Raw genomic sequence first — 55,631 nt, 5'->3', positions numbered from 1 at the left:
GAAATGACTGGGCATAATACTGAAAGTGGGTTCAGTCTGCCAACAGTTTGCTGATTAAAGCGTCATGGCGCTGCTTTTGGCGGCTCATGCGCAGACGTTCGGCGCGAATGATGGTTTTCAGATCGCCCAGCGCGGTGTCGAAATCATCATTCACAATAAGATAATCATATTCGGCGTAATGGCTCATTTCTGCAACAGCCTGCGCCATCCGTTTTGCGATAACGTCTTCGCTATCCTGACCACGACCACGTAGACGACGATCCAGTTCGATTTTGGAGGGCGGCAAAATGAAGATACTCCGCGCATGCGGCATTTTCTGCCGAATTTGCTGAGCGCCCTGCCAGTCGATATCCAGAAAAACATCCACGCCCGTTGCGAGAACTTGCTCAATCGCCTCGCGCGAAGTGCCGTAATAATTACCGAACACTTCGGCGTGCTCAAGGAAGGCATCCTGACCGATCATGGTTCTGAACTCATCGTGGTTGACGAAGAAATAGTGTTCGCCGTGAACCTCACCCGGGCGCGGCGCACGCGTGGTGTGAGAAACAGAAACCTGGGTGTCGTACAACGGTTGGGTTTTCAATAAAGCCTGAATCAGACTGGATTTACCCGCGCCACTGGGGGCAGAAACAATATAAAGCGTGCCTTGAGCCATGAGTATCTTACGTATGTGATTATCAAATTGAACCTACATACGGGCTTATTATACACGTCACCGCAACGCGACGTAGCTTTTGTCACACTTTTTGCGCCAGATTGTTGCGTTTTGCGAGCCTGTTTCCTGATTTAACCGACATTCTCTACAACAACTGCGAATGTCTGGAAGCCCGTGCGCAAAAGAATATATTGCCGCTCGGCTTTACCTGTGTGACGCGCTATACCTGCTCGCCAACAGACACGGGAGGCGGTAATGAAAAGAGGGATAGCGATCATAGTAGGGCTGCTGTGGTGTTCGCAGGTCTGGGGGTTATGCCCGACGTGGTCGGCGGCCAGAGCTCAGGACGAGTTATCCCGTTTACAACAACAGATTTCACGTTGGGACGACGCCTACTGGAAGGACGGGAAAAGCAACGTAGAGGACGGCGTTTACGATCAGATGCGTGCCCGACTGGCTCAGTGGCAGCGCTGCGTTGGCGAAGACGTATTGCCCGGCGACTTGCCGCCCGCTATTGGCGGCGCTGCCTCCCATCCGGTTGCCCATACCGGCGTTAAAAAGCTGACGGATAAGCGCGCGGTGCGACAATGGATGCGTGAACGCGGCGATCTGTGGGTGCAACCAAAAGTGGATGGCGTAGCGATTACCCTGGTGTATCGGGAGGGCGCGTTAACCCAGGCGATCAGCCGTGGCGATGGCCTGAAAGGCGAAGACTGGACCGCAAAAGCGCAGCGAATATCAGCCATTCCCCAGACCGTTACGGGGGCGCTGGCAAACAGCGTTCTGCAGGGTGAAATCTTTTTGCCCCAGGAGGGGCATATACAGAAAAAAATGGGGGGCATGAATGCACGTTCAAAGGTGGCTGGCCTGTTGATGCGCAAGGATAACGCCAGCGCATTACGTTCGCTGGGCGTTTTCATCTGGGCCTGGCCCGACGGACCTGATCGCATGGCTGTAAAACTCAGGCAACTGAGCGCTGCGGGCTTTACGTTGACGGAAAAATATACTCTGTTAGTGAAAAGCGCTGAAGACGTTGAGCGTGCCCGCACGCGGTGGTGGACGTCAGGCTTGCCTTTTGTGACCGATGGTGTCGTTGTCCGGACTGGCGACGAGCCAGCATCACGCGACTGGTTGCCGGGGCAGGGAAACTGGCTGGCGGCCTGGAAATATCCGCCAGTGGCCCAGGTGGCGGAAGTCACGGCGATCCATTTCACGGTCGGTAAGAGCGGAAAAGTTGCAGTGGTGGCGATGCTCGCTCCCGTCATGCTGGATGATAAACGGGTGCAGCGGGTGAATCTCGGTTCGATCAGACGCTGGCAAGAGTGGGATATCGCGCCGGGCGATCATATTCTCGTCAGCCTTGCCGGACAAGGGATCCCGCGCATTGATAAGGTGGTCTGGCGCGTTAGCGATCGGACAAAACCCGCGCCGCCGGAAAATCGCTATAACTCGTTGACCTGCTTCTATGCCACCGCTGAATGCCAGGAGCAGTTTATCTCCCGGCTGGTCTGGATTGGCTCGCGTGGCGCGTTAGGGATAGAGGGGATAGGTGAGTCGGGTTGGCGAGCGCTTCATCAACATCATCATTTTGCGCATATCTTTTCGTGGCTTGCTCTGACGCCTGAGCAAATCAAGAACACGCCTGGGTTAGCGCAGGCCAAAGGCGAGCAGCTTTGGCATCAGTTCAACCTCGTCCGCAAACAACCGTTTACCCGCTGGCTAATGGCGATGGGAATACCACTGACGCAGACCGCGTTAAATGCCAGTGGGGCGCGTTCATGGCAGCAGATGGTCTCGAACAGCGCACACTACTGGCAGCAACTTCCCGCAACAGGCGCACGCCGTGCTGCATGGGTTATCCAGTGGCTCGCTCACGCAGAAATAAAAGCGCTCAGCCAGTGGCTGGGGAGTCAGCGTATTGATGGCTTTAGCGCTCAGTGACCCTCATGGCGATAATAAAATACTGGCAAACCCAGCTTAAGACGGAGCGCCAGCAAACGCGCGACAAAACCGAACATTAGCGTTGATATCACAACAACGTCATGGCTGGAGACATAGTGCTGCAAGATAATGTAAAGCACGGCGGAGGCGAAGGAGACGCCAGCGTACAGTTCTTTCTGAAAGACAAGCGGAATGCGTTTGCAGAACATATCGCGTAATACGCCGCCGAAAACGCCCGTTGTCACGGCAGCAACGACGGCAATTATGGGGCCGTGCCCCATATCCAGCGCGACCTGGGCGCCAATTATTGAAAAGACGACCAGCCCTAAAGCGTCTAACACCAGAAAGAGTTTGCGCAGGTAAGGCATCACCGGTGCCACAATGGTGGTCAGAACAGCGGCGGTGGCGACGATGATGACGTATTCGGGATGTTTCACCCAACCGAGAGGATAGTGACCAAGCAGAATATCGCGAACGGAACCGCCACCGATGGCTGTCGCGGTAGCAATAATAATGACGCCAAAAGTATCCATACGGCGACGACCCGCGGCCAGCGCGCCCGTCATGGCCTCAGCGGTGATTCCTATCAGGTACAGAATATGTAACAGCATGGCTCTCCCTCATCTTTAGCGCGGTAGAGAGTAGCGATTTGTGCGGTATATCACGATTGAGATTTTCTAAAGCAATGGCTTTTTAATAAATTTCGCTCATGCGACTATGCCACTCAACCCATCTTACATAGGGTATTCGATAAAAAGAGGTTTTTATAATGATGAGAAAATATAATGCCTGGGAGACAGATAAGTTGATATTCAGGGAAACGTAACGCCGCCCGAACGCAGCGGGCGACGTTTGTTGGCATTTACTCGATATTGGATCTGTTTGTTGAGTGTTGGCTTTGGAGGCTCTATTTATATGTGTTTTTGTTTTTTGGTTTTTACTTTGTGTACACCCTTGGGTACACCTGTTCAGCCAGAGTAAGTAACTGGATATTGACCTTTAACGCCTCGGTGCTGGCTTTCTCCACTGATATTCTGGCGCGGTCATGCGCTGGTGGTGGCGTTTTTTTGCAGCAAGCGTACCGGCCACTCGGCAACGAATCTCTAGCAGATCAGACGCGTCTAACTCGCATCCCTTCATCGTTACCATTTCAGTTATCGCAGCTTCGATCACCTCGGATTTCAGCATGTAAATCACTCCTCAAGCAATTGGTCACTTAGCGAATAATTTTTAGGCAATTATCAGGATACATCTGCCCATTCGTTTTCCGTGTTTTGCAGAAATGGTCTGGGGTTATCTACCTATCTACCCAATGACCTCTACCCCTTGTGTCACAAGGCTTTCAGTGGGTAGAGAACTTTTTTTAAGTTATCTACTATTGTCTACCTTTGGGTAGAGTACCTTACTCAATTCCCCTGGTTATTCGACCAATCAAACACCAACTTCCAGCATCAAATTAACTCGAAACATCAGGCTAAAACTTTTCTTCCCGTTAGAGGATCGCCACGTTTGACCGGCTTAATCTGGATATAAGACGTAAAAAAGCCCGCGAAGGAGGCGCGGGCTTTGCTTAGTATCACGTTGTGCAATCTGGAGGACATCACCCCTCACCCATTGAGAATAGCAGAACTCCACACCAATTTACCACTTTTTACGGTTGATTATTGTATTTCTATCTGTTTTTATGGTTTTGAAGTATAATATTCATACCGACAATCCCGTCGAGGTTACAGGACAATTTGACCATGCCGAACATGACTCGCTTCAATGCGACCCCTTCCGGATCTGGCGTAATCATTACTGCAAATTTTGATAATGATACGGAGATTCAATTCCCTACAGACCCTGCATCTGCTGATTTCATGACATCCATCGTGAGAGCATTGGCTGCGGCTAACGATCGCATTATCGCCGCTGAAAATCGTGCAGCAGCTGCTAACAGAACAGCAGACCGGCTAAAGAAAAGAACTGGCGATCAGCAGCCTGCAGGCTCAGGCCAGCCGCCTCAATCCCATGCTGAGTTTCTCAAGATAGTTTGGAAAGCCGTGCCAGATTTCACGGTTGGCGTTGAACGCAACCCGGAAAACATCGCCATTGAGGCACTTCGCTTTGTGCCCATTGCTGTTCTGAAAGCCATTTCCGGCTATACGTTGCCTGACAATATTCCACGGAGTGAGGCTGTCTCGTTACTGGAAATTGCCGGGGAATATATGGAGGCGAACAACATCCACTCGAAACCATATATCCCTAGTATCAATGCTAAAGAAGCAGCTCAAAAGCGCCGGGATTTCGATGCTGATGTGAATAAAAACATTCAGCTTCAACGTCAGCTTGATCAGCACTGGGAGCAGCAGAAAGTCGATGAGAAGGAAAGACAAAAAACCATCGATAAGCACATGCGCCCATATGCCAATCATTATTAACTCTCACACCCGGCGATTAGGCCGGGTTTACTTTTTTAAAGGGGCATGAACATGTCACAAAACTGGATGCGTCACTTTGAATTACAGCTCGTGGACGACAACGGGCAGGGCATTGAGCTCAGCGATTTTAAAGTAACCTTCACGATCGACTGGTTCAATATCAGCAGCGCGTCACGGGTGGGAACGTTCAAAATTTACAACCTATCGGCTGATACGGTGAACCGCATCACCGGGAAGGAGTTTTCTAAGGTTCGGCTGATTGCTGGCTATGACGGTATCGCGCCAGAAGTGTCGGCCAGCAGCGTCGGAACGGCGCGGGAAGTCGACGCGGCGGACGTGGGCCAGAGTGATGGCCGCAACTACGGGATGATTTTCAGCGGCGAAATTCGCTACTCGGTCACAGGAAAAGACAGCCCCATTGATTCATACGTCCTGATTCAGGCAGCTGATACGGATCTGGCGTTTGCTACCAGCATCACCTCGCAGACATTGGCGGCCGGCTACACGACAGAAGACATGTTCAATCTTTTAATGAAAGACTTTGAGGCCAAAGGCGCAACTGTCGGTCGCACTCCAGTATTCCCCCCTACAGTGTTCCCTCGGGGCCGCGCACTGTTTGGCATGACCAGACACCTGATGGACAACGTGGCCGCACAATGCGGAGCGACCTGGCAGTTCGTGGACGGACAGCTAAATATGCTGCCAGAAGGTGAGTATATGCACGACGCGATTGTGCTCAACAGCGCCACCGGACTGATCGGGATGCCGCAGCAGACCATCGGCAACGGCGTGAACGTTCGCGCACTGATTAACCCGAATATTCGAATTAACGGGCTCATTCAGCTGGATCAAGGTTCCGTGTATCGCACCGCGTTGTCAAACAACGATATCGCGATGGCTGGCGGGCAGATCACCGACCAGAATACGGACGGCAATATCACGCTCAGCGGCACCACAGCGCAGCCTGCCAGCATCGCAACAGATGGCGTTTATGTTGTGAAAGGCATTATGTACACTGGCGACACAAGGGGCCAGGCGTGGTACATGGATATGATGTGCGAAGCGCGTGGCGCGGCAGACATTAAGACTAAATCAGCACAGGAAAAAGGACTCTAGGACAATGAAAATTAATATTAAGAAAGTAGCTTTAACAAGTTTGCTTTTCATTCCCTTAATTTCCAACGCTGCTATTCAATGTGGTGGTTATCGCCTGACTATTGACGATAGCGAAGGGTTAACTCGCGTGAATGGTGAATTGGTCACAAGCCAAAAAGTTAAATATCTTGGGGCTGCAGGCGATGAAGCAAATGCGGTTTGGAATATGGGCCTGATGCCAGCGCGTGACGGGAACAATTACGGCTTTGAGTTCGTGAAGCGCAAAGGAAAAGCTTTCCTGAACGTCCAACTGCTGCAGAACAGCATGGATGCGCCGAGAATCATCGGCTCTTTCCCGTGTAAAAAAGTGCCTGATTAATCGGACGGTAACTTAGATGGACGGTTTACCTGATCATATCGGAAACTTACCAGCATATCGGCAAAACCTTGCCGATAAATCTGTTAACGGGGATGTGACCGCCGTTGAACGTATCAGAGCAAGAATTATGCTTCTGATAAGTTATCTCTCAGCTGACGTTATACCCGATGAAAAGCTTCCTGAATTTCTGGGCCTCGTCGATGAGCTACTCGACCGAGTGGAAAATCTCGGGGGTAACAGGGCTCGCATGATGAATATACGTCGCGAGCTGCGAGAACTGGAGGATCGGATTTATATCCCAATTCGCCGGAATGCTGCTGCACAGTTTGATAGCATCCGTAGGGAAAGACCTGATTTGACAGGCAATGCTCTGCTCAAAAATCTGGTAGGCGATGAGATTAACGAATACCGGGCGCGAAACCCCGATGCGTCAGATATTACAGTGCTGGCCACTCTTATGAGGTCATCACCTCGTGCGGATATTCTCATCAACATGATCCGCCAGCGAAACGATGAGCATACGGTAGCAGTGTTTAGCTGGTGTCCTCTGGAATTACCTTTGCAGGGTGTGTAGGGGGAAACATGGCATCTATCCGTGAGATTGGCGCCGGAAAGCGCCTGCGTTATGTCGTTAACTGGCTGGATAAAGAAAACCGCACCGGGCGACGCAATACCTTTCACAGCATCGACGATGCGGCGGCGCTGCTGTATCAACTGGAAGTGGCAGCCCTTGACTGGCGAACGGCAGACAATGCGGAGGCGGTAAAACGCTGGACGCTGCAGAAACTGTCTTGGTTCTGGCTGGGATATCAGCGCGACAGGCTGAACCGGAACAGGATCAGGGCAACCAGTTACGACCGCTACCGCTATTGCCTGCTAAACCTTCCGTCTGACCTGCTGAATAAAAACCTGAATAAAATCACTTCACGCCAACTTAGCGAGCGGCTTAACCGACAGTCGCTTGTGTACATCGGCGCGGCTTTTGCTTATCTCATGCGTTCCGGGATGATTGCTCATAATCCGGTTCGCCAGAGCCGATCACCGGCAGACAGGCCGTGGCAAATCCCGGATGAAGATACCGTGTTAGCCATGCTGGATCGCGCAGAGCGGCGCGAAAGGATTGCTATCTGGCTGGGCGCGGCTTGCGGCCTGCGTATCAGCGAAGTGCTGGCGTTAACCTATCGGGATGTGAGCGCTGACGAAATACAGGTTCGCTGCCATCTGACTTCACGCGGTATTATCCGGGGCAGAAAGCGCGGCAGGGGCCGTTCCGTCGATATGCCGGTTGGCCTGTATGAGTGCCTCGATAAAACGCTGCTGGGAACGGATACACCGCTGATTGCCGGGAGCAACGGACAAAGGCTGAGCCTGAACTACAGCACATCCGGCGTGATGAAACGCCTGCTCTCTGAATTCGGGATAGCGCGCTTTCATGACCTGAGGCATTTTGCGGTGTCCAGCCTGGTAAAAAACGGCGTTGATATTCTGGACGTGTCGGACATGGTGGGCCACTCCCGGCCGTCGGTGACGTTGAATATTTACGGGCATCTTTTCCGCGAAAAACCGTCACTCAAGAACGCTCTGAGAGGAGGGGTAAGGAGAATATAGTAAACTCCTTACTTTCCCGGTGTGATGCGGGTTCATCGACTGTAAGCGACGATCCAGCCATTTTTGGATAATACCGCACTTTTTCACGCTTTCCGGACTGGTGAGCAACAAAATGCGGAGAAATGAGGAATGACGCGGCCTGTAGCCCGACAAAGTGCGGCATATCACATGAGCTCAGGCCGCATTCTACCGTTATCGATACGCCGCGGACTTTTTGAGGGTTCGTGAGCACGTCCCGTTTTTTGCCGATGGTAGACAGAGTGAGGAAAAATGAACGTTTTAACAGCCGCTGAAAATGGCTTCCGGTTTAAGGGGATCTGGTGGACGGAGGAGACCTTTACTGACGTATTGCGCAACGTGCTGAACCTGCACCGTGCTATGAGCAATCACCGGGTGGCTTTTCACTTTGGTGTTTCTGAAAAAGCCGTCAGGAAATTGAGAGCACGCTGCGATACCGCCAATAGGGTGATACTGCGCCTGATCGAAGAAGCGAAACTCAGCAGGAGCAGGCCAGCACAGTATCGCGAACGCAACTGGTACAACAATTACCCGGAAGACATCGAGGCCAGAAAAATACTGATAGCCGCAGAGGAGGAAAGGGAAAGGCAGCGGGTGGTTCGACATGAGCAGCGAAAGCAGAGAACGCGCCGGGTTACTGATGGTGCTGTGAGTCTTGAGCGGATTAGAGCGCAGCGGCGTGAGGCGGTACAATGCTGTAAACGGTCAGGATTAACTCAGGTGCTGGCGGCAGAAAGCCTGTCATGTTCGCTAAGTACTGTCCGTCGGTACTGGTGAGCCTTGAACACCGTCATTAACATCTGGATTTTACCTGCCAAATCCTAAAAGGCACTTTTCCAAGTCTGTAACTTAGCCCTTCTGCCATCTTCTCCCCCCTCACGCGTAGTACAGCCCTGAACGGCAAGGCGGCGTCTTCGCTTTGCTGGGTAGATAAGGTAGATAATAGGTAGATAACAAAAATATAGTTATCTACCTAATAAGAGCATTGAATTTAAAGTGATTTTTCGTTTCGTGTAGACAAGGTAGATAGCATTAAGGTTTTACAAAAACTCGTCTGCTTTATCGGTTAGTTGTACGTTCGTTTGCCGCCTCCCTTTGATCGTCCTGGTCAGGTACTCGGTTTTGTACTCTTTTGCCGCCTCTTTTACTGCTTTGGCAAACTCAGTGACGCTCAAAGGCTTAGACAGCCCCTGATATTCCATAAATGACAGGTAAAGGTGGTAGAGGTAGCGTCGTGGGTCCCGCTCTTCTTCTGCCCTCTTACCGCCTCCCATTTCCATCCCGCGAGGCTCACTCATGAAAGCCAGTGCGGCACACAGATCCAGCACAGGATTAGACGCGCGTTTAATCTCCAGCGCCTCCTCACTGTCACGCTGTTCAATAAGCAGGTTTTTGGCATCATCTGGATCGGCAAAGATATCCAGCAGGCGGCGAATGATAACCGGTATTTCTGCTGCTATCTTGCGCGGCAGCTCCGGGTCTTTATCTGCTTCCCTGACCTTATGATTAAACTGGAAGATAACCCGCCGGCGGGCCACTCCCCCGGCACGTTCCGTGAATATCATTGGCGTGTTATTGGTAGCGATAACTACCGCCCGAAGAATGGCAGTAAATTGATGCTCGTTCTTCGGGTCAATCTCCACAGCGTCACCGCCGGTTATGGCTTTAATGCCAGTACCCTCGCCAGTGTATTTGGGTTGGTCTGGCAAAGTAATCATGCTCTTTCCGACGAACTGGGCACGTCCACGCGCCGTATCGAGCGCCACCATATTACCGCTGGCGGTGTTATGTTCCCCGGCCAGCAGGGTAGCAACTTGTGTAAATACGCTCTTACCGCTTCCCCCTTCCCCGGTTATCTCAAGGAACAGCTGCCAGTCGTACCGGTTAGCCAGAACCATGAAAAGACCAGCGCAAATTCTCCGCATTTTAAGGGCGTCTCTACCTGATGAATAACTTAGCCATTTATGGAAGTTCGGCGCATGGTCGTGAAGATTTTCGCCAGGCACTGCCGGTGAATACTCAATGCCGTTGTGATTGGTGATCCAGTTGTCGGCGCTATGCGCTGAGAATTGCCCGGTTTCCATATCATAGACACCGTTCTTAAAGGCGATCAGGTTCCTGCGCGGCACTGACATTACGGGGATTACAATTTTTAACGCCTCAATCACGTTATTTATGTGCCTTTTACTGAAATCTGTCTGGTTTTCGTTGTAGATAGCGACCATTTCACGACTTAACTCTAACTGAGAGGTCTTTTCCCACACGCCATCACGGTATGCATGTACAGCCTCACTTTCTGCATGAATTGCGATCCCGTTGTAACGGGCGGCCAGTAGCAGCGCCTTTTTGTTGTCCGCCATTTGGGAGAGGTTCATACCCGTAGCATGGACTTTAACCAAGCTTTCGCCGTTTTCAGCATCGCGTTTCAAACCGGGAAGGCGGGCAGACCAATCCTCTTTTGGTGACGGTTGAAATATTCCGTCAAATAGACGCGCCTGACGCACCCCGGCCAACGCCAGTTTTGTCGCAATAGTGGTGAGCTGTTCCTCGGTAATGTCGCCAGCGCGGTATATCCGGGCACTTTCTCGGCCTTCGTCGATAATGATCAGGTTGTTCAGTTCAGCCAGCTGCTTATCGCCGATATATACGGGAGGTACGTCGTCACCAGCTCTTTTACCTTCAGACTCGATCCAGTGTTGAGCATGGCTGTATGCCTCAGTGCCAGCAAAAATAATTGCCTCAGTACGTTTGTCTTTCGGCAAGTGTTTAACGTTAGGGGCTCTTTTCATTCTTCATTCGCTCTCACTGGATGAAATTCTTTAATAAACCACTGGTATCCCTGACTGATTTCAGGATGAGAAAACCCGCTGGCATTTAAGCCAGAATCTTTATTTTCCATTGTTTATTCCCCGGTATTTAGCTTGTAAGCGTCCCGCGCTTTCACCAGTTCGACAATAGATTTATTCAGCAGTGACATGATGGCACCAACCTTACACGCTTCATCATGATACTCTTCGCCGTTTGGGACACTGTCAATCCACATGCTCAGGACAGCCATTGCGCGTTCATTTTCAGAAAGTGCGTTCTCGGCGTGCATCAAAACATCAAAGGGAACCTGTTTCATCTTTTATCTCCCAAGCGTTGTTCGGCTATTAATGCCTGGTGAATTTCATGATTAAAATCACAAGCAATGGAGATCAGATTAATCATAGCCTCTGAGCATTCAGCGGTAGCTTTCTCCATAATTACTTCGTAAAGCGATGCTGCCAGTGCTGATTTATATTCAGCCTGGTCTAAGCTAATTGGCTTACGCATTTTTCGCCTCCCGGACAAAGTTAATTCGGATGTGTTTATAACCGCCTTTCTGTGCCAGCAATTGCGCCGTAGCTTTCGCAGTCTCAGAGTCAGTGCTGGTTATGGTGTAGTGAATGCCAATAGTTAAGCCGCGCTTGTTAACTGCGTAGCCGTCAATCTGGAAGGTTTTACGCATTGCACACCTCCAGCGCCATAGCCGCCTGCAATTCCCCAGCCTGGCTACCTAACTGCAGATATGTGCGGGTTACCGCCGGGTTGCTGTGCCCGAGCATTTCAGAAGCGATAAGCAGCCCCTGATCGCCACCACGGCGCATCATGTTGAATGCGGCGATTTTGCGGGTACTGTAAGCACTCAGGCGCAGCTTGGCGTTAATGTGTCTGGTGAACCACTCGCAAACAGCACTCAGACGCTTCCAGATGGTCTGACGGGTAACGCTACCATTCAGAGAATGGCATCTGTTACTTTCAATCTGGCTACGACTGAATACCAGACCATCATCCACCAGATTACGTTCCTGACGTTCGCGAAGGCGTTTCAGGATACCGGGCGGCAGCTGCTTAGTGTCGCGCTTCACATCTGCACGACTGACCAGTTCGAAACACATCTCCTGCTCTTCAGGAGTCATGCTGGCGGCGATCTCGTCCGGGGTGGCGCTATCCCATGCCATATAGCCCACGTGGTCGCCATTCATCCGTGCGGCGTCTTTACGGGCCTTACGCACCAGCTCCACGCCCTTACGTGTTGCTCTGGCTTCTGCGGCTTTGGTTTGCTTGGCTACGGTGATGGTTGCTTTACCTGTCGTCCAGTCAATGCAGGAGTAACGCAGGTTGCAAACGTCAGCGGTACGCCAGCCGGTGACGACAGAAATATCCCACCACAACAGCACCCAATCGGGTTGTGTCTGCTGAATACGTTCACGCAGTTTGATTTGTTCGTCACGATCGTAAACGGGCGATTTGGTACGGCTGCCTTTGGTGGACACTGCGGCCACAATATTGCCGCGAACGGCGCGGGCTTTAGCGGTAAGAGTCTGGAGATTAAGCATTGTGCACCTCCAGCCCGTTGATGTTCAGTTCAAAGCAGCCGTTGCGATGCTGGAAAAGAGGGCATTCAGAGCGGATCTTCGCCGCAAAGGTCAAATCCCAGCGTGGAAAGGTATCGCGGGCGGCTTCTTCGGTGTCAGCCATTGTGCGTAATACGATTGGTGCGCAGGTCTGCCCCTTGGGCGTACCGAGGAAAAGCCAGGTGAATTTGGTTTGAGTTGTAGCGGGGGTAGTAGCCATTGTGGCGGCCTCCTGTAACTGAGTCTTAAACTCACCACCGGAAACGCCAATTTCACTGGTGGTGAACTGGACAGGGTTGGCGTAACCGGCGTTACAGGAAACCGGCGCTTCCGAAGAAGCCCCCATCCAGCCCACCATTAACTGTTGAGCGGCGCGAAGTGCTTTCGCGACACCAGGATAACTGTGAGCAGAATTTTCGACAACAAAAAAGACGCAAGGCGCGTCTACTGTCGCCTGTAACATATCCGGGACGCCAATCCCGGCACCAGATTTTGCTGGTGCCTTTGCAGTGTAATACTGGTCCGCAAAAACTGGCAAGCCGTTTTTTCGATAGTGGATCACAGAGCGCTTATTTCCATGAATACTGCCGCTAAGTGACAGAATACCCGATAGGACGATTTCAGCGTGAGAGCGGCCCTGACCTGCCAAGGCCATAACAATCGAGTTCATCATTTACGATCCCTTATGCGGCGTTTTGGTTTTCCGGATACAATGAAATGATATCGGCGATATCATGCTTCGATAATCCGCAATATCCGCCAATAGTGGCGTAATAATTCATTAACTGGATAACTTTCAAGACATCTTCACGACATGAAAAACGATAGCGAAGATGTGCACCAATACCATCGGGGTTGCGTTCTTCAGTCCGTTCCAGCCTGATATCAAGCAGGCGCTCTAATTCAGTCGCATAATTCCTGCCAGAAGAAAGTCGGCAGTAACGGAGAATGTCATTTTCAGTCCATCCCTTCACGCCAGTGCGAAGCATGTAGACGCGAGCACGATATTTTTTAGGAGTGCGCCTGTGCGCTTGAATGAAACCAGAGGCAGGCGTAACATCGGATGTGCGAATATCTGAGTTAGCCGCCTGCAGTAATGGGCGGTTTTTCTTTTCCATTACGCAGCCCCTTCCCGGCGTTCCGCCAGCCATTTGTTAATCTCCAAAGCATCAAATGCCGTAACGTTATTTGTGAGTTTTACTGGCCGTGGCAGCGTTCCATTTTTAACCCAGCGATCGATTGTTGGCATAGATACACCGAGCAGTTCTGGCAAACGGAAGCGTCGGATGTAGCCATTTGTTGGAATGGATGATGATTCTTTCATGTTCCCGTAACTCCTAATGATAGCGGTTGATGTTACGGGATGAGAGTAGCGAGCAGGAGAAGTGGTTATAAGGCACAGTAATCTTACTGTACCCGTAGCGTTAAGTTAGTCTACCGCTTGCCATTTGCGGCAGACCGCAGATGCTTCAAAATGACATCTTCGTTTGTGATCGGCAGAACCTGAATTTCATTTTTATGTGCGAGAATACAATCTCTCCACTTTTCAGGGCTTATTTCCTTTCGCTCACCTCTACATTCTTCTGGATATTTAGATAGTAGGTGAATTGCGGCTCGATACAGTTTTTCTCTATTCGTTGCATGATGTTCGGCCATATGATTAATATTGCTATTCATCAATATGTTTCTTTTCTCACTTTCAATATATTCCTTGCTAGGTAAATCGTTATAGTCACCATTATGTTTGACTAATTCTTTAACCTGTTCTGCAGTTATCCATAGGTCATTCACTGATATCTCGTATTTTGCGTAATTCTCAATGCAGGAATCTTCATCTTCGACATCATCTAAATACTGTTCTGCTAATGGAATCAGACACATATCTGGTGTGCTGTCGTCTGTTCTATAAATTCCCAGCGAGTCGGAACCCATTGAAACAGTGCCGTAATTCAATACATCATTGATACATCTGATAGGGGGGACCCAAAGACCGAATGCCCTTCCGCCGTGGCTTTGAGATAAGGAATCAGCAATATCCTCGTCCGAATTTCTTAATTGATAAAAACGAGGATAAAATATGACTTCTTCATCTTCATTATTTGAAAGATTATCAATCGAAAATGAAGTGTGATTTGATAGGTTTTTTGCATTAGCCAATACACTGTTGTTATTTTTAAGTGATAAAAACCACTTATCAAGCTCATCAGCATTGCCTTTTGCCAAAAGAATAGAATTTAATCCATCTAATCTGACACATAGCGTAATTTTTCCAGATACTGACAAGCTTAAAAGGTCTTCGGCTTGTATATCAAGAAGTTCGGCTGCTCTTTTAATGCGGCAGAATGAAAATGGTATTTTTGTTATGTTTGCCATATGACACCTTTAGCATTTGAATAAAATGTTATTGCCAGACACACACAGTCTTTCGCTCATGATAGCTTATGGATCTTCTTGATTGGTGTCACGTTGTATTCCTCGCCGCTTTCCAATGCCACGAGCAGATCAACCCAAAGCTCCAGCGCCGCTTTTCGTTCGTTAAAGTATTGGTGCCGGTTGTAAATCCCCTCAACGCCTTTGATTTTATGGTTTAGGCATCTTTCCGCTACAACTGGATCTACTCCCAGCGCGGCTAGATGAGTTCGAGCTGTACGACGAAAGTCATGAATTGTGAAGTTTGGAATACCAGGCATTTCGGCTCGAACTTTTGCCAATGCTACGGGAAGGGTGCTTTCCTGAATGTGGGGTATCATCCTGTTTTGCATTTTTCTTGCCGGGAGCACCCATGCGCTATTGCATGAAAAAGTGTGTAGTTCTTTCAGCCATTCCAGAGTAGGCGGAGGTAATGGTATGTCGATTGGGTCGCCGTTTTTGCTGCGTTCCTCTGGTAGATGCCAGATTGCCGCCTCCAAGTCGAACTCCTCCCAGCGAGCAGCACAGAGTTCCATTTTGCGAACACAAAGCGACAACAGTAACTTAAAGGTTAGTTCGTTCTGGCGGCTGAACCCTTTTGCCGTGCGCATAGCCCTAAACAAGCAAATCAACTCGTCCCGGCTAAGCCAGCGCTCGCGGGCCACCTCTTTCCCTCCAGCGTCCGACACTTCAAAAGCTGAGCAGGGGTTTATCTCGAGAGCGTGCCGCTTGATGCCGTAATCGAAAATTCGCCTCGTCCATCGTAGAACGTCCGTCGCTATTGTTGGTGCTCCACGATCAACAATGCCTTTCAGCATGTCGTCAATGTGGCGCGGTTTCACGTCCTCTACCTTCATACGGCCAATACATGGGTTTATGTCTTTATCAATACGACGCCGCAATATATCAGGGTGTTTCCAACGGGGTAAAATTTGACGCTCAAAGTATTCTGCAGCGAGATCGGAAACATGCATGGCATTTTTGTTATCTTCAATTTTCGCCAAGGCTTTGGCCTTACGCTCCTGCTTCTCCCCTGCAACGTCATAACCAAGCGCTACCCGGGCGGAAAGTTCTTTCGCTCTATCTCTGGCTCTTGCCAATGACAGCTCAGAATAAGAACCGATCAACATGGCTCGCGGCTTTCCAGCCAGCTTGTACCTGAATCTCCATGTTGGGATTTTGTCGGCGCTACGATACCGAAGATAAAGCCCGTTTCCGTCCGAACGGCCCTCGAACCGCTCTCCTGACTTTATCCATGCCCTGATTTGCATGTCTGTTAGTTTTGGCATTGCGAACACCTGAATATTAATTTGGTAGGGGTGTACCCAATCCTCTGTGACAGAAACTCATTGGGTACACCATTGTGTACACACTAATCATGCGCTTTGTTGATTCTCAATGATAGCCCGTAATAACAAAAAAGCCCGGCATAGTGCGGGCTTAAAGGTTTTTTGATAGCTGATGATATCCGGTGAATGTTTACTCGATATTCTGGATCTGCTCGCGCATTTGCTCGATCAACACTTTCAGTTCGATGGCGGAGTTAGTGACGTCGGCATTGATAGATTTTGACGCCAGCGTATTCGATTCACGGTTGAATTCCTGCATCATGAAGTCCAGACGGCGGCCCACCGCCTCTTTTTTCTTCAGGATGTTGTAGGTTTCTTTGACGTGAGCTTCCAGGCGATCCAGTTCTTCCGCCACATCAATACGCTGGGCCATCATCACCAGCTCCTGTTCCAGACGGTTATTTTCCAGCTGCACCTGAGCGTCTTCCAGTTTGGCGACCAGACGTTCACGTTGCCATTGCAGGATTTCCGGCATATGGGCGCGAACTTTTACCACTTCGGCGCTGACGCCCTCCAGACGCTGTTCGATGAGCGCTTTCAGTGCTTGCCCTTCTGTTTCGCGGGCAATAATGAAGTCGTCCAGCGTGCCGTCCAGCGCGGTCAGGATTTCAGCGGCAATGGCATCGAGATCCTGCTCCTGAGCTGCCATAACGCCGGGCCAGCGCAGGATATCAACCGGATTGATTTCCCCTTCATCGCTCTGCATTTTGACCCAGTTGGCCGCGTTCACCAGCTGTTTGGCGAGTTTCTCATTGAGAATGAGTTCGCCCTGCGCGCTGGCGTCGGGCTCAAAACGTAGCGTGCATTCGATTTTCCCACGCGTCAGGCGCGTACGGATACGTTCGCGAACAACAGGCTCAAGGCTACGGAACTGCTCCGGCAGACGAAAGTAAGTTTCCAGATAACGCTGGTTTACCGAGCGCATTTCCCAGGTCGCGCTACCCCATTCACCCTTGATTTCACGCCGGGCGTAGGCGGTCATACTGCGGATCATAGACGTTCCTGTTTTTAAAGGAGAGATGGGACGATTATAGCCATCCCGGCCTTGTCAGGATAGGAATAAGAGCGGGAAGTCCGTATAATGCGCAGCCACATTCGTTTCAAGCCGGAGATTTCAATATGCGTCCAGCAGGCCGTAGCGCTAATCAGGTGCGTCCCGTAACCCTGACCCGTAACTATACAAAACATGCTGAAGGCTCGGTGCTGGTCGAATTTGGCGATACTAAAGTGCTGTGCACCGCCTCGATTGAAGAAGGCGTCCCGCGCTTTCTGAAAGGGCAGGGCCAGGGCTGGATCACGGCGGAATATGGCATGCTGCCGCGCGCGACCCATACCCGTAACGCTCGTGAAGCGGCGAAAGGTAAGCAGGGTGGGCGCACGATGGAAATCCAGCGTCTTATCGCCCGCGCGCTGCGCGCTGCGGTGGATCTCAAAACGCTGGGCGAATTTACCATCACGCTGGACTGCGACGTGATCCAGGCCGACGGCGGTACGCGTACGGCATCCATTACTGGTGCCTGCGTTGCGCTGGCCGATGCGCTGAATAAGCTGGTGGCAAGCGGTAAGCTAAAAACCAATCCAATGAAAGGCATGGTGGCGGCAGTATCCGTCGGGATCGTCAACGGCGAAGCGCTTTGCGATCTGGAGTACGTCGAAGACTCCGCAGCAGAAACGGACATGAATGTTGTGATGACCGAAGATGGGCGCATCATTGAAGTACAGGGCACGGCAGAAGGCGAGCCGTTTAGCCATGAAGAACTGCTCACCCTGTTGGCGTTGGCCCGGGGGGGAATCGAATCCATTGTCGCGACGCAGAAGGCGGCGTTGGCAAATTGATTTTAAGGCGACCAGTGAGTCGCCTTTTTTTTGTCTGCGGTTTTCGAAACAGATTTCGTAAATGATGAAAGTGAAAGAGGAGCGAATCCATGAAACCATATCAGCGCCAGTTTATTGAATTTGCGCTTAACAAACAGGTACTCAAGTTTGGCGAATTTACGCTGAAATCCGGGCGCAAAAGCCCCTATTTCTTCAACGCCGGGCTGTTTAATACCGGGCGCGATCTGGCACTGTTAGGCCGTTTTTACGCCGAAGCGTTAGTGGATTCCGGAATTGAATTCGATCTGCTCTTTGGTCCTGCTTACAAAGGCATCCCGATTGCGACAACCACAGCGGTCGCGCTGGCTGAGCACCATGACAAAGATCTGCCGTACTGTTTTAACCGCAAAGAAGCGAAAGATCACGGCGAGGGCGGTAGCCTGGTCGGTAGCCCGCTGCAGGGGCGCGTTATGCTGGTCGATGATGTGATCACTGCCGGTACCGCGATACGCGAGTCGATGGAGATTATCCAGGCCAACGGCGCGACGCTGGCAGGCGTGCTGATCTCTCTGGATCGTCAGGAACGGGGTCGCGGTGAAATCTCCGCCATTCAGGAGGTTGAACGCGACTACGGCTGTCAGGTGATTTCTATCATCACCCTGCAAGACCTGATTGCCTATCTTGAAGAGAAGCCGGAAATGGCAGGTCATCTGGCGGCGGTGCGGGCGTATCGCGAAGCGTATGGTGTGTAATTTAGGGACCCGGTAGCGTTGCGCTTACCGGAGCGGTGTTATTTCTTTGTAAGCCGGATAAGGCGAAACCGCCATCCGGCTTTTTGTTATTGCAACTGCGCAGCGAGCAACGGCCAGCGGGCGTCGAAATCGTCCGTAGGACGGTATTTGAATTCGCTACGCACAAAACGTGAAAGCATGCCTTCACAGAAGGCCAATATCTGGCTTGCCAGCAGCGTTTCGTCCGTAACGTATCCTTCGCCTTCGCGCATACGCTTTTCGCGCAGCACTTGACGTAGCTGCGCCTCTATACGCTCAAACAGTTGATTAATGCGACCCTGCAAACGGTCCTGTTCAAACATCAGCGCATGGCCGGTCAGGATACGCGTCAGCCCAGGGTTACGTTCACCGAATCCCAGAATCAGCAACACAATCAGGCGCAAACGGGTGCTGGTGTCTTTTTCATCTTTCAGTATCAGGTTGATACGCGTGATCAGGCTGTCTTCGATAAACTCTATCAGGCTATCGAACATGCGAGTCTTACTGGGAAAGTGACGATACAACGCCGCTTCGGACACGCCGACAGAAGCCGCCAGTTTTGCTGTGGTGATGCGTTGGCTTCCATCGCTGGATTCCAGCATCAGCGCCAGAGACTGAAGTATTTCTTCGCGACGGTTCCTTTTCGCAGTTTGTTTTTCTGCCATGTTACAAAATACCCCTGAAAATAAGCACTTGCCAGGCGAGCATCCACACTATGACCGCAAACCCGGCGTTTGCGGTGATGTTATGACGTTATTGGGATGCGTAATGCCTTACTTACGACCGGAATGGCCGAAACCGCCCTCACCACGATCGGTGGCGTCAAAATCTTCTACCAGATTAAATTCAGCCTGCACAACCGGCACGAAAACCATCTGCGCAATACGTTCGCCTGGCTCAATGGTGAAGCTGTCCTGCCCACGGTTCCAGACAGAAACCATCAACTGCCCCTGATAGTCGGAATCGATCAGGCCCACCAGGTTGCCCAATACGATACCATGCTTATGGCCCAGGCCAGAACGCGGCAGGATAACGGCAGCCAGAGACGGATCGGCGATATGAATAGCCAGACCGGTTGGCAGCAGGGTGGTTGCGCCCGGCGCCAGTTCTACGGCGTCATCGAGACAGGCTCGCAGGTCAAGTCCGGCAGAACCGGAGGTGGCATAGGTCGGCAGCGGGAATTGCTTGCCAACACGCGGGTCCAGAATCTTAACGTCGATTTTTTTCATCATAACGGGTCACGATCTCGTCGAGTAATAATTGGCCCAGGAGTGCTTTGCGCTCAAGCGGTAAGACTTTATCTCCATCCTGCCAGAAAAGGTGTAACGCATTGCTGTCGCTATTAAATCCTTGATTAGAAAGAGAAACGTCGTTAGCGCAGATCAGATCAAGGTTTTTACGGATACGCTTTTGCCGGGCGTATTCTTCCACATTATTTGTTTCCGCGGCAAACCCAACGACAAAGGGGCGAGAATCTTTCAGCGCGGCGACCCCGGCGATAATGTCAGGGTTTTTGACCATTTTTACTGTTAATTCATCACCCTGCGTGGCCTGTTTTTTTATTTTTTCACTGGCGACGGCGGCGGCCCGATAGTCTGCCACCGCCGCACAGCCGATAAAAATATGCTGTTGCTTAACGGCGGACTGGACCGCAGCTTCCATCTCCAGTGCGGTCATGACGTCTACACGCTGTACAAAAGGCGGCGTGGGTAATGACACCGGACCGGAAACCAGCGTGACGTTTGCGCCATGGCGAGCGGCAGCGGCGGCGATAGCAAAGCCCATCTTACCGGAGCTGTGATTGGAAATATAACGCACCGGATCGAGCGGCTCGCGCGTCGGGCCCGCGGTAATCATGATGTTAAGATGTTGCAGGTCGTTGACAGGCGAAAAATGCGCCGCGGCCATATCAACGATAGTCAGGGGATCCAACATCCGCCCCGGGCCGACATCGCCGCACGCCTGGCTACCGCTATCCGGTCCCCAGATTATCAGGCCGCGAGAGGCGAGCACCGCCAGATTATGCTGTGTGGCGGAAGCGCGGTACATTTGCTGGTTCATCGCCGGTAACACGGCAACGGGCGCCGGTGTCGCCAGACAAATCGTGGAAACCAGATCGTTGGCCATCCCCGCGGCAACCCGTGCGATGAGATCCGCCGTGGCGGGGGCAAGAATCACTAAATCAGCCCATTTTCCCAGCTCAATATGACCCATTGCGGCTTCCGCTGCGGGATCAAGCAGGCTGTCCGAAACAGGATACCCGGAAACCGCCTGTAGGCTCAGTGGGGTGATAAAGGCTTTTGCCGCTTCGGTCATTGCCACACGGACATCAGCGCCGCGTTCGCGCAGGCGACGCACCAGTTCAGGGGTTTTGTAGGCGGCTATGCCGCCGCTGACGCCGAGAACGATCTTTTTACCGGCCAGGCTCATCATGATATTTCCTGTTGGGTGACACCAGAAGGCGGACATTTTATCACAATCCTTAAACTGCCGTGTGCTCGCTCATGAATCACTTTGCGAGGCGCTACGCAGGCGTGAAAACTCACCGTCGAATCCCCAAAAGCGCTATGCCAACATGCCCGCTGGCAGAGGGGAGAGAAAAATGGAAACCGTTGAGTGCAGATGGCCGAGGGAAAAATTGTTGGCGCAGGGGGTTGAGACGCTCACGGATGCCGAGCTGCTGGCGCTCTTTTTACGTACGGGAACGCAGGGGAAAGATGTTTTTACGTTGGCGAAAGAGATCCTCAACCATTTTGGGTCTTTGTACGGCTTGCTGACTGCCGACTACGCCCAGTTCGTTAAGGTCACAGGGATTGGCGTGGCAAAGTATGCGCAGTTGAAGGGAATTGCGGAGCTGGCGCGGCGCTTTTATGACGTTCGGCTTAAAGAAGAAAATCCGTTACTGAGTCCGGAAATGACGCGAGCGTTTCTGCGCAGCCAGTTCGCCGGCGAAGAACGTGAGGTGTTTATGGCGATTTTCCTTGACGCTCAGCACAAGGTTATTAAACATAGCCGCCTTTTCTCGGGGACGCTGAGCCATGTTGAGGTGCATCCACGTGAAATTGTTCGGCAGGCGATCAAAATTAACGCTTCAGCGGTGATCCTTGCCCATAATCACCCGTCGGGGTGTGCAGAGCCGAGCAAAGCGGATAAACTCATCACCGAGCGTGTGGTAAAATGCTGCCAGTTCATGGACATCCGTGTGCTTGATCATCTTGTTATGGGGCGCGGCGAGTACGTTTCTTTTGCGGAACGCGGTTGGATTTGACCGACTTTGCGCGATCCATCGGGATCTTTGTCTGTTCGGGACTTGAGCACATCGCTGACTCAGCGTATACTACGCCACCTTTGAGAATCTCGGGTTTGGCATTTGGGCCTGGCAATCGAGAGTTCAATAGAACTATGCGATGACCGGGCTGTAAAGCCTGACGAGGCGCCGATACCCCATACGAAGCTCGAGCTAATTTGATTTTTGGAGAATAGACATGTCCCGAGTCTGCCAAGTTACTGGCAAGCGTCCGGTGACCGGTAACAACCGTTCCCACGCACTGAACGCGACTAAACGCCGCTTCCTGCCTAACCTGCACTCTCACCGTTTTTGGGTTGAGAGCGAAAAGCGTTTTGTCACCCTGCGTGTATCTGCTAAAGGTATGCGTGTAATTGATAAGAAAGGCATCGAAACAGTTCTGTCCGAACTGCGTGCCCGTGGCGAAAAGTACTAAGTACTTAAAGAGGAAATAAATCATGGCTAAAGGTATTCGTGAGAAGATCAAGCTGGTTTCTTCTGCTGGTACTGGTCACTTCTATACCACTACGAAGAACAAACGTACTAAGCCGGAAAAACTGGAGCTGAAAAAATTCGATCCAGTTGTTCGTCAGCACGTGATCTACAAAGAAGCGAAAATTAAATAATTCTCGCTTTGCTGTAACGAAAAACCTCGCTCAGGCGGGGTTTTTTGTTTTCTGGCTGTCCCCATATAAGTGAGAACGGAAACACAACCGGAGACGCTATGCCTGAATTACCTGAAGTCGAAACCAGCCGCCGCGGTATTGAGCCGCATCTGGTCGGGGCCAAAATTCTGCATGCTCATGTGCGTAATGGCCGTCTGCGTTGGCCAGTCTCTGAAGAGATCTACCGTCTGAGCGACCAGCCGGTGCTCAGCGTTCAGCGCCGTGCCAAATATCTTCTCCTGGAGCTTCCTGACGGATGGATCATTATCCATCTGGGAATGTCGGGCAGCTTGCGTATCCTTCCTGAAGAGCTTCCTGCTGAAAAGCATGATCACGTCGACTTAGTGATGAGCAATGGTAAAGTTCTACGCTACACCGATCCTCGTCGTTTTGGCGCCTGGCTGTGGACGAAGGTGCTGGAAGGGCATAACGTGCTGGCGCATCTGGGGCCTGAACCGCTCAGCGACGATTTCAACGGCGAGTATTTGCATCAGAAGTGCGTGAAAAAGAAAACGGCGATTAAACCCTGGTTGATGGACAACAAGCTGGTGGTGGGCGTCGGGAATATTTACGCCAGTGAGTCTCTGTTTGCCGCAGGCATTCATCCTGACCGCCTGGCATCGTCGTTGTCTGAAGCGGACTGTGAACTGTTGGTGCGGGTGATTAAGGCCGTTTTACTGCGATCCATCGAGCAGGGTGGGACGACGCTAAAAGATTTTCTGCAAAGTGATGGCAAGCCGGGCTATTTTGCTCAGGAACTGCAGGTATATGGCCGTAAGGGCGAGCCGTGCAGAGTGTGCGGTACGCCGATTATCGCGACGAAACACGCCCAGCGCGCGACGTTTTACTGTCGCCGCTGTCAGAAGTAAAACGTAAAGAGATGGCCGGATGACATCCGGCATTAGCCGTTTAGTTAAGCTTATCCATTAACGCTTGATGGATATTGTCTGGCAGGAAGTGGGTGACATCGCCCGCATGGCGCGCCACCTCTTTAACCAGCGACGAAGAAATAAAAGACCACTCCTTCGACGGCATTAAAAACACGCTTTCCAGCTCTGGCATCAGATGACGGTTCATGTGCGCCAGCTGCATCTCATATTCAAAATCCGCCACGGCGCGGAGTCCGCGAATCAGGATAGTCGCCTGCTGTTCGCGGGCAAAATTCGCCATCAAATCACTGAAACCCCGCACCTCGACGTTGGGCAAGTGCGCAGTAGCCTGGCGCGCGAGGGCGACGCGCTCGTCCAGCGAAAACAGGGGTTTTTTACTGGGGCTGGCGGCAATCGCCAGAATGATGTGGTCAAACATCTGCGTGGCGCGCGTGATGATATCGATATGGCCGTTGGTCAGCGGATCAAACGTGCCCGGATAGATTGCCCGTTTTTGCATAACAGCCCTCAATGCGTTTTCGGTGGCAGATAAGGTTCCAGCAGTTGCAGTAAGCGCTGGAGCGCGCCCTGGTTTTGGTACAGCACTTCAACTGCGTGACGACCATAAAAATTACGATAATCGGCGTCGGTCAGTAAAGAGGAAACTTCTTTGGCGAGGCTGGTGGCGTCGGTGACGGTAATCAGACCGCTGGCTTGCTCCAGACGAGCGCAGATATCTTTAAAGTTAAAGGTGTGAGGGCCCATCAACACCGGGATCGCGTGCGCGGCAGCTTCCAGCGGGTTATGCCCACCTCGCTCAACCAGCGATCCTCCGACAAAGGCGAGATCCGCAATGCCGTAAAGCAGCATGAGTTCACCCATTGTATCGCCAACCACCACTTGGGTACTGGCCGAGGGCACCTCGCCAGAAGAGCGTGTGGTGTAACTGAGACCCGCCTCACGAACGAGATTAATCGCATCCGGGAAGCGCTCCGGATGACGGGGCACGAGGATCAGCAGCAGGTTGGGGAACTGGTGGAGCAATGCCTGATGCGCGGCGATGACAATACTCTCTTCGCCATCATGAGTGCTGGTGGCGATCCACACCGGGCGGTGGGGAGCCCACTGACGGCGCAGCGTAACCGCTTTTGCCGCAAGCTGCGGCGTAACGGAGATATCAAACTTCAGGCTGCCGGTTACGGTGACCTGATTATTCTTCGCGCCCAGCGTCACAAAGCGCTGACCATCTTCTTCATTTTGCGCCGCAATTAGCGTAATACGGCGAAGGATTCGGCGGATAAATTTCCCCAGCTTCGCGTAACCGTTGGCAGAACGGGCGGAAAGACGCGCATTGGCGATGACCAGCGGGATGTTGCGCTTATGCAGCGCGGCGATCAGGTTCGGCCACAGTTCGGTTTCCATAATCAATACCAGTTTGGGGTCGACCTTATTGAGGAAGCGGCCAAGCGCATCGGGTAAATCATAGGGAAGATAGACGTGCTGGACATCGCTGCCGAAAGCGGACTGAACCCGCTCAGAGCCGGTTGGCGTCATGGTGGTGACGGTAATCGGCAGATCAGGATAGCGATGCCGTAACGCGCGAACTAAAGGAATAGCCGCCAGCGTTTCGCCGACGGAGACAGAATGAAGCATGATCCCGCCCGGCTTAAGAGGGCGGCGGTAAAAGCCGTAGCGTTCACCCCAGCGTTTACGGTAGGCCGGGGCCTTACGTCCGCGCACCCACAGCCGTATCCAGATCAGCGGCTGAATCAGGTAAAGAAGGGCGGTGTAAAGCAATTCGAGCATAGTAAATAGCTGACTTATGGATGTGCTGGGGATTCTATGTATTTAGCCAGGGCTTTACCATTACTTTTCCTGTTTTTGACTTAAATAGCCTTAAGTCTGGCTAATAAAGCCTGTCAGACACAGAATTTTTGCATTTTTATGCGATTTATTGATTTTTGCGCCCTGAAGCGGGCATCGTGCGTTTGATAAGCCGTTAAGAAAGCCCAGATAAATTAATTATCAATATGATTTAAAAAACAAAAAATCGCTAACTGCTTAAAGTTTATTCGTGTCGGATCGCAGCGAAAGAAGTGATACACTAGCGGATAAAAGTCAGTGCGGTATCAGTAATCAGGTAGCTGTTGAGCCTGGGGCGGTAGCGTGCTTTTTTCTGCTTAAATTACCGGATAGTCACAACAAAAGAGTCGCGTGTGGAAAAGCCTTTTCGAAAAATTCTGGTTATCAAGATGCGTTTCCACGGGGATATGCTTTTAACCACTCCCGTTATTAGTACGCTGAAAAAAAATTATCCTGACGCCAAAGTCGATGTGCTTCTTTACCAGGACACGATACCTATTTTGTCTGAAAACCCTGAGATAAATGCGCTTTATGGCATCAGTAATAAGGGGGCGGGAACGGCAGATAAAATCAAAAATGCGCTTTCGCTGATTAAGACTTTACGCAGTAATCAGTATGGCCTGGTCATTAATCTTACCGACCAGTGGATCGTGGCGCTGATAGTCCGGTGCCTGAATGCCAGGGTAAAAATATCCCAGGACTTTGCCAACCGTCAGTCCGTCTTCTGGAAAAACAGTTTTACGCACCTCGTTCCCTACCGCGGCGAACATGTCGTTGAGCGGACATTGTCTGCGCTCTGCCCGCTTGGGCTGGAGCATGTGGTAACGGAAACGACGATGAGTTATCTGCCAGAGCACTGGGAAAACATGCGTCAGCAGCTGGCGAAACTCGGCGTGACGCGCCAGTATGTGGTGATTCAGCCAACCGCAAGGCAATTATTTAAGTGCTGGGATAACGAAAAATTTTCCCGCGTCATTGATGCCCTTGAACGTCGTGGTTATCAGGTTGTGCTGACGTCCGGCCCGTCCGCAGACGATTTAGCCTGCGTAGAAGAAATCGCGCAGGGGTGTGAAACCAAACCGGTTACTGGCCTTGCGGGAAAAACCCGCTTCCCTGAATTAGGCGCGTTGATCGACCATGCCGTGCTCTTTATTGGCGTCGATTCTGCACCCGGACACATTGCCGCCGCGGTTAAAACACCGGTGATATGCCTTTTTGGCGCGACAGACCACGTTTTCTGGCGTCCCTGGACTGACAATATTATTCAGTTTTGGGCGGGAGATTATCAGACAATGCCTCAGCGACGTGAACTGGATCGAAATAAAAAATATATGTCCGTTATACCTGCAGAGGACGTGATTGCGGCGACGGAAAAAATGTTGCCACAAAATGCGCAAATTATTGGGAAGGATGCGTCGGTATGATCGTTGCTTTTTGTCTGTATAAGTATTTTCCGTTTGGCGGATTACAACGTGACTTCCTGCGTATTGCGCAAACCGTCGCTGCGCGTGGACATCAGGTTCGCGTTTACACTCAGTCCTGGGAAGGGGAATATCCCGAAGGATTCGAACTGATTCACGTGCCGGTAAAATCACGGACCAACCACGGACGTAATGCAGAGTATTACGCGTGGGTGCAGGCGCATCTGCGAGCGCATCCGGTGGATCGGGTCGTCGGCTTTAACAAAATGCCGGGTCTGGATGTCTATTTTGCCGCTGATGTCTGTTATGCCGAGAAGGTTGCGCAGGAGAAAGGTTTTTTCTATCGCCTGACATCCCGTTACCGCCATTATGCGGCGTTTGAACGGGCGACGTTCGAACAGGGTAAGTCCACGCAGCTGATGATGCTGACCGATAAACAGATTGCTGATTTCCAGAAGCATTATCAAACCGAAGCGGAACGTTTCCATATCCTCCCGCCGGGGATCTATCCGGACAGAAAATACAGTGCGCAAATCCCGGACGCTCGCGAGGTTTATCGTCAGAAGAACGGGATCGCCGGACAGCAAAATTTGTTGTTGCAGGTGGGGTCCGACTTTACGCGTAAAGGCGTGGATCGATCGATTGAAGCGCTGGCTTCCCTGCCGGAGGCGCTGCGCCACAATACGCTGCTGTATGTTGTTGGCCAGGACAAGCCCAGAAAATTTGAAGCGCTGGCGGAAAAACGCGGCGTACGGGGTAATGTGCATTTTTTCTCCGGGCGTAATGATGTGGCAGAGCTGATGGCCGCCGCTGATATACTGCTGCACCCTGCTTACCAGGAAGCGGCAGGTATCGTTTTGCTTGAGGCGATTGCCGCCGGGTTGCCGGTCCTCACGTCGGCGGTATGTGGTTTTGCCCACTATATTGAAGACGCTAACTGTGGTGTTGCCATCACTGAGCCCTGGAAACAAGAAGCGCTAAACGACATTTTACGTAAAGCGCTGACGCAGCCATCATTGCGCAACGCATGGGCTGAAAACGCACGCCATTATGCGGATACGCAAGATTTGTACAGTCTGCAGGAAAGAGCGGCCGACATCATTACAGGTGGTCTGGATGGTTGAACTGAAGGAACCGTTAGCCACGTTATGGCGCGGTAAAGATGCTTTTGAGGAAGTTAAAACGCTGCAGGGAGACGTTTTCAGGGAACTGGAAACCCGCCGTACGCTGCGATTTGAACTGGCGGAGAAAAGCTATTTCCTTAAATGGCATCGGGGCACTTCGCTCAAAGAGATCGTCAAAAATTTACTTTCGCTACGCATGCCGGTTTTAGGGGCTGACAGAGAGTGGAACGCCATCCATCGTCTCCGGGATGTGGGGGTGGATACTATGCACGGAGTGGGTTTTGGTGAGAAAGGTTTAAATCCGCTGACCAAAACTTCGTTTATTATTACCGAAGATCTAACGCCCACTATCAGCCTGGAAGATTACTGCGCGGAATGGGCGTCAAACCCGCCTGACGTAAAGGTTAAGCGAATGCTTATTCACCGCGTCGCAACGATGGTTCGTAAAATGCACGCGGCCGGTATCAACCACCGCGACTGCTACATTTGCCACTTTCTCCTGCACCTGCCCTTTTCGGGGCATGAGAGCGAGCTTAAGGTGTCCGTCATCGATCTCCATCGTGCGCAAATTCGAAGCAAAGTGCCTCGCCGCTGGCGCGATAAAGATCTGATCGGCTTGTATTTCTCGTCCCTGAATATTGGCTTGACGCAGCGGGATATCTGGCGGTTTTTGCAGGTGTACTTTGAGGCGCCATTAAGCGCGATTTTACGGGATGAAACTAAGTTATTAAGTGCAGCAAAAATTAAAGCAGAAAAAATAAAAGAAAGAACAATAAGAAAAGGGTTGTGATTTGTATGAAATTGATGAGCCACAGTTAACAGCAATGAAAATATATTTTATAAACTGGAAAGCTGATTATGAGACTCACATGATTAGCTATTTACATAAACATTACCCGGTTACAAATATTGATGTCCCATCACGATATGTCTGGTGGGGTAAGAAATTAACAAAAATTGGTATTCAACCTGATTGGCTTGGTAAAAAATTTATTCATAAAAGCATTGCAGATTTAAAGCCAACGGATGTTGCTGTCTTTAATGATAGCGTAATAAATAAAGGCCTGACTCCTTATATTATCAAGAATTTGAATTGTCGAAAGGTGCTATTATTAAGGAATACCGTAAGCATTCCTTTTTTGAAGGAGTGGAGTCATACTTTTGATATTATTTATGATTTTGAAAATCGCGGTCACTTTAATGACAAATTAAAATATATTGGCCAATTTTTTCCTGTTGGTTTGAAAGAAATTGATAAATATGTTTTGGCGAATAAAAAAACAAAAAAACCTGTATGCTTTTTTTTAGGTAGAGATAAAAAAAGGCTACCGGAAATAATTAAATTGGCAGACAAACTTGCATCCTTTAATCTGCAATTAGATTTTAATGTGGTTAAAGACTATGAAACGAATGATGACTCTGGATTTCTGATCGACGAACCATTATCTTATAAAGAAAATTTAGCGCATGCTCTTGCTTCAGATATCATTGTGGATATTACTCAGCAAAACCAGTCGGGTTGGACACTTCGGGTTCTCGAAGCACTATATTTTAATAAAAAAATAATTACAAATAATCTCAGCGTGCTGGATTCAGAGGTATTTTCAAGGGATCGTTTTTTTGTTCCTGGATATCACTCGTGGGGTGATTTTGAATGGTTTTTACAGTCATCGATTGCACCGTTGTCACCAGAAGTCCTCTATTCTTACAGCCCTGACCGTATGATTGAAAAAGTTATTGAAGACTTCCAGGTGTTGTAAATTATTCACATTCAATAGTGACAGTTAATCTGGAAATTTATGAAAGTAGCATTTATTGGTGAAGCTGTTTCAGGTTTTGGTGGCATGGAAACGGTTATCCGGGATGTCATTAACCACTTACAAGAAAAACCCTTCGGGCATACGTGCGACATGTTTTTCTTTTGTCGAAATGACAAAATGGATAAAGCATGGTTGAATAATATCAACTATTCATGCTCTTTCTCAAACACCCGACTCGGTTTTTTGCGTCGCGCAAAGCATATTAATGCATTTAGCCAGTGGCTAAAAGAAACACGGCCTGATGTTGTGATTTGTATTGACGTGTTATCTTGTCTTTTTGCCAGTAAAGCGCGAAAAAAATCGGGTGTGGATTTCACCCTTTTTTCCTGGCCGCATTTTTCGCTTGATCATAAAAAACATGCTGAGTGTATCATCCATGCAGATTACCATCTGGCAATAAGCTCCGGGATTAAAGAGCAGATGATAGCGCGTGGTATAGAGCAAAGTCGAATCAGCGTTATTTTTAATCCGGTATCAAGAAAATCGACTATCGTTTATCCACCTGAGCCGGGTCAGCCTGCGGTATTCCTTTACGTTGGGCGCATGAAGTTCGAAGGGCAAAAAAGAATCAAGGACTTGCTCGATGGGCTGTCTCGAGCGGAAGGTGATTGGCGACTACATGTGATTGGCGATGGTTCTGATTTTGAGAAATGTCAAAAGTACGGGCAGGACCTGGGGATTGGCGAACGTATTACCTGGCATGGATGGCAGGGTTCTCCGTGGGATGTGGTAAATAATAAAATTCAAAATGTTTCAGCGCTTCTTTTAACTTCATCCTTTGAAGGATTCGGTATGGCAATCCTTGAGGCCATGTCGTATGGTATCCCTTGTATCAGTTCTGACTGTATGTCAGGTCCGCGGGATATGATACAGCCGGGAATTAATGGCGAGCTGTACTCACCCGGGGTTATCACACAATATATTAATCATTTGAACAATATTATTTCTGGTAAAATAAAATATAATAATAATCTGATTCCAGCGACTATTGAAAAATTCTATAATGATGTCTATTTTGAAAATTTAGAAAGCATAATATCTTCCAAAAATAATAAGTGATCACTATGACGACAAAGTACTTTGACGAAAAAGTCATTCAGCAGACTTTAGATTATAATTATACAGAACATAGTGATGTTGAATATTTTAACATTGCCTATGGCATCGACAAGAACTTTCTGTTTGGCTGTGGCGTATCCATTGCTTCTATTCTGATCGCTAACCCAGAAATACCGCTGGCATTTCATGTCTTCACAGATTTTTTCAGCGATGACGATCGTGCGCGTTTTCATGCGCTGGCTAAACAATATTCTACTCGTATCGCTGTCCATTTAGTGGATTGCGAGCAACTCAAATCATTACCCAGCACAAAAAACTGGTCCTACGCGACATACTTTCGATTTATCATCGCCGATCGCTTTGCGGGTAAAACCGATAAGGTGCTGTACCTGGATGCGGATATTGCCTGTAAAGGAAGCATTCAGGAACTGGTTGATCTGCATTTTACCGAGCACGAAATTGCAGCAGTTGTTGCCGAAGGAGAAACCGAATGGTGGACGAAACGTTCGGTCAGTCTGGCAACGCCGGGTCTGGTGTCCGGTTATTTCAATGCAGGCTTCTTACTTATCAATATTCCTCGCTGGGCGCAGGAAGATATCTCGCGTAAAGCCATTGAGATGTTGCGCGATCCGGATGTTGTTCAGCGCATAACGCACCTGGATCAGGATGTACTCAATATGCTGCTGGTGGGCAAGGCGCGTTTTGTGGATAAAAAGTTCAATACCCAGTTCAGCATTAACTATGAATTAAAGAAAAGGGTGTTAAACCCTGTCAATGAAAGCACCGTTTTTATACATTATATCGGCCCGACAAAACCATGGCATCAGTGGGGAAATTATCCAGTTGCTCAAAGCTTTTTGAATGCGAAAAAGTTGTCACCCTGGTCTAGTGTTGACTTGCTAAAACCTAAAAATAGCCATCAGTTGCGCTATGCAGCAAAACACATGTTTAATCAGAAAAAGTACGTTGCTGGTGTGATGGATTATTTATATTACTTTAAAAGTAAGCTTGTTAAATAAATATAACTATAGGTGATGCAGTGAACTCATTTCCTGAAATAGAGATAACAGAGTTTAAAGTTTTTGATGAACGCTTAAATGACTGCGATGAAACGTTACATATCTCTTATGGCATTGATGAGAATTATCTTGATGGCGTAGGTGTCTCCATTTCCTCTGTTCTCCTGCATAATAAAATAAATGTCGAATTTCATATCCTTTGCGATCGCTATGTCCAGGGCTTCATTGAAAAAATAGCCTTACTTGCGAATCAGTATCACGTTAAAATTTCGCTTTACACCATTAACGTGAGCTGCCTTGAAGTTTTGCCAAGAACAAAGGTCTGGTCCAGGGCAATGTATTTTCGCCTGTTTGCATTTAATTATCTTCGTCAAAAAATGGATAGATTACTCTATCTTGATGCCGATGTTGTCTGCAAAGGATCGCTTGAGGCGCTTTTAGCGATAGATCTGACAGATAAAATTGCTGCGGTTGTTAAAGATGTTGATTCTATCCAGGCAAAAGTTGATGAGCGCTTACCCGCTTATCATCTACAGGGGCGCTACTTTAACTCTGGTGTTGTGTTAGTCAATCTCCAGCAGTGGACGGCGCAGTGTTTAACAGAACACGCGCTTTCATTGTTAACCGGAGAAGAAGGTCAATCTCCATTTTTCAAATATCCCGATCAGGATGTGTTAAATATCCTGTTAATTAATAAAGTGGTCTTTTTACCACGCGAATACAATACTATTTATACCATTAAAAGTGAATTGAAAGATAAAACACACCTGAATTATTTAAACGTCATTACTAATAATACAAAATTGATTCATTATACCGGGGCAACTAAACCCTGGCATGCTTGGGCAAAGTATCCTTCTGTTATTTATTTCACCACTGCGCAGGTTAAATCACCATGGCAGACTGTCCCGGCTAAAAATGCAAGAACCATGGTGGAGTACAAAAAAAGATACAAACACCTTCTGGTTCAGAAGCATTATTTACAAGGAATAATCGCAGGCGCCGCCTATCTCTATCGAAAAATTTTAGCGAAATAAATTTCCCACAATTATGATTACTGAAACAAAAATAAAAAATTATACTGTCTTCGTTAAACAAGACGGGCAAAAATACATCGATATTTTCACTGATTTTCTTAACCACAATCTTAGCGTATTAAAAGTCTTTCGTAGTATTGAAGATACCAAGGTCGTATTGATCGATACCGAGCATGGTAAATATATTCTGAAGATTTTTCACCCTAAAGTAAAAAACACTGAGCGATTTTTCAAATCGCTGGTGAAAGGGGACTACTACGAAAAACTTTTCTACCAGACGGATCGTGTTCGCCAGGAAGGGTATGATGCGTTAAATGATTTTTATCTGTTGGCAGAAGTGAAAACGCTGCGTTATGTCCACACCTATATCATGATTATTGAGTACATCGAAGGTGTGGAACTGGCCGACATGTCTGACATCTCGTCGGACATAAAGAGTAAGATTAAGCATTCGATCGAGGGACTTCACCAACATGGTATGGTCTCAGGCGACCCGCATAAGGGTAACTTTATATTACAGGATGGTGAGATAAGGATCATTGACCTGTCCGGAAAAAGACCCTCTCGTCAACGGATGGCTAAAGACAGAATCGATTTAGAACGTCATTATGGCATTGAAAACACGAGCAAAGATCTGGGTTACCATCTTTTGGTCTACAAGAAAAAATGGCGTAATTTTTTGCGTCGTCTGAAAGGCAAAAGTGTGCGCTAAGTTTGACTGTGATATCCCGGATATTGCAATTGGCAGGTCTAAATGCAAAAATGGCGTTGTATATTTTATGAGCAGGTTCAGTACTCTATTTCGATTACCCTCGCTAAAGATAAGCTATGAACACTTACCTCAAAGATTCATCGTGATTTAAGTTGCATGATTAACATACAGGTTTTATATGAGTAATGTTAAGTTTTTAACTCGCGCCGGTGTTCAGCAGCTTACTGACAGCAGAACATCTGAAAACGTTATCATTTTCTTGTCGGGGCCTACGTCCCGAGGGACGCCACTGTCTCTTTTACGCAACAATGATGTCATCACCGTTAACGGCGCGGCGGAATACTTGCTCAGTAATGGTATTACCCCTTTCATTTATGTCCTAACAGACGCACGCTTTCTGCTGCAACGGCGTGAGGACTTTTATAAGTTCAGCCGCGGCAGTAAATTTACCTTCGTCAATATGGACGTTTATGAGGCCGCATCGGAAGAAGACAAGTGCTACATGCGCGCTCATTGCTTCATTTTGCGCGCGTTTTATAAACGTGAAAAAGGCGGACTTTTCAAGAAGTTGAAGCTGGAAACGCTGTCTCGATGGAACAAGAAACTGTTGATCAACGTCCCTGTCTCTAAGCGCGGAAGGCTGGTTGGCTTTAGTAAGGATATTAGCTTCGGCTATTGTTCATGCCATACCGTTGCGTATACCGCAATGCAAATAGCATATTCGCTGGGGTACGATAACACTATCTGTTCCGGGCTGGACATTACCGGCAGTTGCGCGCGTTTTTATGACGAAAGCAATAACCCGATGCCGTCAGAGCTCAGCAAGGATCTGGTCAAAATCTTGCCCTTCTTCAAATTCATGCGTGCACAAGTGCCAGACTTTCAGATTTACAACCTCTCTGACGACACGGCGATTGGCTACGACATCATTCCTTTTATCAGACCTGCTGATGTCGCTACCCTTGCGCCTAAGAAAAGCGTATTGAAAAAAACGCTTGGACTGCACGATCATGCGGATTCTTATGTAGGCTAATTTCAATCCTGTTTTTTATTGTAATGTGGTAATTAGCATGGGCTTAGGTGCTTTCCATAAGAAAAAAAGATATTTTTTTAATAAAATCAAAATTAACGCTTTATCTTTCTTCTTTCCCCAAAATACAACGCCAAAAATCAACGCGCCAGCAATCCGGTCATGTTTGCTTATTCATGACAACAACAAGTTAGGCGATTTAATTGTCCTGAGTTCGCTTTACCGGGAACTGACCACTCGTGGTGTTAAGCTCTCTATCTTAACGACCGCCGCAGGAAAAGACTTTCTCGCGGGTAATAACAAGATACATCGTTTCTTTATCAAAACCTCATCTAAAATCAGCGATGTACTGGCCCTACGTAAGCAGCTGAAGCAGGCGTCTTTCGATATCGTTCTCGATCCTTTTGAAACAATGCCTTCTTTTACCCATGCGTTACTCTTATCTGGCGTCAGGCGCTCGCATGTTCTTGGCTTTGATAAATGGTATAAGCGTTACTACACCGTGTATCATCCGCATGACGAAAAACTCGCTGCGCATATGTGTACGCGGGCGAGTGAAATACTGCGTTATTTTTATCCCGATACCGATAATTCGTTCGATGTCAGTTATGATCTGCCGCTCACCGCAGAGGTCGAAAACGCGGTCGTGAATTTCATCGGCGATACGAAGATTATTATAATTAATGCTCTGGGCGCGAAGAAAATCTGCCGTTTAACAGCGGAGCAGATTGCAACGATCTATTCCCGTATTCGTGAACGGCATCCTGAGTTTCGGGTGATTTTTACCGGCCTGCCGCAAGATGTGCGCTCTATTGCGATACCGGACATTGAAACGCTGCCGTTTAACGCGTTTATTTATACCGTTGCCCTGACAAAATTCAGCCAGTACGTTATTTCTGTGGACACCGCGCTGGTTCATATTGCTTCGGCTTATCAGATCCCTACGCTCGCGCTCTACCCCAACGCGCGACACGACGCTTATCCCTCGCACCTAATCTGGGCGCCGAATAATTGCAACGCATTGCAGGTAGTCTCTCCCACCTGTACGGTGAAAGATATTCGTTCCGATGTATTGATTGATTCAGTGGATGCGTTATTTGACCGCCATCCAAAGTGAACGGATGCCCGCTTTGGATGGCGTGAAAGGAATCACTGCTGAACACGTCTTTCTGGCGGGCGATTTTTCTTGATAAGCAGCATCAGTGCGACAGCCGTGATCAAAATGATCGGGATACTGCGTGACCAGAGAATCACATCGCTCATTCCCGTGCCAATAATCGCTAACGTCAGGGCAAACAGCCCTAAAGAGCGGTGATAGTACACCGTATAAAACAGCGCGGCGTAAAACAGCAAAGTCGATAGAATCCCGGCAATACCTTTCAGCGAGGCCGCTTCAACCAGTTCATTGTGCAAGTGAACGTTGGAAAATTCTAAAGCCCCGCGAAGATAAGGATGCGCATTCGCCAGCTCTTCCATACGCTGCGCCCGAACATCTGCCGAGCGTGCGGCAAGCGGTGATTCTTTGAAAATATCAAAACCAATCTCATACATCGCCAGGCGTGCGCCAAGCGAACTGACACTGTTGCCATTGTTATATTGCGCCAGGTCCGCAACCGCTTCATGGTAGCGGCTATAAATCGGCTTGCTGAAGACCGCAACAAGGACAACGAAGGCAACCAAAAAACCAATCACCGAAAAGAACAATTTTTTGGGGGTCTTAAGATAGCCCGCCACCAGTGCCAGCGCGCATATCACCGGAAAAATAAGCAGCGCTGAACGCGTCTGGGTGAGGGCAAGCGCAAAGAACACGGTAGCTGCGTTAAGCAGAAACAGCACCGGGTGCTTGCGCTGGGTATACAGTATTGATATCGCGCTGACGATGCCGACAAACATGATCGAATATGCTGCGCCTGTTGCCGTACCAATACCAAAATCCAGACGGGAGATACCGGTTGTGGTTTTTACATAGTAGCCATAACCGGCAATGAAAAACGACAGCGAATACAGAATATACAGCGGCCACTCTTTATTCATCTTTATTTTCGAGGTCAGCGCCAACAGTATGAGAAAGGCCCCAAAGATAAAGATTTTCGCCGTATTCAAATAACTATGGTACGTCGCCCGAAAGGGTGAATTATCTACTTTAAAGGCGGAATACCAGCTGACGTCGATGACGCCGATAAGCAGAACAGAAAGGGGTAACAGCCAGTATCGCGGCGAATAACTTTCCGGCTTGCCGCGTAAAATAAGCGCCAGCAGACCGAGAATCGCCGTAATATTATACAGCTTCATACTCAAATTATTATTGAACAGCGCGACGACAAGAGTGACGAAGCAAAGTAACCAGGTAGTCAACTCCAGCACTGTGGACATCTTCCTGGCACCGGTTTGCCAGGGATGTAAAGGGTTCAAGGCTAACATTCATGTACCTTTAGAATAATGATGATATTCCGTTCAGAACGGTGTGGGCATCAAGCTTGGCTAAATTATTTTCGGGTGAACGACACGCTATCTGGTTTTTCCCGTACCCCCCAATTAACCCCGGATCCGTTGGGCCATACAGCGTAATATTCGGTCGATCGAGCGCCGCCGTCAGGTGGCTAAGCCCCGTATCGACGGAAACCACATATTTTGCGCCTGCCAGTATGCGCGCAACTTCTTCCAGACTCATCCTCGGTAAGACCTCAACGTGAGCGAACCCTTCGGCAAGTCTTCTCGCCCGTGCTTCTTCATGAGGCGCGCCCCACGGCAATTTGATGCTGATATCGTTGTCAGCCAACAAACCAATTAGCGCTCGCCAGTTTGCTTCCGGCCAGTGTTTATCATCGCGCGTGGTTGCGTGCAAAAATACCGCGTAGGGTTGCGCAGGATCCTGTTCAGATGTCAGGAAATGCCGCGCGATAGCATAATCGCCTTGCGAGGATGGTTTGGAGTAATTCAGGCTTTTTGCGAACAGTTCGCGGGTACGCTCTACGGCATGTTGCTGCCTGGCAATGTGATGGCGGCGATGATAAAACAGAGCGGCCAGCGGCTCGCGTGCGCTCTGCCAGTCCATACCATGCTTTACGCCATGTGCGAGGCGAGTCACCAGCGCAGCGCTTTTAACCAATCCCTGGGCGTCGATAACGGCATCATAGCGTTCTGCCTGTACCGCCTCGCGGAAAGCGTTACGCTCCGCTTTAACCGACGCGGAAAACCAGGCTTTACGCCAGCGACGAATCGCAACGGGAATGACGCGGTTTACCGCCGAATGCCACGAGGGGATCTGCGCGAATCCTTCTTCGACCACCCAGTCAAACTGAATACCCGGTATCGCCTGTTGTGCATCGGTGAGCGCCGGAAGGGTATGCAACACATCACCCATTGAGGATGTTTTGACGATCAGAACCCGCATTCGTCAGGCTTCCTCTTGTAATAACAGCGCGTTCAGGGCTTCCAGCACCTGCGCTGGCGTAATGTCGATCAGACTCTGATGGTACCCTTCTGCCGCATCGCCTTTGCGCACTTTGTGATAGCCGGTAATCAGGCGAATCACCCGCGCTTTATGTGAAAGCGGCGGCGTGAAGTCAGGGCTGCTGGGGCCGTAGAGGGCAACCAGCGGGCGGTTAAGGGCCGCGGCGACGTGCATCAGCCCGGAGTCATTGCTGACGACGGCTTTACAGGCGCCGATCAAAATGACGGCCTGCTCCAGCTGGGTGTCGCCTGCCAGATTGCGGCACCACGCCTGCTGCTCACCGTTTAAGGACGCTAAAATCTCGTTCCCGGCTTCGTGATCTTTCGCCGAACCGAACAGCACAACCTGATAGCCTTCGTCTATCAGCTGTTTCGCCAGTTCCGCGTAATGATAGTGTGGCCAGCGTTTGGCAGGTCCAAATTCCGCGCCAGGGCAAAAGCCGATCATAGGCCGCTCATCTGAAAGCGAAAATTTACAACAGGTCAGGGATTTTTCACCTTCGCTCACCTGCAACTGCGGCCACAGCAGCGGCTGCGGCAGATCTTTCGCGCTGTGCATTACGCCCTTGTCGTAAGCCAGCGCGACATAGCGTTCCACCATCAAGGGCCAGGCCGCTTTGTCCAGCACACGCGCGTCGTTTAGCAGACCGTAACGCATTTCGCCGCGCCAGCCTGTGCGCTGCGGTACGCCCGCAAAGAAGGGCACAAGGGCTGATTTGAAGGAGTTGGGCAGCACATATGCGCGGTCATAGCGTTTCTCGCGCAGGCTATGGCCGAGCCTGCGGCGTTCGCCGAGCGCCAGCGTCCCATGGCCGAGTGGCATTGGGATCGCTTCGTTCACTTCCGGCATTCGCGACAACAGCGGACGGCACCATGCGGGCGCCATCACGTCGATTATCGCCTGGGGATAGCGCGCCTTGAGCGTGCGATAGAGACTTTGCGACATCATCATGTCGCCCACCCAGGACGGGCCGATCACCAAAATTTTCATTCACTTCATCCTTCAAGCTGTCTCTGCGTTGGCTGCCTGCGTTCACTCCGGTCACTTACTTTAGTAAGTGACCGGAGATTCACTTAGTTGCCGCCTTGATACCGCTCGAATGATTTTGTGAATTTGTATCGCTGTCGCGGTTCAGCCAGGCCATATATTCCGTTACGCCTTCGGCTACGGTCTTAAACGGCTTGTCATAGCCCGCCGCGCGCAGGTTGGTCAGATCCGCCTGGGTAAACGCCTGATAGCGGCCTTTCAGTTTTTCCGGGAACGGGATGTACTCAATCTCGCCTTTTTTATGGAAAGCCAGCGTCGCGTCAGCCACGGCCTGGAAGGATTCTGCACGACCGGTGCCGAGGTTATAGATACCGGACACGCCGTTTTCCCAGAACCACAGGTTCACATCCGCCACATCGCCCACGTAAACAAAGTCACGCTTGAAGCCGTCGCTGCCTTCAAACAGTTTCGGGCTTTCGCCATTATTCAGCTGGGTGTTCAGGTGGAACGCCACGCTCGCCATGCTGCCTTTGTGGCCTTCGCGCGGACCGTAAACGTTGAAGTAGCGGAAGCCAACAATCTGGGAGTTCGCTTCTGGCAGGATCTGACGCACGTACTCATCAAACAGGAACTTAGAATAGCCGTAAACGTTCAGCGGCTGCTCATATTCGCGGGATTCGATGAAATCAGAGGTGCGACCGCCGTAGGTGGCGGCGGAAGAGGCGTACAGGAACGGAATTTCACGCTCCAGGCAGTAGTGCAGCAGCTCTTTGGAGTACTGATAGTTATTGTCCATCATGTACTTGCCGTCCCACTCGGTCGTGGAGGAGCACGCGCCTTCGTGGAAAATGGCCTCTACCTCGCCAAACTCTTCGCCCGCCATAATCTGGATTAAGAAATCTTCTTTATCCATATAGTCGGCAATGTTCAGGTCCACCAGGTTCACAAACTTGGTGCCGTCTTTCAGGTTGTCCACCACCAGGATATCGGTGATGCCTTTATCATTCAGGGCTTTAACGATGTTGCTGCCGATAAAACCCGCGCCGCCGGTAACGATGATCATAACTGTAACCTATGAATTATGGAGTCAGAGACTATCTCGGACACGAATACTTCTATCATATCACTACCTGGCCCTGGCTTCAGCCATTCACCGATTACGCGTGTGGGTACGCGTGATTTATCCTGCATTTTAAAGAAGTGCTAATGCGTCATCTCGTATCAGCGTCCAGGGTTAGGTAAGATGTGCTGAAATTTGCCCAGTCTGGAGAATCGCAATGCGTGGGGATTTTTACAAACAGTTAACCAACGATCTGGAAACCGCCCGGGCGGAAGGATTGTTTAAAGAAGAGCGCATTATCACGTCTGCTCAGCAGGCAGATATCACTGTGGCGGATGGAAGCCACGTCATTAACTTCTGCGCCAACAACTATCTCGGGTTGGCTAACCACCCTGAACTGATTGCGGCGGCAAAAGCAGGAATGGATTCTCACGGGTTTGGTATGGCCTCGGTGCGCTTTATTTGCGGTACCCAGGACAGCCACAAGCACCTTGAGCAAAAGCTGGCAAACTTCCTGGGGATGGAAGATGCCATCCTCTACTCCTCCTGCTTCGACGCCAACGGCGGCCTGTTCGAAACGCTGCTGGGCGCAGAAGACGCGATTATCTCCGACGCCCTGAACCACGCCTCTATTATCGACGGCGTGCGTTTATGTAAAGCGAAGCGCTTCCGCTATGCCAACAATGATATGGTCGAACTGGAAGCTCGCCTGAAAGAAGCGCGTGAAGCCGGGGCCCGTCATGTACTGATCGCTACCGACGGCGTGTTCTCGATGGATGGCGTGATCGCCAACCTGAAAGGCGTCTGCGACCTGGCGGATAAATACGACGCGCTGGTGATGGTTGATGACTCTCACGCGGTGGGCTTCGTGGGTGAAAACGGGCGTGGCTCCCATGAGTATTGCGACGTGATGGGACGCGTGGACATCATCACCGGGACGTTGGGCAAAGCGCTCGGCGGCGCGTCTGGCGGCTACACTGCGGCGCGTAAAGAGGTGGTGGAATGGTTACGTCAGCGCTCCCGTCCGTATCTGTTCTCCAACTCTCTGGCGCCGGCGATTGTCGCCGCCTCCATAAAAGTACTGGAGATGGTGGAATCCGGCGGCGAGCTGCGCGACCGCCTGTGGGCGAACGCGCGCCAGTTCCGCGAGCAGATGTCTGCGGCAGGTTTCACCCTTGCGGGCGCCGACCACGCCATCATTCCGGTGATGCTGGGCGATGCGGTGGTGGCGCAACAATTTGCCCGTGAGCTGCAAAAAGAGGGTATTTACGTAACAGGATTCTTCTATCCGGTGGTGCCGAAAGGCCAGGCGCGCATTCGTACCCAGATGTCCGCCGCCCATACGCCGGAGCAAATCACGCGCGCGGTTGAGGCGTTCACGCGCATAGGTAAACAACTGGGCGTTATTGCCTGAGGATCAAAGATGAAAGCGTTATCCAAACTGAAAGCGGAAGAGGGCATCTGGATGACCGACGTTCCTGAACCGGAAGTCGGACACAACGATCTGCTGATTAAAATCCGTAAAACAGCCATCTGCGGCACTGACGTTCACATCTACAACTGGGATGAGTGGTCGCAAAAAACCATCCCGGTACCTATGGTTGTCGGGCACGAATACGTCGGCGAAGTGGTCGGCATCGGTCAGGAAGTCAAAGGCTTTAAAATTGGCGACCGCGTCTCTGGCGAAGGACACATTACCTGTGGGCACTGCCGTAACTGCCGCGGTGGCCGTACGCACCTGTGCCGCAACACGATCGGCGTGGGTGTGAACCGCCCAGGCTGCTTCGCCGAATATCTGGTGATCCCGGCATTCAACGCCTTCAAAATCCCGGACAATATTTCTGACGATCTGGCGTCTATCTTTGACCCGTTCGGTAATGCGGTGCACACGGCGCTGTCGTTCGATCTGGTGGGCGAGGATGTGCTGGTTTCCGGCGCGGGTCCTATCGGGATTATGGCGGCAGCGGTGGCGAAACACGTCGGGGCACGCAACGTCGTCATCACCGACGTTAACGAATACCGTCTGGACCTGGCGCGTAAGATGGGTATTACCCGTGCGGTTAACGTGGCGCAGGAGAGTCTGACCGACGTGATGGAAGCGTTGGGGATGACCGAAGGCTTCGATGTAGGGCTGGAAATGTCTGGCGCGCCGCCGGCGTTCCGCACCATGCTTGATACCATGAACCACGGTGGTCGCATCGCGATGCTGGGGATCCCGCCCTCTGACATGTCAATCGACTGGACGAAAGTGATCTTTAAAGGGCTCTTCATCAAAGGCATTTATGGCCGCGAGATGTTTGAAACCTGGTACAAGATGGCGGCGCTGATCCAGTCGGGTCTGGATCTTTCTCCTGTCATCACCCATCGTTTCTCGATTGATGACTTCCAGAAGGGCTTTGACGCGATGCGTTCAGGTCAGTCGGGGAAAGTCATCCTGAGCTGGGATTAATCGTAAAAAGGCCGGTATTTTCCGGCCTTTTTATTCGGCAATATCTGAAATCCTGTAAAGTTTTGTCATTGTCATAAATATTACGTAATTACTCACTAGTCTGATTTTGCTGTTCATTCCAACGCTTTATTCTGCCGTTACCGTCAACGTTTAAAAATAGTATGCACCAGCCTTAATTGTTTCTTAACACTAAGGCTGTACAAAGGCGGGTAACTTCAGAGGTAATCGGTAATTTATGATGAATAGTACAAACAGACTCAGCGTCATTATCCCGCTTTATAATGCGGGTAATGATTTCAAAGCCTGCATGGAATCACTCATCGCGCAAACATGGACTGCCCTGGAAATAATTATTGTTAATGATGGTTCAACGGATAACTCTGTTGAAATAGCAACGCATTACGCCGAAAACTACCCACACGTTCGCCTGCTGCATCAGGCCAATGCCGGGGCGTCGGTCGCGCGTAACCGGGGAATGGCCGCCGCCACCGGGCAGTATATCGCTTTCGTCGATGCGGATGATCTGGTTTATCCTCACATGTACGAAACGCTGATGACGATGGCGCTGGAAGATAATCTCGACGTCGCGCAATGTAACGCGGACTGGAGCGAACGTTCCTCCGGCGACACCTGGCAATCTATTCCCACCGATCGTATTCGCTCAACAGGTGTATTAACGGGTCCGGACTGGCTCCGTATGGCGCTATCTTCTCGGCGCTGGACGCACGTGGTATGGATGGGGGTTTATCGCCGCGACGTGATTGAAAAAAATAACATCAGATTTATTCCGGGATTACATCATCAGGATATCGTGTGGACCACAGAGTTTATGTTTAATGCCCGTCGCGCACGCTATACCGAAGAGTCATTATATAAGTATTTCCTGCATGATAATTCCGTTAGTCGTTTAAAACGACAGGGCAATAAAAACCTTAATTATCAGCGCCATTATATTAAAATCACCCGCTTACTGGAAAAGCTGAATCGCGATTATGCCGACCGAATTACCCTTTATCCGGAGTTTCGTCAGCAAATAACGTATGAAGCATTACGCGTGTGTCATGCTGTACGCAAAGAGCCGGATATATTGACACGTCAACGCATGATTGCCGAGATTTTCACCTCGGGCATGTATAAACGGATGATACTGAACGTGCGTAGCGCGAAGGTCGCGTATCAGGCGCTGCTGTGGTCTCTACGACTTTATCGCTGGCGCGACAAAACACGCTCGCACCATCGCACCGCCCGTCAAGCCCTTAACCTGGGTTAACGCCACCCTTGCTGGGGGCCTTCCCCCAGCCCTGCCACTGATGCTGGTACCAGCTGACCAGCGTGCTCTGACGAATGCTCTCGCTTATGACGCTGAAGAAACGGTCGGTATAAACTGGTTCGGGTGCCTTCTTCGCGTTACACACCTTCACTCCGCGGAACGGATTACGCGGCGCGTCGTTGTTTTTCGGCGGGGTCAGGTTCGGCGTCGAAGTATCCACCTGCGGTTCGTTAAGCAGGGTGCTTGGACGCACCAGCGTGATATCGGCTGGCAGGTTATACACCATCTGTTGGAGCACACGCACCGTTGACGGATGCGGATGTCCGATCGCGATCGCAGACCCGTTTCGACGAGCCAGATCGATGGCGCGGTTAAACTGGCGGCGAATGTCCGCTTCGTTTTGCGTGTCGTCGAGAAACACTTTGCGCTTGATAACCTTCACACCCGTACCGGACGCTGCGCGCATGGCCTGGCTATTGCCGATGGTCATGCTGTCGAGAAAATAGAGATCGTAGCGTTCCAGCGCCTGCATCACTTTCTGCATGCCAAACAGGCTGGAGGTCATCGCGCTGCCCATATGGTTATTCAGCCCGACAGCGTAGGGAACTTTGCTGACCGCCTCGCGCACAATACGTTCGATCTCATTGCTGCTCATCTCCGGGCGCAGCGTGTCTTTTTCCAGCGGCTGCTTACTGAGTGGGGCCATCGGCAGGTGAATCAACACCTCATGACCGCTGTTGTGCGCTTTGGTCGCCATTTCGCGGGCGTGAGGCGCATTAGGCAGTACCGCAACGGAGATTGCGTCTGGCATCGCCAGTACCTGATTTTCATAATGCGGACGGTAGCCGAAATCGTCGATCACGATGGCGAGTTTGCCAGCAAAAGCGGGGGAGGCGAAGGCCAGTAGGCTGGCGAATGAAAGAACAGTACGACGAAAGTGAGGCAAAACTTATCTTCCCAACCACGGCTGTGGATTGACGGCCTGACCCTGGCGACGGATTTCAAAATAGAGCGACGGTCTGCCCTGACCCCCGCTGCTGCCGACCAGCGCAATGGGCTGACCGGCGCGAACCTGTGTCCCCACGCTGACCAGCGCGCTCTGGTTATAGCCGTAAAGGCTCATGTCGCCCTTGCCGTGTTCGACGACGACGACCAGCCCGTAGCCCTGCAGCCAGTCCGCCAGAATCACCCGACCATCGGCAATGGCTTTGACTTCAGTGCCTTCAGACGCACCGATAACCATCCCTTTCCAACGTAGCTCACCTTGCAGCCGTTCGCCATATCGATGCAGCGTTGGCCCGCGAACCGGCCAATAAGCCTGACCGCGCGGCGAGCCTAAACCGCCGGTGCGCGACATCAGCGATTTTTCGCTTTCAGTCGGTTTATAGGTGGTGCCTTTACGGGTCGCCTCTTTCTGTCGATTACGTACTGCTTCCGCCTCGCGCGCTTCGCGTTCCGCCCGCGCTTTGGCGGCGGCCTCTGCTCGCGCAATGCTGTTACGCAGACGGGATTCGTTAGCGCGCAGTTCGCTCAGCTGCTGCTGGCCTTGCTGGATTGAGGACTCCAGTCCGGCGAGCGTTTTTTTCCGTTCGTTACGCGCCTGCTCCAGCTTCGCCTGCTGGGCGCGCTGTTCGTATAACAGCGTCTGTTGCTGGCTTTGCTTCTCTTCCAGCTCGGCGCGTTGTGCGGCGACCTGCTCGCGGGTTTGCTTCAGCTCGGTAATGGTTTCTTGCCGCGCCTGATTCAGATAGCCGAAATAGGCCTGTAAACGCTGGCCGCGCTGGCTCTCTTCACCACTGAGGATAAGCTGAATGCCGGTATGCTCACCCTGACGAAACGCCGCATCCAACTGTGCGGCGAGGCTGCGTTCCTGGCTGGCTTTTTGCTGCTCCAGCTTCGCGATGGAGGCGTTCATCTCATCAATTTGCTTGTTGAGCTGAGCGAGAGTGTTTTGGGTTTCGCGCAGTTTACGCGTGGCGACGGAAATCGCTTCTTCCTGTGCTTTCAACTGCGCTTGCAGGGTTGCGCGCTGCTGCTGCTGCTGGCGCACGGCGCGCTCTTTGGCGGCGATATCCGCCTGGATGGATTTGAGCTGATCGCGGTCATCCGCGTGGGCGGAAAAGGCGCACAACAATACGCCAGCGCTCAACACGCTGGCGTAAATCAGGGGCCTGACTGAAAACCGTTGCGTTTTCATGACCCCTTGTTTGGTATTCATCGCCTTTCCCCTCATGGGGAGGGATTATTCCACGATGAACAGCGGCTTACCAGTCATCTCTTGCGGGATTTCCATACCCATCAGCGTCAGCATGGTCGGCGCGATATCGGAAAGTTTACCGCCTTCCACCGCTTTTACGTTTTTGTCACCCACGTAAATCAGCGGAACCGGCAGGTTCGTGTGCGCCGTGTGCGCCTGACCCGTCGCCGGATCGCGCATTTGCTCGGCGTTACCGTGGTCCGCAGTGATCAGCAACTGTCCGCCAACGGATTCAACGGCTTTCGCGACCTGCTCAACGCAGTGATCCAGTGCTTCCACTGCTTTCACGGCTGCTTCCATCACCCCGGTATGACCGACCATATCGCCGTTCGGGTAGTTACAGATGATGGTATCGTACTTCCCGCTTTCGATAGCGGCGACCAGTTTTTCAGTCAACTCCGCAGAGCTCATTTCCGGCTGAAGATCGTAGGTCGCCACTTTCGGTGAATTAATCAAAATGCGTTCTTCACCGGCAAATGGCTCTTCCACGCCGCCGTTAAAGAAGAAGGTCACATGCGCGTATTTTTCCGTTTCGGAGATACGCAACTGGGTTTTGTCATTCTTCGCCATCCACTCGCCGAAAGTGTTTGCCAGAGAGGCTGGTGGGTAGGCGACGGCCGTTTTGATGTCCGCCGCGTATTCGGTCAGCATGACAAAATTCAGGTTAACCACTTTCTTACGCGCAAAGCCGTCGAAGTCGGTGTTAACAAATGCCCGTGTGATTTCACGCGCGCGGTCGGCACGGAAGTTCATGAAAATCAGCGCATCGCCGTCTTCCATTGCCGCATCGGCCTGGCCTTCCGCACGAATCACGGTCGCTTTAACGAATTCATCGTTTTCGTCGCGAGCGTAAGCGGCCTGCAGGCCTTCAACCGCGGTTGCGTACTGGAATTCGCCTTTTGCCAGGGTCATCAGATCATAAGCCTGTTCAACGCGATCCCAGCGGTTGTCGCGGTCCATGGCGTAATAACGTCCGATAATAGAAGCGACGCGGCCTTTGCCCAGCGCGGCAAACTTGTCTTCGAAGGCTTTCAGTGAGGATTCAGCGCTGCGCGGCGGGGTGTCGCGACCGTCGAGAAACGCATGCAGGTAGATTTTCTCCGCGCCGCGTTCAGCGGCCAGTTCCACCATCGCCATGATGTGGTCTTCGTGGCTGTGTACGCCGCCCGCCGAGAGCAGGCCCATGATGTGAACCGCTTTACCCGCGTTTTTCGCCTGGTCTACCGCCGCGGTCAGCACCGGATTGGCAAAGAAGGTACGTTCTTTAATTTCGACATCCAGACGCGTCAGGTCCTGATACACGATGCGGCCCGCGCCCAGGTTAACGTGACCTACTTCTGAGTTACCCATCTGACGGTCAGGCAGACCCACTTCCAGACCGGACGCGTCAATCAGCGTATGCGGACGTTGCGCCCACAGCGCGTCCATGACGGGCGTTTTCGCAGAGAAAATGGCGTTATCCTGGCTCTCTTCACGGTAACCATAGCCATCGAGAATGACCAGCACCATAGGTTTTTTCGAAACCGACATTGTGAAACCTCACACTAAAGAAACAAAAATTTTGCGTAATTTTACTACAGCTGAATCGATAAAATAGCCTCAGAAGATCAAATAATAGGGCCGCGCGGCGCATGGATGGCGCGGTTTTACGCTATTTTTTCCATTGCGCCCCGCAAAAATGCAATCCAGTGCACGCGCTGGCTGTATTTGCGCCATCGCGCAGGTATACTCCTTCCCTGGTTTTAATCACTGAGTCGGGAGTTGTTACCCCCCATGCAAGAAATTATGCAATTTGTTGGTCGCCATCCCATACTGAGTATCGCCTGGATTGCGTTACTGGTGGCGGTTTTATTCACCACGTTTAAAGGCCTGACCTCAAAAGTGAAGGTCATCACCCGTGGTGAAGCCACGCGTCTTATCAACAAAGAAGACGCCGTTGTTGTCGATTTACGTCAGCGTGACGATTTCCGTAAAGGCCATATCGCAGGCGCTATCAACCTGCTGCCAAGTGAAATCAAAGCGAACAACGTGGGCGAGCTCGATAAGCACAAAGACAAACCGGTGATCGTGGTCGACGGTTCCGGCATGCAGTGTCAGGAAGCGGCAAACGCGCTCATCAAGGCAGGCTTTGAAAAAGTGTCCGTGCTGAAAGAAGGCGTTGCTGGCTGGAGCGGCGAGAATCTGCCGCTGGTTCGCGGCAAATAAACTCGCCGCTGGCACGAAATTCACAGATAAAGCGAATATCGGAGAGATGTATGGCCAATATCGAGATCTACACCAAAGCAACCTGCCCGTTTTGCCATCGCGCGAAAGCGTTGTTAAACAGCAAGGGCGTGAGTTTCCAGGAGCTTCCGATTGACGGCGACGCCGTAAAACGGGAAGAAATGATCAAGCGCAGTGGCCGTACAACGGTTCCGCAGATTTTTATTGATGCACAGCACATTGGCGGCTGTGACGACTTGTATGCGTTGGATGCGCGTGGTGGACTTGATCCCCTGCTGAGCTAACGTCATCACAGACTTAGGCTGTATTTTAAGGACAACACTAAAAGGGTTTTCTACACATGTCAGAACAAAATAACACCGAAATGGCTTTCCAGATCCAACGTATTTACACCAAAGATGTCTCTTTCGAAGCGCCAAATGCGCCGCATGTTTTCCAGAAAGACTGGCAGCCAGAGGTTAAACTTGATCTTGATACCGCATCTACCCAACTGGCAGATGATGTGTACGAAGTTGTACTGCGTGTCACCGTAACCGCTTCCCTGGGTGAAGAAACGGCTTTCCTGTGCGAAGTTCAGCAGGGCGGTATTTTCTCCATTAGCGGTATTGAAGGCACCCAGATGGCGCATTGCCTGGGCGCATACTGCCCGAACATTCTGTTCCCGTATGCCCGCGAATGCATCACCAGCCTGGTTTCACGCGGTACGTTCCCGCAGCTGAACCTTGCGCCGGTTAACTTCGATGCGCTGTTCATGAACTATTTACAGCAGCAGGCTGGCGAAGGTACTGAAGAACATCAGGATGCCTGATGAACCCACGTAATGCTTCAATGACAGTGATTGGTGCCGGCTCGTACGGCACCGCTCTCGCCATCACCCTGGCGAGAAACGGCCACCCGGTTGTCCTGTGGGGCCACGATCCGCAACATATTGCGACGCTTGAGCGCGATCGCTGTAACGTCGCGTTTCTTCCTGACGTGCCTTTTCCCGATACGCTCCATCTCGAAAGCGACTTAGCCACCGCGCTGGCGGCGAGCCGCGATATTCTGGTGGTAGTGCCAAGCCATGTGTTTGGGGAAGTGCTGCAACAAATCAAACCGTTGCTGCGTGCTGACGCGCGGCTGGTCTGGGCGACAAAAGGGCTTGAAGCCGAGACGGGACGCCTGTTGCAGGACGTTGCGCGCGAGGCGCTGGGCGATCAAATTCCGCTGGCGGTCATCTCCGGTCCGACCTTTGCGAAAGAGTTGGCGGCGGGATTACCGACGGCCATCTCGCTGGCGTCAACTGACGACACCTTCGCCGACGACCTTCAGCAACTGCTTCACTGCGGCAAAAGTTTCCGCGTCTACAGCAATCCGGACTTCATTGGCGTTCAACTTGGCGGCGCGGTGAAAAATGTGATTGCGATTGGCGCCGGGATGTCAGACGGCATCGGCTTTGGCGCTAACGCTCGCACCGCGCTTATCACGCGTGGACTGGCGGAAATGTCGCGTCTGGGCGCGGCGCTGGGCGCCGATCCGGCCACCTTTATGGGGATGGCGGGACTGGGCGATCTGGTGCTGACCTGTACTGACAATCAGTCGCGTAACCGCCGCTTTGGCATGATGCTCGGTCAGGGCATGGATGTGCAAGGCGCGCAGGACAAGATTGGACAGGTGGTGGAAGGCTATCGCAATACGAAAGAAGTCCGCGAGTTGGCGCACCGTTTTGGTGTCGAAATGCCAATAACCGAGGAAATTTATCAAGTATTATATTGCGGAAAAAACGCGCGCGAGGCAGCATTGACCTTATTAGGCCGTACACGCAAGGACGAGCGTAGCCGCCACTAGTCGCAAGGATCTGTTTTCGTCAATGACCCGGCCCGCGAAGAACGGGCCGGTCGTTAGCCTCATTACCTGGAGTTCGCAATGCCGTGTGAAGAACTGGATATCGTCTGGAACAATATTAAAGCCGAAGCCCGTGCCCTGGCCGATTGTGAGCCAATGCTGGCCAGTTTTTACCACGCAACGCTACTCAAGCATGAAAACCTGGGCAGTGCGCTAAGCTACATGCTGGCGAACAAACTGGCCTCGCCGATTATGCCTGCGATTGCCATTCGGGAAGTGGTGGAGGAAGCCTACGCCGCCGACCCGGAGATGATTGCCTCGGCAGCCTGCGATATTCAGGCGGTGCGCACTCGCGACCCGGCGGTTGATAAATATTCCACCCCGCTGTTATACCTGAAGGGTTTTCACGCCCTACAGGCTTATCGCATCGGCCACTGGTTGTGGAACGAAGGTCGCCGCGCGCTGGCTATCTTCTTACAAAATCAGGTATCTGTGACGTTCCAGGTCGATATCCACCCGGCTGCGCGGATCGGACGCGGGATCATGCTCGACCACGCCACTGGCATCGTGGTGGGCGAAACCGCGGTAATTGAAGATGACGTGTCGATTCTGCAGTCGGTCACCCTTGGCGGCACCGGCAAAACCAGCGGCGATCGCCATCCGAAGATCCGTGAAGGGGTGATGATTGGCGCCGGGGCGAAGATCCTTGGCAATATTGAAGTTGGACGCGGAGCAAAAATCGGCGCGGGTTCTGTGGTGTTACAGCCTGTACCGCCGCACACCACCGCCGCAGGGGTGCCAGCGCGCATCGTCGGCAAGCCGGACAGTGATAAACCGTCGATGGATATGGATCAGCATTTTAACGGGATACATCATACGTTCGAATACGGCGACGGAATCTGATTTCGGGCTATCTTACGTGCCAGCCTGAATCCAGGCTGTGCTTGCCACCTCACGGGCTATGCGTACGCTCCGGTGACTGCGTGCAGACTGTGTTCAATGTGGCGGCGTCGATAACGCCCGAAAAAAATGCCCCGTCTGCGTGATTCGTTGGCGGGGTAAGCGTAGCGTCGTCACCCGACAACCCTCAGCTACGCAATACCGCGCCGGGATACCCTAACTGTCGCCACGCCTCGTACACCACCACCGACACCGCGTTTGACAGGTTCATACTGCGACTGTCCGGCATCATCGGAATCCGAATTTTTTGCTCCGCAGGCAAGGCATCAAGAATGCTGGCAGGTAAGCCGCGCGTCTCCGGGCCAAACATCAAATAATCCCCGTCCTGATAGCTCACCGCGCTGTGGGCGGGCGTCCCTTTGGTGGTGAGGGCAAACAGACGCTGTGGCTTTTCGGCTTCCTGAAACGCCGCGTAATCACGATGGCGCGCCACGGCGGCAAATTCATGGTAGTCCAGTCCCGCACGACGCAGACGTTTGTCGTCCCAGGTGAAGCCCATCGGCTCAATGATATGCAGACGAAAGCCCGTGTTAGCGCACAGGCGAATGATGTTGCCGGTATTGGGTGGGATTTCTGGTTCGAATAAAACGATATTAAGCATGTTTGCTGCCCCTTCAATTGCGCGGGGCAGCATAGCACGTTCACTACGCGGCATCACCCTGCGCGAGGGGGGCCAGCGCCGCGGGAAGGTTGCCGATCTCCTGAACCAGCGAGTCTTTGCTGATTTCGCTAATGGATTTCGCGCCGGTCAGCGTCATCGCGACTTTCATCTCTTTCTCGATCAGGTTCAGCAGGTTGGCGACGCCCGCCTGGCCGGCGGTGGCCAGCGCGTAAAGATACGCGCGGCCCAGCAGCACGCTGTCTGCGCCCAGCGCAATCATGCGTACCACGTCCAGCCCGTTACGGATACCACTGTCGGCCAGAATAGCGATGTCGCCTTTTACCGCGTCGGCAATCGCGGGCAGGGCGCGCGCGGAGGAGAGCACGCCGTCGAGCTGGCGTCCGCCGTGGTTAGACACCACAATGCCGTCCGCACCAAAGCGCACCGCGTCGCGAGCGTCTTCCGGATCGAGGATCCCTTTGATCACCATCGGGCCGTCCCAGAAGTCACGGATCCACTCAAGGTCTTTCCACGAAATTGACGGATCGAAGTTATTTGCCAGCCAGCCGATGTAATCTTCCAACCCGGTTGGTTTGCCAAGATAGGTCGAAATGTTGCCTAAATCATGCGGACGACCGTTCAGGCCTACGTCCCACGCCCATTGTGGATGGGTCACCGCCTGCCAGTAACGGCGCAGCGCGGCGTTTGGACCGCTCATGCCCGAATGTGCGTCGCGGTAGCGCGCGCCGGGTGTTGGCATATCGACCGTAAAGACCAGCGTTGAACAGCCTGCCGCTTTCGCCCGCTCCAGCGCGTTACGCATAAAACCGCGGTCACGCAGCACGTACAACTGGAACCACATCGGACGGTTAAGGGTCGGCGCCACCTCTTCGATTGGGCAAACGGACACGGTGGAAAGGGTAAACGGAATCCCCTTCGCATCCGCGGCGGCAGCGGCCTGCACTTCGCCTCGGCGGGCGTACATGCCGCAGAGGCCAACCGGCGCCAGCGCCACCGGCATCGACAGCTTTTCTTTAAAGAGGGTGGTTTCCAGGCTTAAGTCAGACATGTTTTTCAAAACGCGCTGACGCAGCGCCACTTCCGATAAATCCTCTACGTTGCGGCGCAGGGTGTATTCCGCATAGGCGCCGCCGTCGATGTAGTGGAACAGAAACGGAGGCAGAATGCGCTGGGCTGCGGCGCGATAATCGCTGGCTGCTGAGATAATCATGCTTTGTTCTCCCTGGAATGCTCATTGTGGTCGCCGGGCAGGCGGGTGATTCGCGCCTGGCGGGCCTGATCTTCATCAAATTGTTTAATGGTGGCGTGGACGAAGCTGAGATGCGCCATCATCGCTTTACGCGCGCCGTCGGCGTCACCGGCAAGAATGGCGTCCATGACCGCCTGATGTTGCTCCGTCAGCTTTGCAAAGACCGGCGGGACAAGGTACATACGCTGGCGACTCTGTTTTACCGACGAGTGCAGTACGTCGAAGAATCCGCGCATGGTCTGCAACAGCACCACATTGTGTGACGCCTCGGCGATGGCGAGATGAAACCGAACGTCGGCCTGAGAGGCGATGTCCGGATCTTCGCTGAGGGTCGCGTCAAAGCAGAGCCTGATTTTTTCTTTATCTGCCTGGGTAGCGCGCAGGGCGGCATGCCAGGCGGTGCTGGCTTCGATGGCGTGGCGGGCTTCCAGAATGTCGAAGCTGTAGTCCGGGTCGTCGGCCATCAGCGTTTTGAGCGGCTGTACGATGTTTTGCTCAGACCACTCTTCATGCTGCCAGCGGACAAACGTCCCTCCGCCGCGACGGCTGAGCAGGACGCCTTCGCTCACTAATTTCGCCAGCGCTTCGCGCAAAGAGTTGCGCGACACGCCAAGCTGCTGGGCAAGCTGGCGTTCGGCGGGCAGCTTCATACCCGCCTCCAGTTGCTGTTCTTCAATCAGCGCCCGCACACGAGAGGCTATCTCGTCGGACAGGCGTTTTGGCATCACAATCACGGGATCATCCAGGTTAAGACATACGCCTGAAGCGTGGTGATTACGCCCACCATGCAGGTGAAGATCAGGCTGTGTTTGACGGTGAAACGGAACAAGTCCGACTCTTTACCGACCAGTCCTACCGCCGCGCAGGCGATAGCAATGGACTGCGGCGAAATCATCTTGCCGGTGACCCCGCCGGTGGTGTTTGCAGCGACCATCAGCACATCCGACACGCCAATTTGCTGGGCGGCGGTAGCCTGCAGCGCGGCAAACAGCGCATTCGATGAGGTGTCTGAGCCGGTGAGGAACACGCCCAGCCAGCCGAGGAACGGCGAGAAGAAGGTGAAGGCGCTGCCGGTATGCGCCAGCGCTAATGCCAGCGTTGACGAAAGACCGGAATAGTTAGAGATAAACGCGAACGCCAGCACCATCCCGATGGAGTAGATAGGCAGCGCCAGCTCCTTCAGGGTGCTGCCAAAGGTCTGGATGGCGGCGGAAGGCTTCATCTTTAGCCAGACGATGGACAGCAGCGCGGCGAACAGAATGGCGGTACCGGTCGCTGAGAACCAGTCGAATTTATACACGGCGGCATAGGCGGTTGCTTCGTTGACTACCGGCGGCATGCGGGCAATCAGCTTGTCCAGGAACGGAATCGGGATGTTAATCACCCAGTCGTACAGCGCGCCGCCTGGGGCGAACAGTGCTTTAAACGGCGGTACGCTCCACAGCGTCACGGTGGCGGTCAGGAACAGGAACGGCGACCACGCGCGAACAATCTGTCTGGCGGTGTAGCCAGTGCGCGCCAGCGTCTGATCCACATGGGAAGCCCCCATATCCGCAAAGCGGAAAATACGCACCGGCTGCCAGCGTTTCAGGAACAGCGTCAGGCAGACCAGCGACACCAGTGAGGAAATGATGTCCGGCAGCTCCGGACCGATAAAGTTGGAGCTGAGGTATTGAGCAATCGCGAACGAGCCGCCCGCTACCATCACCGCGGGCCAGGTCTCTTTAATGCCGCGCCAGCCGTCCATAATCGCCATGATCCAGAACAGTACGATGATGGTCAGGAACGGCAGCTGGCGGCCCACCATCTGGCCGATTTCAAAACTGTCCAGTCCGGTTACCTGCCCGGCGACCAGAATCGGGATCCCCATTGCGCCAAACGCCACTGGCGCAGTGTTGACGATCAGGCAAAGCCCGGCGGCGTAAAGCGGATTAAAGCCCAGTCCAACCAGCAACGCGGCGGTAATCGCCACCGGGGCGCCGAACCCCGCAGCCCCCTCCAGAAACGCGCCAAAGGAGAAGCCGACGATCAGCATCTGCAGGCGCTGGTCAGGGGTAATCGACAGAATCGACGAGCGGATAATGTCGAACTGCCCGGTTTTCACCGAGATTTTGTAGACAAACACAGCGGCGATAATGATCCAGGCAATCGGCCACAAACCATAGAAGAAACCATACACCACCGAGGCCAGCGCGCGATCGACCGGCATTTTGTAAAACAGCAGCGCCACAGCCAGCGCGATAACCACCGTCCACGAGGCGGCAACATAGCCTTTCAGCTTGAGCTTGATCAGCGCGAAGAAGAAAAACAGAATCGGGAGCGATGCGATCAGGCTGGACAGCCAGATATTCCCGGCCGGATCGTAGTTTTGTTGCCAGAGATTCATTGCAGGTCTCCTGAGGGCCACGCGCATAATGCTATGAGTCTGTGCTCATCTCGACGTCACATTATGTGTAAAAGTGGTCCTGCCAATATTGTTGTGTAGGGATAATGACAACAAATGGTTAACCAAATGTTATGTATTGGCAAC

The 55,631-nt window shown here is 51.6% G+C and carries 61 protein-coding genes; 31 read left to right on the top strand and 30 right to left on the bottom strand.

Features of this window, described 5'->3' with window-relative positions; genetic code table 11:
- Positions 1–31 precede the first annotated feature (31 nt).
- Positions 32–655 carry a guanylate kinase gene (gene gmk, locus APU02_RS13695; RefSeq protein WP_042287070.1) on the bottom strand — a complete coding sequence of 208 codons (624 nt, stop codon included), beginning with the start codon at positions 653–655 and terminating at the stop codon, positions 32–34.
- Positions 656–910: 255 nt separating this feature from the next.
- On the opposite strand from gmk, the gene ligB reads away from it, so the two are divergent.
- Positions 911–2,596, top strand: coding sequence for an NAD-dependent DNA ligase LigB (gene ligB / locus APU02_RS13690; RefSeq protein ID WP_060570286.1), 1,686 nt, complete (start codon positions 911–913; stop codon positions 2,594–2,596).
- On the opposite strand, the gene APU02_RS13685 is transcribed toward ligB, so the two are convergent.
- Positions 2,590–3,207, bottom strand: a complete 618-nt coding sequence (locus APU02_RS13685; protein ID WP_042287064.1) for a trimeric intracellular cation channel family protein — start codon at positions 3,205–3,207, stop codon at positions 2,590–2,592. The genes ligB and APU02_RS13685 overlap by 7 nt on opposite strands.
- A gap of 388 nt (positions 3,208–3,595) precedes the next feature.
- Entirely contained in the window at positions 3,596–3,784 is a 189-nt protein-coding gene (locus APU02_RS13680; protein ID WP_060570285.1) for a hypothetical protein, read from the bottom strand.
- Between the two features lie 557 nt (positions 3,785–4,341).
- On the opposite strand from APU02_RS13680, the gene APU02_RS13675 reads away from it, so the two are divergent.
- The 6 genes from APU02_RS13675 to APU02_RS13650 all read left to right on the top strand — a co-directional run bounded on the left by APU02_RS13675 (position 4,342) and on the right by APU02_RS13650 (position 8,896).
- Positions 4,342–5,019: a hypothetical protein gene (locus tag APU02_RS13675; RefSeq protein ID WP_060570284.1), complete on the top strand. Its 678-nt coding sequence runs from the start codon at positions 4,342–4,344 to the stop codon at positions 5,017–5,019.
- A 51-nt stretch (positions 5,020–5,070) separates the two neighbouring features.
- On the top strand, positions 5,071–6,135 hold the full coding sequence (locus APU02_RS13670) for a hypothetical protein (protein ID WP_060570283.1): 1,065 nt from the start codon (positions 5,071–5,073) through the stop codon (positions 6,133–6,135).
- Between the two features lie 4 nt (positions 6,136–6,139).
- Positions 6,140–6,493, top strand: coding sequence for a hypothetical protein (locus tag APU02_RS13665; RefSeq protein WP_120714893.1), 354 nt, complete (start codon positions 6,140–6,142; stop codon positions 6,491–6,493).
- Positions 6,494–6,509: 16 nt separating this feature from the next.
- A complete protein-coding gene (locus APU02_RS13660; protein ID WP_060570282.1) occupies positions 6,510–7,067 on the top strand; it encodes a hypothetical protein in 558 nt (185 codons plus the stop codon).
- An 8-nt stretch (positions 7,068–7,075) separates the two neighbouring features.
- Positions 7,076–8,101: a tyrosine-type recombinase/integrase gene (locus APU02_RS13655; RefSeq protein WP_060570281.1), complete on the top strand. Its 1,026-nt coding sequence runs from the start codon at positions 7,076–7,078 to the stop codon at positions 8,099–8,101.
- 270 nt (positions 8,102–8,371) lie between these two features.
- Positions 8,372–8,896: a hypothetical protein gene (locus APU02_RS13650; RefSeq protein WP_060570280.1), complete on the top strand. Its 525-nt coding sequence runs from the start codon at positions 8,372–8,374 to the stop codon at positions 8,894–8,896.
- Between the two features lie 263 nt (positions 8,897–9,159).
- Here APU02_RS13650 and APU02_RS13645 read toward each other — a convergent pair whose 3' ends face one another.
- The 11 genes from APU02_RS13645 to APU02_RS13600 all read right to left on the bottom strand — a co-directional run bounded on the left by APU02_RS13645 (position 9,160) and on the right by APU02_RS13600 (position 17,250).
- Complete coding sequence (locus tag APU02_RS13645; RefSeq protein ID WP_060570279.1) at positions 9,160–10,908, bottom strand: DUF5906 domain-containing protein; 1,749 nt, start codon at positions 10,906–10,908, stop codon at positions 9,160–9,162.
- A gap of 113 nt (positions 10,909–11,021) precedes the next feature.
- On the bottom strand, positions 11,022–11,243 hold the full coding sequence (locus tag APU02_RS13640; RefSeq protein WP_060570278.1) for a hypothetical protein: 222 nt from the start codon (positions 11,241–11,243) through the stop codon (positions 11,022–11,024).
- Positions 11,240–11,434, bottom strand: a complete 195-nt coding sequence (locus APU02_RS13635; RefSeq protein ID WP_060570277.1) for a hypothetical protein — start codon at positions 11,432–11,434, stop codon at positions 11,240–11,242. The genes APU02_RS13640 and APU02_RS13635 overlap by 4 nt, the downstream gene beginning before the upstream one ends.
- Entirely contained in the window at positions 11,427–11,609 is a 183-nt protein-coding gene (locus APU02_RS13630) for a hypothetical protein (RefSeq protein WP_060570276.1), read from the bottom strand. Before APU02_RS13630 ends, APU02_RS13635 begins: the two co-directional genes overlap by 8 nt.
- Positions 11,602–12,480, bottom strand: a complete 879-nt coding sequence (locus APU02_RS13625; RefSeq protein WP_060570275.1) for a tyrosine-type recombinase/integrase — start codon at positions 12,478–12,480, stop codon at positions 11,602–11,604. The genes APU02_RS13630 and APU02_RS13625 overlap by 8 nt, the downstream gene beginning before the upstream one ends.
- Entirely contained in the window at positions 12,473–13,171 is a 699-nt protein-coding gene (locus APU02_RS25210) for a host cell division inhibitor Icd-like protein (protein ID WP_239692867.1), read from the bottom strand. Before APU02_RS25210 ends, APU02_RS13625 begins: the two co-directional genes overlap by 8 nt.
- Before the next feature lie 10 nt (positions 13,172–13,181).
- Positions 13,182–13,616 (bottom strand): hypothetical protein, encoded by a 435-nt coding sequence (locus APU02_RS13615; RefSeq protein WP_060570274.1) that lies wholly within the window; start codon positions 13,614–13,616, stop codon positions 13,182–13,184.
- Positions 13,616–13,822, bottom strand: a complete 207-nt coding sequence (locus tag APU02_RS25205) for an AlpA family phage regulatory protein (RefSeq protein WP_072197119.1) — start codon at positions 13,820–13,822, stop codon at positions 13,616–13,618. Before APU02_RS25205 ends, APU02_RS13615 begins: the two co-directional genes overlap by 1 nt.
- 110 nt (positions 13,823–13,932) lie before the next feature.
- Positions 13,933–14,871, bottom strand: coding sequence for a hypothetical protein (locus APU02_RS26965; RefSeq protein WP_239692866.1), 939 nt, complete (start codon positions 14,869–14,871; stop codon positions 13,933–13,935).
- A 56-nt stretch (positions 14,872–14,927) separates the two neighbouring features.
- The gene (locus APU02_RS13605) at positions 14,928–16,196 is read right to left on the bottom strand and encodes a site-specific integrase (protein WP_060570272.1); all 1,269 of its coding nucleotides are present in this window, start codon (positions 16,194–16,196) and stop codon (positions 14,928–14,930) included.
- Positions 16,197–16,386: 190 nt separating this feature from the next.
- Positions 16,387–17,250, bottom strand: coding sequence for a YicC/YloC family endoribonuclease (locus tag APU02_RS13600; RefSeq protein ID WP_060570271.1), 864 nt, complete (start codon positions 17,248–17,250; stop codon positions 16,387–16,389).
- 125 nt (positions 17,251–17,375) lie between these two features.
- Here APU02_RS13600 and rph point away from each other — a divergent pair, with 125 nt between their 5' ends.
- Together rph and pyrE are read left to right on the top strand one after the other, a co-directional pair.
- Positions 17,376–18,092 carry a ribonuclease PH gene (gene rph, locus APU02_RS13595; RefSeq protein WP_042287059.1) on the top strand — a complete coding sequence of 239 codons (717 nt, stop codon included), beginning with the start codon at positions 17,376–17,378 and terminating at the stop codon, positions 18,090–18,092.
- 89 nt (positions 18,093–18,181) lie between these two features.
- Positions 18,182–18,823 (top strand): orotate phosphoribosyltransferase, encoded by a 642-nt coding sequence (gene pyrE / locus APU02_RS13590; RefSeq protein WP_042287057.1) that lies wholly within the window; start codon positions 18,182–18,184, stop codon positions 18,821–18,823.
- An 86-nt stretch (positions 18,824–18,909) separates the two neighbouring features.
- Here the strand turns inward: pyrE and slmA are convergent, their stop codons facing one another.
- The 3 genes from slmA to coaBC form a co-directional block, all read right to left on the bottom strand.
- Positions 18,910–19,506, bottom strand: coding sequence for a nucleoid occlusion factor SlmA (gene slmA / locus APU02_RS13585; RefSeq protein WP_042287055.1), 597 nt, complete (start codon positions 19,504–19,506; stop codon positions 18,910–18,912).
- Positions 19,507–19,614: 108 nt separating this feature from the next.
- Positions 19,615–20,073 carry a dUTP diphosphatase gene (gene dut, locus APU02_RS13580; RefSeq protein ID WP_060570270.1) on the bottom strand — a complete coding sequence of 153 codons (459 nt, stop codon included), beginning with the start codon at positions 20,071–20,073 and terminating at the stop codon, positions 19,615–19,617.
- Positions 20,051–21,271: a bifunctional phosphopantothenoylcysteine decarboxylase/phosphopantothenate--cysteine ligase CoaBC gene (gene coaBC, locus APU02_RS13575; protein WP_120714895.1), complete on the bottom strand. Its 1,221-nt coding sequence runs from the start codon at positions 21,269–21,271 to the stop codon at positions 20,051–20,053. The genes dut and coaBC overlap by 23 nt, the downstream gene beginning before the upstream one ends.
- Positions 21,272–21,443: 172 nt before the next feature.
- On the opposite strand from coaBC, the gene radC reads away from it, so the two are divergent.
- The 4 genes from radC to mutM all read left to right on the top strand — a co-directional run bounded on the left by radC (position 21,444) and on the right by mutM (position 23,661).
- A complete protein-coding gene (radC, locus tag APU02_RS13570; RefSeq protein ID WP_042287048.1) occupies positions 21,444–22,109 on the top strand; it encodes a DNA repair protein RadC in 666 nt (221 codons plus the stop codon).
- Between the two features lie 217 nt (positions 22,110–22,326).
- Positions 22,327–22,563: a 50S ribosomal protein L28 gene (gene rpmB / locus APU02_RS13565; protein WP_003024071.1), complete on the top strand. Its 237-nt coding sequence runs from the start codon at positions 22,327–22,329 to the stop codon at positions 22,561–22,563.
- Between the two features lie 22 nt (positions 22,564–22,585).
- Entirely contained in the window at positions 22,586–22,753 is a 168-nt protein-coding gene (gene rpmG, locus APU02_RS13560) for a 50S ribosomal protein L33 (RefSeq protein WP_001051798.1), read from the top strand.
- Between the two features lie 98 nt (positions 22,754–22,851).
- A complete protein-coding gene (gene mutM, locus APU02_RS13555; protein ID WP_042287044.1) occupies positions 22,852–23,661 on the top strand; it encodes a bifunctional DNA-formamidopyrimidine glycosylase/DNA-(apurinic or apyrimidinic site) lyase in 810 nt (269 codons plus the stop codon).
- A gap of 40 nt (positions 23,662–23,701) precedes the next feature.
- On the opposite strand, the gene coaD is transcribed toward mutM, so the two are convergent.
- The gene (gene coaD, locus APU02_RS13550) at positions 23,702–24,181 is read right to left on the bottom strand and encodes a pantetheine-phosphate adenylyltransferase (protein WP_060570268.1); all 480 of its coding nucleotides are present in this window, start codon (positions 24,179–24,181) and stop codon (positions 23,702–23,704) included.
- A gap of 8 nt (positions 24,182–24,189) precedes the next feature.
- Positions 24,190–25,467: a lipid IV(A) 3-deoxy-D-manno-octulosonic acid transferase gene (gene waaA / locus APU02_RS13545; protein WP_042287039.1), complete on the bottom strand. Its 1,278-nt coding sequence runs from the start codon at positions 25,465–25,467 to the stop codon at positions 24,190–24,192.
- Between the two features lie 410 nt (positions 25,468–25,877).
- Between waaA and rfaQ the strand changes: the two genes are divergently transcribed.
- From rfaQ to APU02_RS13495, 10 genes are all read left to right on the top strand, one after another.
- Positions 25,878–26,948 (top strand): lipopolysaccharide core heptosyltransferase RfaQ, encoded by a 1,071-nt coding sequence (rfaQ, locus tag APU02_RS13540; RefSeq protein ID WP_072197118.1) that lies wholly within the window; start codon positions 25,878–25,880, stop codon positions 26,946–26,948.
- On the top strand, positions 26,945–28,069 hold the full coding sequence (locus APU02_RS13535; RefSeq protein WP_060570267.1) for a glycosyltransferase family 4 protein: 1,125 nt from the start codon (positions 26,945–26,947) through the stop codon (positions 28,067–28,069). Before rfaQ ends, APU02_RS13535 begins: the two co-directional genes overlap by 4 nt.
- Positions 28,062–28,859: a lipopolysaccharide core heptose(I) kinase RfaP gene (gene rfaP / locus APU02_RS13530; protein WP_060570266.1), complete on the top strand. Its 798-nt coding sequence runs from the start codon at positions 28,062–28,064 to the stop codon at positions 28,857–28,859. The genes APU02_RS13535 and rfaP overlap by 8 nt, the downstream gene beginning before the upstream one ends.
- 34 nt (positions 28,860–28,893) lie before the next feature.
- Positions 28,894–29,829 (top strand): hypothetical protein, encoded by a 936-nt coding sequence (locus APU02_RS13525; protein ID WP_060570302.1) that lies wholly within the window; start codon positions 28,894–28,896, stop codon positions 29,827–29,829.
- Between the two features lie 39 nt (positions 29,830–29,868).
- Positions 29,869–30,948 (top strand): lipopolysaccharide 1,6-galactosyltransferase, encoded by a 1,080-nt coding sequence (gene waaB / locus APU02_RS13520; protein ID WP_060570265.1) that lies wholly within the window; start codon positions 29,869–29,871, stop codon positions 30,946–30,948.
- Positions 30,949–30,953: 5 nt separating this feature from the next.
- Positions 30,954–31,967 carry a lipopolysaccharide 3-alpha-galactosyltransferase gene (waaO, locus tag APU02_RS13515; RefSeq protein WP_060570264.1) on the top strand — a complete coding sequence of 338 codons (1,014 nt, stop codon included), beginning with the start codon at positions 30,954–30,956 and terminating at the stop codon, positions 31,965–31,967.
- A 20-nt stretch (positions 31,968–31,987) separates the two neighbouring features.
- A complete protein-coding gene (locus APU02_RS13510) occupies positions 31,988–33,004 on the top strand; it encodes a glycosyltransferase (protein WP_060570263.1) in 1,017 nt (338 codons plus the stop codon).
- Between the two features lie 13 nt (positions 33,005–33,017).
- A complete protein-coding gene (gene rfaY / locus APU02_RS13505) occupies positions 33,018–33,716 on the top strand; it encodes a lipopolysaccharide core heptose(II) kinase RfaY (RefSeq protein WP_060570262.1) in 699 nt (232 codons plus the stop codon).
- A gap of 178 nt (positions 33,717–33,894) precedes the next feature.
- Positions 33,895–34,749: a 3-deoxy-D-manno-oct-2-ulosonate III transferase WaaZ gene (gene waaZ / locus APU02_RS13500; protein ID WP_060570261.1), complete on the top strand. Its 855-nt coding sequence runs from the start codon at positions 33,895–33,897 to the stop codon at positions 34,747–34,749.
- 37 nt (positions 34,750–34,786) lie between these two features.
- The gene (locus APU02_RS13495) at positions 34,787–35,863 is read left to right on the top strand and encodes a glycosyltransferase family 9 protein (protein ID WP_042287009.1); all 1,077 of its coding nucleotides are present in this window, start codon (positions 34,787–34,789) and stop codon (positions 35,861–35,863) included.
- A gap of 32 nt (positions 35,864–35,895) precedes the next feature.
- Here the strand turns inward: APU02_RS13495 and APU02_RS13490 are convergent, their stop codons facing one another.
- From APU02_RS13490 to rfaD, 4 genes are all read right to left on the bottom strand, one after another.
- Complete coding sequence (locus APU02_RS13490) at positions 35,896–37,167, bottom strand: O-antigen ligase family protein (protein ID WP_060570260.1); 1,272 nt, start codon at positions 37,165–37,167, stop codon at positions 35,896–35,898.
- 10 nt (positions 37,168–37,177) lie between these two features.
- Complete coding sequence (gene rfaC / locus APU02_RS13485) at positions 37,178–38,140, bottom strand: lipopolysaccharide heptosyltransferase RfaC (protein ID WP_060570259.1); 963 nt, start codon at positions 38,138–38,140, stop codon at positions 37,178–37,180.
- A 3-nt stretch (positions 38,141–38,143) separates the two neighbouring features.
- Positions 38,144–39,190, bottom strand: coding sequence for an ADP-heptose--LPS heptosyltransferase RfaF (gene rfaF / locus APU02_RS13480; protein WP_060570258.1), 1,047 nt, complete (start codon positions 39,188–39,190; stop codon positions 38,144–38,146).
- 79 nt (positions 39,191–39,269) lie between these two features.
- Positions 39,270–40,250 (bottom strand): ADP-glyceromanno-heptose 6-epimerase, encoded by a 981-nt coding sequence (gene rfaD, locus APU02_RS13475; RefSeq protein ID WP_060570257.1) that lies wholly within the window; start codon positions 40,248–40,250, stop codon positions 39,270–39,272.
- Between the two features lie 214 nt (positions 40,251–40,464).
- On the opposite strand from rfaD, the gene kbl reads away from it, so the two are divergent.
- The 3 genes from kbl to APU02_RS13460 all read left to right on the top strand — a co-directional run bounded on the left by kbl (position 40,465) and on the right by APU02_RS13460 (position 43,966).
- Positions 40,465–41,661, top strand: a complete 1,197-nt coding sequence (gene kbl, locus APU02_RS13470; protein WP_060570256.1) for a glycine C-acetyltransferase — start codon at positions 40,465–40,467, stop codon at positions 41,659–41,661.
- Positions 41,662–41,670: 9 nt separating this feature from the next.
- Positions 41,671–42,696, top strand: coding sequence for an L-threonine 3-dehydrogenase (tdh, locus tag APU02_RS13465; RefSeq protein WP_060570255.1), 1,026 nt, complete (start codon positions 41,671–41,673; stop codon positions 42,694–42,696).
- Between the two features lie 235 nt (positions 42,697–42,931).
- Entirely contained in the window at positions 42,932–43,966 is a 1,035-nt protein-coding gene (locus APU02_RS13460) for a glycosyltransferase (protein WP_042286989.1), read from the top strand.
- On the opposite strand, the gene APU02_RS13455 is transcribed toward APU02_RS13460, so the two are convergent.
- Genes APU02_RS13455 through gpmM form a run of 3 tightly spaced genes read right to left on the bottom strand, consistent with a single transcriptional unit; the run spans position 43,953 to position 47,753 of the window.
- Positions 43,953–44,912, bottom strand: coding sequence for a divergent polysaccharide deacetylase family protein (locus APU02_RS13455; RefSeq protein WP_060570254.1), 960 nt, complete (start codon positions 44,910–44,912; stop codon positions 43,953–43,955). The genes APU02_RS13460 and APU02_RS13455 overlap by 14 nt on opposite strands.
- Positions 44,913–44,915: 3 nt before the next feature.
- Positions 44,916–46,199, bottom strand: coding sequence for a murein hydrolase activator EnvC (gene envC, locus APU02_RS13450; RefSeq protein ID WP_060570253.1), 1,284 nt, complete (start codon positions 46,197–46,199; stop codon positions 44,916–44,918).
- A 9-nt stretch (positions 46,200–46,208) separates the two neighbouring features.
- The gene (gpmM, locus tag APU02_RS13445) at positions 46,209–47,753 is read right to left on the bottom strand and encodes a 2,3-bisphosphoglycerate-independent phosphoglycerate mutase (protein ID WP_060570252.1); all 1,545 of its coding nucleotides are present in this window, start codon (positions 47,751–47,753) and stop codon (positions 46,209–46,211) included.
- Between the two features lie 243 nt (positions 47,754–47,996).
- Between gpmM and APU02_RS13440 the strand changes: the two genes are divergently transcribed.
- The 5 genes from APU02_RS13440 (at position 47,997) to cysE (ending at position 51,173) form a co-directional block, all read left to right on the top strand.
- Entirely contained in the window at positions 47,997–48,428 is a 432-nt protein-coding gene (locus APU02_RS13440; protein WP_042286978.1) for a rhodanese-like domain-containing protein, read from the top strand.
- A gap of 50 nt (positions 48,429–48,478) precedes the next feature.
- The gene (gene grxC / locus APU02_RS13435) at positions 48,479–48,730 is read left to right on the top strand and encodes a glutaredoxin 3 (protein ID WP_012908148.1); all 252 of its coding nucleotides are present in this window, start codon (positions 48,479–48,481) and stop codon (positions 48,728–48,730) included.
- Positions 48,731–48,786: 56 nt separating this feature from the next.
- A complete protein-coding gene (gene secB, locus APU02_RS13430; RefSeq protein ID WP_003024155.1) occupies positions 48,787–49,254 on the top strand; it encodes a protein-export chaperone SecB in 468 nt (155 codons plus the stop codon).
- Positions 49,254–50,273, top strand: a complete 1,020-nt coding sequence (gene gpsA / locus APU02_RS13425) for an NAD(P)H-dependent glycerol-3-phosphate dehydrogenase (protein ID WP_060570251.1) — start codon at positions 49,254–49,256, stop codon at positions 50,271–50,273. Before secB ends, gpsA begins: the two co-directional genes overlap by 1 nt.
- A 78-nt stretch (positions 50,274–50,351) precedes the next feature.
- Positions 50,352–51,173 (top strand): serine O-acetyltransferase, encoded by an 822-nt coding sequence (gene cysE / locus APU02_RS13420; RefSeq protein ID WP_042286927.1) that lies wholly within the window; start codon positions 50,352–50,354, stop codon positions 51,171–51,173.
- A gap of 184 nt (positions 51,174–51,357) precedes the next feature.
- Here cysE and trmL read toward each other — a convergent pair whose 3' ends face one another.
- The 4 genes from trmL to lldP are packed head-to-tail and all read right to left on the bottom strand — an operon-like array spanning position 51,358 to position 55,487.
- Positions 51,358–51,831, bottom strand: coding sequence for a tRNA (uridine(34)/cytosine(34)/5-carboxymethylaminomethyluridine(34)-2'-O)-methyltransferase TrmL (gene trmL / locus APU02_RS13415; RefSeq protein ID WP_060570301.1), 474 nt, complete (start codon positions 51,829–51,831; stop codon positions 51,358–51,360).
- 43 nt (positions 51,832–51,874) lie between these two features.
- Positions 51,875–53,062, bottom strand: coding sequence for an FMN-dependent L-lactate dehydrogenase LldD (gene lldD / locus APU02_RS13410; RefSeq protein ID WP_042286923.1), 1,188 nt, complete (start codon positions 53,060–53,062; stop codon positions 51,875–51,877).
- On the bottom strand, positions 53,059–53,835 hold the full coding sequence (gene lldR / locus APU02_RS13405) for a transcriptional regulator LldR (RefSeq protein WP_042286920.1): 777 nt from the start codon (positions 53,833–53,835) through the stop codon (positions 53,059–53,061). The genes lldD and lldR overlap by 4 nt, the downstream gene beginning before the upstream one ends.
- On the bottom strand, positions 53,832–55,487 hold the full coding sequence (lldP, locus tag APU02_RS13400; RefSeq protein WP_060570250.1) for an L-lactate permease: 1,656 nt from the start codon (positions 55,485–55,487) through the stop codon (positions 53,832–53,834). Before lldP ends, lldR begins: the two co-directional genes overlap by 4 nt.
- Positions 55,488–55,631: the final 144 nt, after the last annotated feature.

The sequence above is a fragment of the Citrobacter sp. 50677481 genome, assembly GCF_001463265.1.
Lineage (GTDB): Bacteria > Pseudomonadota > Gammaproteobacteria > Enterobacterales > Enterobacteriaceae > Citrobacter_A > Citrobacter_A sedlakii.
This window is presented reverse-complemented; position numbering and strand designations above follow the sequence as displayed.

Coding starts and splice junctions, on each gene's coding strand:
- APU02_RS13675 (WP_060570284.1), top strand. CDS start 4,342: ATGCCGAACATGACTCGCTTCAATGCGACCCCTTCCGGATCTGGCGTA.
- APU02_RS13615 (WP_060570274.1), bottom strand. CDS start 13,616: ATGGAAAAGAAAAACCGCCCATTACTGCAGGCGGCTAACTCAGATATT.
- lldP (WP_060570250.1), bottom strand. CDS start 55,487: ATGAATCTCTGGCAACAAAACTACGATCCGGCCGGGAATATCTGGCTG.
- rfaP (WP_060570266.1), top strand. CDS start 28,062: ATGGTTGAACTGAAGGAACCGTTAGCCACGTTATGGCGCGGTAAAGAT.
- APU02_RS13655 (WP_060570281.1), top strand. CDS start 7,076: ATGGCATCTATCCGTGAGATTGGCGCCGGAAAGCGCCTGCGTTATGTC.
- gpmM (WP_060570252.1), bottom strand. CDS start 47,753: ATGTCGGTTTCGAAAAAACCTATGGTGCTGGTCATTCTCGATGGCTAT.
- APU02_RS13635 (WP_060570277.1), bottom strand. CDS start 11,434: ATGCGTAAGCCAATTAGCTTAGACCAGGCTGAATATAAATCAGCACTG.
- APU02_RS13525 (WP_060570302.1), top strand. CDS start 28,894: ATGAAAATATATTTTATAAACTGGAAAGCTGATTATGAGACTCACATG.
- APU02_RS13640 (WP_060570278.1), bottom strand. CDS start 11,243: ATGAAACAGGTTCCCTTTGATGTTTTGATGCACGCCGAGAACGCACTT.
- envC (WP_060570253.1), bottom strand. CDS start 46,199: ATGAGGGGAAAGGCGATGAATACCAAACAAGGGGTCATGAAAACGCAA.
- coaD (WP_060570268.1), bottom strand. CDS start 24,181: ATGCAAAAACGGGCAATCTATCCGGGCACGTTTGATCCGCTGACCAAC.
- slmA (WP_042287055.1), bottom strand. CDS start 19,506: ATGGCAGAAAAACAAACTGCGAAAAGGAACCGTCGCGAAGAAATACTT.
- APU02_RS13630 (WP_060570276.1), bottom strand. CDS start 11,609: ATGCGTAAAACCTTCCAGATTGACGGCTACGCAGTTAACAAGCGCGGC.
- ligB (WP_060570286.1), top strand. CDS start 911: ATGAAAAGAGGGATAGCGATCATAGTAGGGCTGCTGTGGTGTTCGCAG.
- gmk (WP_042287070.1), bottom strand. CDS start 655: ATGGCTCAAGGCACGCTTTATATTGTTTCTGCCCCCAGTGGCGCGGGT.
- pyrE (WP_042287057.1), top strand. CDS start 18,182: ATGAAACCATATCAGCGCCAGTTTATTGAATTTGCGCTTAACAAACAG.
- APU02_RS13660 (WP_060570282.1), top strand. CDS start 6,510: ATGGACGGTTTACCTGATCATATCGGAAACTTACCAGCATATCGGCAA.
- dut (WP_060570270.1), bottom strand. CDS start 20,073: ATGATGAAAAAAATCGACGTTAAGATTCTGGACCCGCGTGTTGGCAAG.
- APU02_RS13495 (WP_042287009.1), top strand. CDS start 34,787: ATGGGCTTAGGTGCTTTCCATAAGAAAAAAAGATATTTTTTTAATAAA.
- APU02_RS13650 (WP_060570280.1), top strand. CDS start 8,372: ATGAACGTTTTAACAGCCGCTGAAAATGGCTTCCGGTTTAAGGGGATC.
- APU02_RS13440 (WP_042286978.1), top strand. CDS start 47,997: ATGCAAGAAATTATGCAATTTGTTGGTCGCCATCCCATACTGAGTATC.
- kbl (WP_060570256.1), top strand. CDS start 40,465: ATGCGTGGGGATTTTTACAAACAGTTAACCAACGATCTGGAAACCGCC.
- APU02_RS13535 (WP_060570267.1), top strand. CDS start 26,945: ATGATCGTTGCTTTTTGTCTGTATAAGTATTTTCCGTTTGGCGGATTA.
- APU02_RS13665 (WP_120714893.1), top strand. CDS start 6,140: ATGAAAATTAATATTAAGAAAGTAGCTTTAACAAGTTTGCTTTTCATT.
- gpsA (WP_060570251.1), top strand. CDS start 49,254: ATGAACCCACGTAATGCTTCAATGACAGTGATTGGTGCCGGCTCGTAC.
- rfaC (WP_060570259.1), bottom strand. CDS start 38,140: ATGCGGGTTCTGATCGTCAAAACATCCTCAATGGGTGATGTGTTGCAT.
- coaBC (WP_120714895.1), bottom strand. CDS start 21,271: ATGAGCCTGGCCGGTAAAAAGATCGTTCTCGGCGTCAGCGGCGGCATA.
- waaZ (WP_060570261.1), top strand. CDS start 33,895: ATGAGTAATGTTAAGTTTTTAACTCGCGCCGGTGTTCAGCAGCTTACT.
- APU02_RS13680 (WP_060570285.1), bottom strand. CDS start 3,784: ATGCTGAAATCCGAGGTGATCGAAGCTGCGATAACTGAAATGGTAACG.
- waaA (WP_042287039.1), bottom strand. CDS start 25,467: ATGCTCGAATTGCTTTACACCGCCCTTCTTTACCTGATTCAGCCGCTG.
- rfaF (WP_060570258.1), bottom strand. CDS start 39,190: ATGAAAATTTTGGTGATCGGCCCGTCCTGGGTGGGCGACATGATGATG.
- rph (WP_042287059.1), top strand. CDS start 17,376: ATGCGTCCAGCAGGCCGTAGCGCTAATCAGGTGCGTCCCGTAACCCTG.
- rfaD (WP_060570257.1), bottom strand. CDS start 40,250: ATGATCATCGTTACCGGCGGCGCGGGTTTTATCGGCAGCAACATCGTT.
- APU02_RS13645 (WP_060570279.1), bottom strand. CDS start 10,908: ATGAAAAGAGCCCCTAACGTTAAACACTTGCCGAAAGACAAACGTACT.
- APU02_RS26965 (WP_239692866.1), bottom strand. CDS start 14,871: ATGGCAAACATAACAAAAATACCATTTTCATTCTGCCGCATTAAAAGA.
- waaO (WP_060570264.1), top strand. CDS start 30,954: ATGACGACAAAGTACTTTGACGAAAAAGTCATTCAGCAGACTTTAGAT.
- mutM (WP_042287044.1), top strand. CDS start 22,852: ATGCCTGAATTACCTGAAGTCGAAACCAGCCGCCGCGGTATTGAGCCG.
- APU02_RS13625 (WP_060570275.1), bottom strand. CDS start 12,480: ATGCTTAATCTCCAGACTCTTACCGCTAAAGCCCGCGCCGTTCGCGGC.
- APU02_RS13605 (WP_060570272.1), bottom strand. CDS start 16,196: ATGCCAAAACTAACAGACATGCAAATCAGGGCATGGATAAAGTCAGGA.
- secB (WP_003024155.1), top strand. CDS start 48,787: ATGTCAGAACAAAATAACACCGAAATGGCTTTCCAGATCCAACGTATT.
- APU02_RS13670 (WP_060570283.1), top strand. CDS start 5,071: ATGTCACAAAACTGGATGCGTCACTTTGAATTACAGCTCGTGGACGAC.
- APU02_RS13685 (WP_042287064.1), bottom strand. CDS start 3,207: ATGCTGTTACATATTCTGTACCTGATAGGAATCACCGCTGAGGCCATG.
- rpmG (WP_001051798.1), top strand. CDS start 22,586: ATGGCTAAAGGTATTCGTGAGAAGATCAAGCTGGTTTCTTCTGCTGGT.
- trmL (WP_060570301.1), bottom strand. CDS start 51,831: ATGCTTAATATCGTTTTATTCGAACCAGAAATCCCACCCAATACCGGC.
- rpmB (WP_003024071.1), top strand. CDS start 22,327: ATGTCCCGAGTCTGCCAAGTTACTGGCAAGCGTCCGGTGACCGGTAAC.
- APU02_RS13600 (WP_060570271.1), bottom strand. CDS start 17,250: ATGATCCGCAGTATGACCGCCTACGCCCGGCGTGAAATCAAGGGTGAA.
- APU02_RS13460 (WP_042286989.1), top strand. CDS start 42,932: ATGATGAATAGTACAAACAGACTCAGCGTCATTATCCCGCTTTATAAT.
- APU02_RS25205 (WP_072197119.1), bottom strand. CDS start 13,822: ATGAAAGAATCATCATCCATTCCAACAAATGGCTACATCCGACGCTTC.
- tdh (WP_060570255.1), top strand. CDS start 41,671: ATGAAAGCGTTATCCAAACTGAAAGCGGAAGAGGGCATCTGGATGACC.
- rfaY (WP_060570262.1), top strand. CDS start 33,018: ATGATTACTGAAACAAAAATAAAAAATTATACTGTCTTCGTTAAACAA.
- waaB (WP_060570265.1), top strand. CDS start 29,869: ATGAAAGTAGCATTTATTGGTGAAGCTGTTTCAGGTTTTGGTGGCATG.
- cysE (WP_042286927.1), top strand. CDS start 50,352: ATGCCGTGTGAAGAACTGGATATCGTCTGGAACAATATTAAAGCCGAA.
- radC (WP_042287048.1), top strand. CDS start 21,444: ATGGAAACCGTTGAGTGCAGATGGCCGAGGGAAAAATTGTTGGCGCAG.
- lldD (WP_042286923.1), bottom strand. CDS start 53,062: ATGATTATCTCAGCAGCCAGCGATTATCGCGCCGCAGCCCAGCGCATT.
- APU02_RS13490 (WP_060570260.1), bottom strand. CDS start 37,167: ATGTTAGCCTTGAACCCTTTACATCCCTGGCAAACCGGTGCCAGGAAG.
- grxC (WP_012908148.1), top strand. CDS start 48,479: ATGGCCAATATCGAGATCTACACCAAAGCAACCTGCCCGTTTTGCCAT.
- APU02_RS25210 (WP_239692867.1), bottom strand. CDS start 13,171: ATGATGAACTCGATTGTTATGGCCTTGGCAGGTCAGGGCCGCTCTCAC.